Origin of the sequence: Brevundimonas sp. Leaf280, from assembly GCF_001422455.1 — a bacterium.
GTDB lineage: Bacteria > Pseudomonadota > Alphaproteobacteria > Caulobacterales > Caulobacteraceae > Brevundimonas.
This window is the reverse complement of the sequence record NZ_LMNC01000004.1, coordinates 169,051-224,486: the sequence shown is the minus strand read 5'-3', so window position 1 is coordinate 224,486 and position 55,436 is coordinate 169,051. Positions and strand designations below refer to the sequence as shown.

The 55,436-nt window shown below is 67.3% G+C and carries 59 protein-coding genes and 1 tRNA gene (2 of these 60 only partly in view); 32 read left to right on the top strand and 28 right to left on the bottom strand.

What is annotated here, in order from left to right; genetic code table 11:
• On the bottom strand, positions 1-261 hold the 5' end (the start) of the coding sequence (locus ASF31_RS09300) for a TonB-dependent receptor (protein ID WP_055754381.1). Its footprint begins 2,604 nt before the window's first position; the window shows 261 of its 2,865 coding nt (coding positions 1-261); the start codon lies at positions 259-261; its stop codon lies beyond the left edge, outside the window.
• A gap of 241 nt (positions 262-502) precedes the next feature.
• On the opposite strand from ASF31_RS09300, the gene ASF31_RS09295 reads away from it, so the two are divergent.
• The 3 genes from ASF31_RS09295 to ASF31_RS09285 all read left to right on the top strand — a co-directional run bounded on the left by ASF31_RS09295 (position 503) and on the right by ASF31_RS09285 (position 3,656).
• Entirely contained in the window at positions 503-1,603 is a 1,101-nt protein-coding gene (locus ASF31_RS09295) for a phytase (protein ID WP_055754380.1), read from the top strand.
• A gap of 208 nt (positions 1,604-1,811) precedes the next feature.
• A complete protein-coding gene (locus ASF31_RS09290; RefSeq protein ID WP_055754379.1) occupies positions 1,812-2,618 on the top strand; it encodes an AraC family transcriptional regulator in 807 nt (268 codons plus the stop codon).
• A gap of 105 nt (positions 2,619-2,723) precedes the next feature.
• Positions 2,724-3,656, top strand: a complete 933-nt coding sequence (locus tag ASF31_RS09285; RefSeq protein ID WP_055754378.1) for a CPBP family intramembrane glutamic endopeptidase — start codon at positions 2,724-2,726, stop codon at positions 3,654-3,656.
• 423 nt (positions 3,657-4,079) lie between these two features.
• On the opposite strand, the gene ASF31_RS09280 is transcribed toward ASF31_RS09285, so the two are convergent.
• The 5 genes from ASF31_RS09280 to ASF31_RS09260 all read right to left on the bottom strand — a co-directional run bounded on the left by ASF31_RS09280 (position 4,080) and on the right by ASF31_RS09260 (position 7,582).
• Positions 4,080-4,352: an HPr family phosphocarrier protein gene (locus tag ASF31_RS09280; RefSeq protein ID WP_017506134.1), complete on the bottom strand. Its 273-nt coding sequence runs from the start codon at positions 4,350-4,352 to the stop codon at positions 4,080-4,082.
• A complete protein-coding gene (locus tag ASF31_RS09275) occupies positions 4,349-4,753 on the bottom strand; it encodes a PTS sugar transporter subunit IIA (protein ID WP_017506133.1) in 405 nt (134 codons plus the stop codon). Before ASF31_RS09275 ends, ASF31_RS09280 begins: the two co-directional genes overlap by 4 nt.
• A 120-nt stretch (positions 4,754-4,873) precedes the next feature.
• Complete coding sequence (locus tag ASF31_RS09270; protein ID WP_055754377.1) at positions 4,874-5,302, bottom strand: HPr kinase/phosphorylase; 429 nt, start codon at positions 5,300-5,302, stop codon at positions 4,874-4,876.
• Positions 5,299-6,909, bottom strand: coding sequence for an ATP-binding protein (locus ASF31_RS09265; RefSeq protein WP_055754376.1), 1,611 nt, complete (start codon positions 6,907-6,909; stop codon positions 5,299-5,301). Before ASF31_RS09265 ends, ASF31_RS09270 begins: the two co-directional genes overlap by 4 nt.
• A complete protein-coding gene (locus ASF31_RS09260) occupies positions 6,878-7,582 on the bottom strand; it encodes a response regulator transcription factor (RefSeq protein ID WP_039243953.1) in 705 nt (234 codons plus the stop codon). Before ASF31_RS09260 ends, ASF31_RS09265 begins: the two co-directional genes overlap by 32 nt.
• A gap of 255 nt (positions 7,583-7,837) precedes the next feature.
• Here ASF31_RS09260 and ASF31_RS09255 point away from each other — a divergent pair, with 255 nt between their 5' ends.
• Positions 7,838-9,556 carry a hypothetical protein gene (locus ASF31_RS09255; RefSeq protein ID WP_055754475.1) on the top strand — a complete coding sequence of 573 codons (1,719 nt, stop codon included), beginning with the start codon at positions 7,838-7,840 and terminating at the stop codon, positions 9,554-9,556.
• A gap of 15 nt (positions 9,557-9,571) precedes the next feature.
• On the opposite strand, the gene ASF31_RS09250 is transcribed toward ASF31_RS09255, so the two are convergent.
• From ASF31_RS09250 to ahcY, 3 genes are all read right to left on the bottom strand, one after another.
• Positions 9,572-9,949, bottom strand: coding sequence for a zf-TFIIB domain-containing protein (locus ASF31_RS09250; protein ID WP_055754375.1), 378 nt, complete (start codon positions 9,947-9,949; stop codon positions 9,572-9,574).
• Positions 9,950-10,405: 456 nt separating this feature from the next.
• The gene (locus ASF31_RS09245; RefSeq protein WP_082465098.1) at positions 10,406-11,641 is read right to left on the bottom strand and encodes an NAD(P)/FAD-dependent oxidoreductase; all 1,236 of its coding nucleotides are present in this window, start codon (positions 11,639-11,641) and stop codon (positions 10,406-10,408) included.
• A 33-nt stretch (positions 11,642-11,674) separates the two neighbouring features.
• On the bottom strand, positions 11,675-13,066 hold the full coding sequence (gene ahcY / locus ASF31_RS09240; protein ID WP_017506126.1) for an adenosylhomocysteinase: 1,392 nt from the start codon (positions 13,064-13,066) through the stop codon (positions 11,675-11,677).
• A 135-nt stretch (positions 13,067-13,201) separates the two neighbouring features.
• Here ahcY and ASF31_RS09235 point away from each other — a divergent pair, with 135 nt between their 5' ends.
• A complete protein-coding gene (locus tag ASF31_RS09235) occupies positions 13,202-13,597 on the top strand; it encodes a hypothetical protein (RefSeq protein WP_055754374.1) in 396 nt (131 codons plus the stop codon).
• A 9-nt stretch (positions 13,598-13,606) separates the two neighbouring features.
• On the opposite strand, the gene ASF31_RS09230 is transcribed toward ASF31_RS09235, so the two are convergent.
• Positions 13,607-15,769: a primosomal protein N' gene (locus ASF31_RS09230; protein WP_055754473.1), complete on the bottom strand. Its 2,163-nt coding sequence runs from the start codon at positions 15,767-15,769 to the stop codon at positions 13,607-13,609.
• Between the two features lie 30 nt (positions 15,770-15,799).
• On the opposite strand from ASF31_RS09230, the gene fsa reads away from it, so the two are divergent.
• The 3 genes from fsa to ASF31_RS09215 are packed head-to-tail and all read left to right on the top strand — an operon-like array spanning position 15,800 to position 18,115.
• Positions 15,800-16,453 (top strand): fructose-6-phosphate aldolase, encoded by a 654-nt coding sequence (gene fsa / locus ASF31_RS09225; protein ID WP_055754472.1) that lies wholly within the window; start codon positions 15,800-15,802, stop codon positions 16,451-16,453.
• Positions 16,454-16,490: 37 nt separating this feature from the next.
• Complete coding sequence (locus ASF31_RS09220; protein WP_055754373.1) at positions 16,491-17,204, top strand: DUF484 family protein; 714 nt, start codon at positions 16,491-16,493, stop codon at positions 17,202-17,204.
• The gene (locus ASF31_RS09215; RefSeq protein WP_055754372.1) at positions 17,186-18,115 is read left to right on the top strand and encodes a tyrosine recombinase XerC; all 930 of its coding nucleotides are present in this window, start codon (positions 17,186-17,188) and stop codon (positions 18,113-18,115) included. Before ASF31_RS09220 ends, ASF31_RS09215 begins: the two co-directional genes overlap by 19 nt.
• Here ASF31_RS09215 and ASF31_RS09210 read toward each other — a convergent pair.
• Positions 18,112-18,465 carry a hypothetical protein gene (locus tag ASF31_RS09210; protein ID WP_055754371.1) on the bottom strand — a complete coding sequence of 118 codons (354 nt, stop codon included), beginning with the start codon at positions 18,463-18,465 and terminating at the stop codon, positions 18,112-18,114. The genes ASF31_RS09215 and ASF31_RS09210 overlap by 4 nt on opposite strands.
• A gap of 202 nt (positions 18,466-18,667) precedes the next feature.
• Between ASF31_RS09210 and ASF31_RS09205 the strand changes: the two genes are divergently transcribed.
• Positions 18,668-19,615: a retroviral-like aspartic protease family protein gene (locus tag ASF31_RS09205; protein ID WP_055754370.1), complete on the top strand. Its 948-nt coding sequence runs from the start codon at positions 18,668-18,670 to the stop codon at positions 19,613-19,615.
• On the opposite strand, the gene ASF31_RS09200 is transcribed toward ASF31_RS09205, so the two are convergent.
• Positions 19,616-20,407: an SDR family oxidoreductase gene (locus ASF31_RS09200; protein ID WP_055754369.1), complete on the bottom strand. Its 792-nt coding sequence runs from the start codon at positions 20,405-20,407 to the stop codon at positions 19,616-19,618.
• Positions 20,408-20,542: 135 nt separating this feature from the next.
• Between ASF31_RS09200 and ASF31_RS09195 the strand changes: the two genes are divergently transcribed.
• On the top strand, positions 20,543-20,920 hold the full coding sequence (locus ASF31_RS09195) for a hypothetical protein (RefSeq protein ID WP_055754368.1): 378 nt from the start codon (positions 20,543-20,545) through the stop codon (positions 20,918-20,920).
• Positions 20,921-20,973: 53 nt separating this feature from the next.
• Positions 20,974-21,528: a lipocalin family protein gene (locus tag ASF31_RS09190; protein WP_055754367.1), complete on the top strand. Its 555-nt coding sequence runs from the start codon at positions 20,974-20,976 to the stop codon at positions 21,526-21,528.
• 33 nt (positions 21,529-21,561) lie between these two features.
• Here ASF31_RS09190 and ASF31_RS09185 read toward each other — a convergent pair.
• Positions 21,562-21,637 (bottom strand) — tRNA-Ala (locus ASF31_RS09185).
• Positions 21,638-21,800: 163 nt separating this feature from the next.
• Between ASF31_RS09185 and ASF31_RS09180 the strand changes: the two genes are divergently transcribed.
• From ASF31_RS09180 to ASF31_RS09155, 6 genes are all read left to right on the top strand, one after another.
• Positions 21,801-22,106, top strand: a complete 306-nt coding sequence (locus ASF31_RS09180; protein WP_017504977.1) for a YggT family protein — start codon at positions 21,801-21,803, stop codon at positions 22,104-22,106.
• A 104-nt stretch (positions 22,107-22,210) separates the two neighbouring features.
• On the top strand, positions 22,211-23,092 hold the full coding sequence (locus ASF31_RS09175) for a 3-hydroxybutyryl-CoA dehydrogenase (RefSeq protein WP_055754366.1): 882 nt from the start codon (positions 22,211-22,213) through the stop codon (positions 23,090-23,092).
• The gene (locus ASF31_RS09170) at positions 23,089-23,646 is read left to right on the top strand and encodes a hypothetical protein (protein WP_055754365.1); all 558 of its coding nucleotides are present in this window, start codon (positions 23,089-23,091) and stop codon (positions 23,644-23,646) included. The genes ASF31_RS09175 and ASF31_RS09170 overlap by 4 nt, the downstream gene beginning before the upstream one ends.
• Before the next feature lie 45 nt (positions 23,647-23,691).
• Positions 23,692-24,936 carry a DUF418 domain-containing protein gene (locus ASF31_RS09165; RefSeq protein ID WP_055754364.1) on the top strand — a complete coding sequence of 415 codons (1,245 nt, stop codon included), beginning with the start codon at positions 23,692-23,694 and terminating at the stop codon, positions 24,934-24,936.
• Positions 24,937-24,977: 41 nt separating this feature from the next.
• Entirely contained in the window at positions 24,978-26,861 is a 1,884-nt protein-coding gene (cobT, locus tag ASF31_RS09160; RefSeq protein WP_055754363.1) for a cobaltochelatase subunit CobT, read from the top strand.
• Positions 26,858-27,832, top strand: a complete 975-nt coding sequence (locus tag ASF31_RS09155; protein WP_055754362.1) for an esterase-like activity of phytase family protein — start codon at positions 26,858-26,860, stop codon at positions 27,830-27,832. Before cobT ends, ASF31_RS09155 begins: the two co-directional genes overlap by 4 nt.
• Positions 27,833-27,835: 3 nt before the next feature.
• On the opposite strand, the gene ASF31_RS09150 is transcribed toward ASF31_RS09155, so the two are convergent.
• The 3 genes from ASF31_RS09150 to otsB are packed head-to-tail and all read right to left on the bottom strand — an operon-like array spanning position 27,836 to position 31,838.
• On the bottom strand, positions 27,836-29,248 hold the full coding sequence (locus ASF31_RS09150; RefSeq protein ID WP_055754361.1) for a trehalose-6-phosphate synthase: 1,413 nt from the start codon (positions 29,246-29,248) through the stop codon (positions 27,836-27,838).
• 42 nt (positions 29,249-29,290) lie between these two features.
• Positions 29,291-31,075 (bottom strand): glycoside hydrolase family 15 protein, encoded by a 1,785-nt coding sequence (locus ASF31_RS09145; protein ID WP_055754360.1) that lies wholly within the window; start codon positions 31,073-31,075, stop codon positions 29,291-29,293.
• A 4-nt stretch (positions 31,076-31,079) separates the two neighbouring features.
• A complete protein-coding gene (otsB, locus tag ASF31_RS09140) occupies positions 31,080-31,838 on the bottom strand; it encodes a trehalose-phosphatase (RefSeq protein ID WP_235551296.1) in 759 nt (252 codons plus the stop codon).
• Between the two features lie 168 nt (positions 31,839-32,006).
• Between otsB and ASF31_RS09135 the strand changes: the two genes are divergently transcribed.
• From ASF31_RS09135 to truA, 9 genes are all read left to right on the top strand, one after another.
• Entirely contained in the window at positions 32,007-32,999 is a 993-nt protein-coding gene (locus ASF31_RS09135; protein ID WP_055754358.1) for an SIS domain-containing protein, read from the top strand.
• A gap of 1 nt (position 33,000) precedes the next feature.
• Positions 33,001-34,284 carry a glycosyltransferase family 1 protein gene (locus ASF31_RS09130; RefSeq protein WP_055754357.1) on the top strand — a complete coding sequence of 428 codons (1,284 nt, stop codon included), beginning with the start codon at positions 33,001-33,003 and terminating at the stop codon, positions 34,282-34,284.
• Positions 34,285-34,314: 30 nt separating this feature from the next.
• On the top strand, positions 34,315-35,487 hold the full coding sequence (locus ASF31_RS09125) for a polysaccharide biosynthesis/export family protein (protein ID WP_055754356.1): 1,173 nt from the start codon (positions 34,315-34,317) through the stop codon (positions 35,485-35,487).
• Positions 35,488-35,491: 4 nt separating this feature from the next.
• Positions 35,492-36,070, top strand: a complete 579-nt coding sequence (locus ASF31_RS09120) for a hypothetical protein (RefSeq protein WP_055754355.1) — start codon at positions 35,492-35,494, stop codon at positions 36,068-36,070.
• 32 nt (positions 36,071-36,102) lie between these two features.
• Entirely contained in the window at positions 36,103-36,504 is a 402-nt protein-coding gene (locus ASF31_RS09115) for an acyl-CoA thioesterase (protein ID WP_055754354.1), read from the top strand.
• A gap of 57 nt (positions 36,505-36,561) precedes the next feature.
• Entirely contained in the window at positions 36,562-37,137 is a 576-nt protein-coding gene (def, locus tag ASF31_RS09110) for a peptide deformylase (protein ID WP_039243916.1), read from the top strand.
• Positions 37,137-37,415 (top strand): hypothetical protein, encoded by a 279-nt coding sequence (locus tag ASF31_RS09105; protein WP_017504962.1) that lies wholly within the window; start codon positions 37,137-37,139, stop codon positions 37,413-37,415. The genes def and ASF31_RS09105 overlap by 1 nt, the downstream gene beginning before the upstream one ends.
• A gap of 96 nt (positions 37,416-37,511) precedes the next feature.
• Positions 37,512-38,435, top strand: coding sequence for a methionyl-tRNA formyltransferase (gene fmt / locus ASF31_RS09100; RefSeq protein WP_055754353.1), 924 nt, complete (start codon positions 37,512-37,514; stop codon positions 38,433-38,435).
• On the top strand, positions 38,435-39,178 hold the full coding sequence (truA, locus tag ASF31_RS09095) for a tRNA pseudouridine(38-40) synthase TruA (protein WP_055754352.1): 744 nt from the start codon (positions 38,435-38,437) through the stop codon (positions 39,176-39,178). Before fmt ends, truA begins: the two co-directional genes overlap by 1 nt.
• Positions 39,179-39,196: 18 nt before the next feature.
• Here the strand turns inward: truA and ASF31_RS09090 are convergent, their stop codons facing one another.
• The 5 genes from ASF31_RS09090 to ASF31_RS09075 all read right to left on the bottom strand — a co-directional run bounded on the left by ASF31_RS09090 (position 39,197) and on the right by ASF31_RS09075 (position 43,035).
• The gene (locus tag ASF31_RS09090; RefSeq protein ID WP_055754471.1) at positions 39,197-40,240 is read right to left on the bottom strand and encodes an aspartate-semialdehyde dehydrogenase; all 1,044 of its coding nucleotides are present in this window, start codon (positions 40,238-40,240) and stop codon (positions 39,197-39,199) included.
• A gap of 86 nt (positions 40,241-40,326) precedes the next feature.
• Positions 40,327-40,518 (bottom strand): hypothetical protein, encoded by a 192-nt coding sequence (locus ASF31_RS14505; protein WP_153922830.1) that lies wholly within the window; start codon positions 40,516-40,518, stop codon positions 40,327-40,329.
• A gap of 57 nt (positions 40,519-40,575) precedes the next feature.
• Complete coding sequence (gene fabB, locus ASF31_RS09085) at positions 40,576-41,793, bottom strand: beta-ketoacyl-ACP synthase I (protein WP_017504958.1); 1,218 nt, start codon at positions 41,791-41,793, stop codon at positions 40,576-40,578.
• 66 nt (positions 41,794-41,859) lie between these two features.
• Positions 41,860-42,393, bottom strand: coding sequence for a 3-hydroxyacyl-[acyl-carrier-protein] dehydratase FabA (gene fabA / locus ASF31_RS09080; protein ID WP_055754351.1), 534 nt, complete (start codon positions 42,391-42,393; stop codon positions 41,860-41,862).
• A 69-nt stretch (positions 42,394-42,462) separates the two neighbouring features.
• Entirely contained in the window at positions 42,463-43,035 is a 573-nt protein-coding gene (locus ASF31_RS09075) for an SH3 domain-containing protein (protein WP_235551295.1), read from the bottom strand.
• 67 nt (positions 43,036-43,102) lie between these two features.
• Between ASF31_RS09075 and ASF31_RS09070 the strand changes: the two genes are divergently transcribed.
• The gene (locus ASF31_RS09070) at positions 43,103-44,089 is read left to right on the top strand and encodes a D-glycerate dehydrogenase (RefSeq protein ID WP_026108384.1); all 987 of its coding nucleotides are present in this window, start codon (positions 43,103-43,105) and stop codon (positions 44,087-44,089) included.
• Positions 44,090-44,100: 11 nt separating this feature from the next.
• On the opposite strand, the gene ASF31_RS09065 is transcribed toward ASF31_RS09070, so the two are convergent.
• Positions 44,101-45,309 carry a DUF6880 family protein gene (locus ASF31_RS09065; protein WP_055754350.1) on the bottom strand — a complete coding sequence of 403 codons (1,209 nt, stop codon included), beginning with the start codon at positions 45,307-45,309 and terminating at the stop codon, positions 44,101-44,103.
• A 119-nt stretch (positions 45,310-45,428) separates the two neighbouring features.
• Here ASF31_RS09065 and ASF31_RS09060 point away from each other — a divergent pair, with 119 nt between their 5' ends.
• Positions 45,429-45,680: a hypothetical protein gene (locus tag ASF31_RS09060; RefSeq protein ID WP_055754349.1), complete on the top strand. Its 252-nt coding sequence runs from the start codon at positions 45,429-45,431 to the stop codon at positions 45,678-45,680.
• Between the two features lie 3 nt (positions 45,681-45,683).
• Here ASF31_RS09060 and ASF31_RS09055 read toward each other — a convergent pair whose 3' ends face one another.
• Together ASF31_RS09055 and ASF31_RS09050 are read right to left on the bottom strand one after the other, a co-directional pair.
• A complete protein-coding gene (locus ASF31_RS09055; RefSeq protein WP_055754348.1) occupies positions 45,684-46,418 on the bottom strand; it encodes a molybdopterin-synthase adenylyltransferase MoeB in 735 nt (244 codons plus the stop codon).
• Between the two features lie 54 nt (positions 46,419-46,472).
• Positions 46,473-46,874, bottom strand: a complete 402-nt coding sequence (locus ASF31_RS09050) for a BLUF domain-containing protein (RefSeq protein WP_055754347.1) — start codon at positions 46,872-46,874, stop codon at positions 46,473-46,475.
• A 134-nt stretch (positions 46,875-47,008) separates the two neighbouring features.
• On the opposite strand from ASF31_RS09050, the gene hslV reads away from it, so the two are divergent.
• Complete coding sequence (gene hslV, locus ASF31_RS09045; protein WP_017504950.1) at positions 47,009-47,569, top strand: ATP-dependent protease subunit HslV; 561 nt, start codon at positions 47,009-47,011, stop codon at positions 47,567-47,569.
• Positions 47,570-47,582: 13 nt separating this feature from the next.
• Here hslV and ASF31_RS09040 read toward each other — a convergent pair whose 3' ends face one another.
• Together ASF31_RS09040 and ASF31_RS09035 are read right to left on the bottom strand one after the other, a co-directional pair.
• Positions 47,583-48,164, bottom strand: a complete 582-nt coding sequence (locus ASF31_RS09040) for a ClpP family protease (protein WP_055754346.1) — start codon at positions 48,162-48,164, stop codon at positions 47,583-47,585.
• Positions 48,164-48,370: a hypothetical protein gene (locus ASF31_RS09035; protein WP_055754345.1), complete on the bottom strand. Its 207-nt coding sequence runs from the start codon at positions 48,368-48,370 to the stop codon at positions 48,164-48,166. Before ASF31_RS09035 ends, ASF31_RS09040 begins: the two co-directional genes overlap by 1 nt.
• Before the next feature lie 153 nt (positions 48,371-48,523).
• Here ASF31_RS09035 and hisS point away from each other — a divergent pair, with 153 nt between their 5' ends.
• Positions 48,524-50,014 (top strand): histidine--tRNA ligase, encoded by a 1,491-nt coding sequence (hisS, locus tag ASF31_RS09030; protein WP_055754344.1) that lies wholly within the window; start codon positions 48,524-48,526, stop codon positions 50,012-50,014.
• A 364-nt stretch (positions 50,015-50,378) separates the two neighbouring features.
• On the opposite strand, the gene ASF31_RS09025 is transcribed toward hisS, so the two are convergent.
• Positions 50,379-52,502, bottom strand: a complete 2,124-nt coding sequence (locus ASF31_RS09025) for a M13 family metallopeptidase (protein WP_055754343.1) — start codon at positions 52,500-52,502, stop codon at positions 50,379-50,381.
• A gap of 156 nt (positions 52,503-52,658) precedes the next feature.
• Between ASF31_RS09025 and ASF31_RS09020 the strand changes: the two genes are divergently transcribed.
• Positions 52,659-54,494 (top strand): cation:proton antiporter, encoded by a 1,836-nt coding sequence (locus ASF31_RS09020; RefSeq protein ID WP_055754342.1) that lies wholly within the window; start codon positions 52,659-52,661, stop codon positions 54,492-54,494.
• A 191-nt stretch (positions 54,495-54,685) separates the two neighbouring features.
• A complete protein-coding gene (locus ASF31_RS09015) occupies positions 54,686-55,327 on the top strand; it encodes a TetR/AcrR family transcriptional regulator (RefSeq protein ID WP_039243898.1) in 642 nt (213 codons plus the stop codon).
• 66 nt (positions 55,328-55,393) lie between these two features.
• Here ASF31_RS09015 and ASF31_RS09010 read toward each other — a convergent pair whose 3' ends face one another.
• Positions 55,394-55,436, bottom strand: partial view of a Smr/MutS family protein gene (locus ASF31_RS09010; protein WP_055754341.1) — the final stretch only. 539 nt of this gene lie beyond the right edge of the window; only the last 43 of its 582 coding nucleotides appear in the window; its start codon lies off the right edge, out of view; it ends in the stop codon at positions 55,394-55,396.

The following is a 55,436-nucleotide window of genomic DNA, read 5'->3' as shown; positions in this document are numbered from 1 at the left end:
CAGCACCATGGAGCCGCTGGCGGTCGGCAGGGTGAACTCGCCCTGGGTGTTGGTCACGGCCCGCTGGCCGGTGCCGCGCACCAGAACCTCGGCGCCCGGCAGGGGCGCGCCGGCGGCGTTAGTCACCCGGCCGTAGATCACGTCGCCGGCGACCGCAGCTGATGCCGAGGCCACGGCGTCGACATCGGCGTGGGCGGGCATGGCCAGCGGCGCCAGGATCATCGGCGCGATCGCGGCGCCCATCAGCAGGTTCAGTTTCATGTCAAATCCCCTTCGGCGAGCGACGTTTCGCTTCAGCCGATGGAGGGGCCGCTTAACCCTTGGCGGCGACGCGAAAGCGACGATTCCACGACGCCCCGTTCGCGGTTTTCCGACGGAACGGCGACGCTTGATCCCTTGACGGAACATCAGTCATCGAACCGACGCCGAACCGTCACGCCCGCGCCGTTGACGCGCAGACGGCTTGGCCACAGGGACGCGTCCAGATCGCCCGGAGACCGACATGCGCCCTTCCCTCGCCCGCTCGCTGACCGCCTGCGCCGCCCTGGCCCTGCTCGCCGCCTGCGCCACGCACGAGGTCGATTATCAGGGCGAGGGCGCGGGCCTCGTCGGCCCCGGCGCCCCGGTTATGGCTGTGCTGGAAACCCCGTCGGTCGGCACGGCGGGTCAGGACGCGGCCGACGACCCCGCCGTATGGGCCAGCGCTTCGCCGGTCACGATCATGGGTCAATCCACGCCCGGCTTCGTCGCCGGCACGGACAAGAAATCCGGCCTCTACATCTACGGCTTCGACGGCAAGATCCTGCAGTTCCTGCCCGAGGGCCTGCTGAACAACGTCGATGTGGTCGAGGGCCTGTCGGTCGGCGGCCGTCCGCAGGTGGTGCTGGGCGCAAGCGACCGCACGCCGGGCAAGACCGGCATTTCCCTCTACACCTTCGACCTGGCTGGGACCGGTCAGAACGGCGTGCGCTATTGGGGCGCGGTCGCCACCGACGTGGTCGAACCCTACGGCTTCTGCTTTGCGCGGCGCGGCGCCGAGGTTCACGCCATCCTGGTCGGGCACGAGGGCGAGCTTCGCCAGTTCATCCTGGGCGTGGACGCCGCCGGCCAGCCCACGGCGCGCCTGGTCCGCACCGCCGAGATCGGAACCATCTCCGAAGGCTGCGCCGCCGACGAAGCCACCGACGCCCTCTATATCAACGAGGAAAACGTCGGCCTGTGGCGCTATAGCCTGAACCCGGCCTCGGGCGCGGCCCGCACCCTGATCCAGCCCATCGCCAAGGGCATCCTGGTCGCCGACGCGGAAGGCCTGACCACGATCACCGACCCCTCGGGCCGCTATCTGATCGCCTCCAGCCAAGGCGATTCCACCTTCCCCGTCTGGCGCATCGACGGCCCGGCGCCGGAATACAAGGGCCGGTTCAAGGTCGTGGACGGCGCGGTCGACGGCGTCACCGGCACCGACGGCCTGGCGGCCGCCAGCGGTCAGGTCGGCCCCTTCCCCGAAGGCCTCGTCGTCATCCAGGACGACGTCAACGACGTGGGCACGCAGAACTTCAAATACGTCGACTGGCGCGACGTGCGTCGGACGCTGGGGCTTTAGCGGCCGCTCGGCGCTTCTTCAGCAGCCACAGGCAAGGCTGACCCAGATCTGTCGCCCCAAGCGCAATATCCAAAAGTCGGCAATGGGTCAGTGTTGGCTTTCGACCCAATGCGGACTCTGATCAGCTTGGCCGCTGCGGGCCGTCCGTTTTGCCTTATGATCTTCGCCAACACCCATCGACTCACGTCGTCAGGAGGGTTGGAGCAGCATGTCGTTTGACGAACCTAGCTGGATCGTGCGGGCGCCGGGTGATTTCGAGCGGTTTGAAGCGTCCCTCAACGGGGCAGCCTACGGTCCACACCGGCACGACACATACGCCATCGCCATAACCGTCGCGGGGGTGCAGAGCTTCTCCTACCGCGGGTCGCGGCGCCATTCGCTGCCAGGTCAGATCGTCGTTCTCCATCCGGATGAGCTTCATGACGGTCACGCCGGGGACGGGCGACACTTCCGGTACCGGAGCGCCAGCGTCGCACCGTCCGCGCTTCAGGAGGCTCTCGGCGGACGCGCCCTTCCTTTCCTTGCCGGGGGCGTATCTGACGACGCGCGGCTGCACGCGGCCGCCACGGCCCTTATTGGTGATCTCAACCAAGCCCTAGGTGGCCTGGAGTATGATCAGGCCATGCTCGACCTCGCGGAGGCGCTGTCAGAGCTTGGGAGTGAACAGACGTATCACCGGCGCGTGGATCTCCAGGCGGTGGCGCTGGCGCGAGCGTTCATAGACGCCCACCCGGACAGCAATGTCCGACTTGATGATCTCGAACGCGTCAGCGGACAGGACCGTTGGCAACTCTCTCGCGGATTCCGTGCGCTGCTGGGCGTCAGTCCATATCGCTATCTGATCTTCCGCCGCCTCGACACAGCGCGAGCCATGATGAACGGCAGGACCCCGCTTGCAGAAATCGCCGCTGCCAGCGGATTCTCTGACCAGAGCCACCTGACGCGACACTTTCGAAGCGCCTACGGCCTGACGCCGGCGCAATGGCGACGACTCAATCGTCCTGGATCTGTATGAGGCGCGCCCAACAGCGGCGACCCCGAAACCGCCGCCCTGCGTCAGTGGGCGTGAACGCACACGATCGTTCTATAACTGGACCGCGACCCGCTTCAGTCTGCGGGTATGAACCTTAGAACCATCTACAGCACATCACCGGCGCGCGGCTGGCTTCCATGGGCGCTTCTCACTCCCGTCATCTGCATCGCCCTCGCGATCGCCACCGAGATTCCGTCCACTCTTTTTCTTGAGCGGTTCGGCTTTGTGGATGCACAAGGCGAATTCGTCGGCGCCCAGGGCCTCACGGCGATGCTGGTTGTATCCTTCATCACCTGGCTGCTCGCCGTTGCCGCATGGATAGCCGTCGTCGAGCGGCGGAATGCCGGCACAATCGGTCTTACGAGAGACGGTGCGGCGCAAGGATTCTATGGCGGCCTGGGTGTTGGCGTCGTCATGCCGTCGGCAATGATAGCCTGTATCTGGTTGGCTGGCGCCTACGAACCTGGCGCACTCTTTCCGGCCGCTCAGTCCTCTGGCGCAGTCATCGCAATGGCTGGCCTCTTCGTAGGCTTCCTCGTTCAAGCCAGCATCGAAGAAATCATTTTCCGTGGATGGCTCATCTCAGTCATCACGCGCCGCGCGAACCTCGTCATTGCCGTCCTGTTATCGTCGCTTACCTTTACGCTGCTCCATTTCTCCCGGGGTCAGCCCTGGCTCGTCACCGGCAACATCCTGCTTTTCGCTCTCTTCGCGAGCGCGTGGTCCATCTCATCCAACAACATCTGGGGCGTGATGGGGTGGCACGTGGGATGGAACTGGATAATCGCCACCGGCTTCGACGTACCGGTCACCGGCCTCGACGCGGGCGTGCCCGCGCTCATCGTCTCGCTGGCCCCAGCCGGAACGGACTTTCTCACCGGTGGCGCGGATGGCCCGGAGGGAAGCATCTTCTGCACGCTGTTCCTTGTCTGCGGCATCATCTTCTTTATGTGGCGCATCGCACGAAAAGGCAGAGACGTCGGACCGGATCACAACAAACCTGCGGGCGCGCAGATTTGACGATGCGGCCAAGCGCATCCCCGACACTCGCCCCCACCCCATGATCCTCGATTAGAATAGGCCTCGCCTTCAGGGGTTCGGCGCTCTCCAGCACCCTGACCTTGCCTGTGATGGTGCTGACAGCTCGCTATTCAGGCCAGCGAGGTTCAGGAAGCGATCAAACTGGGCGCGAAAGACGTATTGGCGAGGCCCTTAAAGACAATCAGCGGTTCATGAAGATAGAGCGGCTAGTTCGCTCGACAGCGCGACCAGCGGCCCAAATCGCCTTCATCTAGCGCCAGAGTTCCGTGCAAGCGCTGGGGGTCAACAACTCCAGCGTCGGCTTCCACCCAAAGGCGACCTACACACTGTCCGTTTTCGGCGATTATCGGGATGCGTTGAAGCCATGGCCCTAGGGTCAAACCCCGTAGCGCCGACCTCGGTCTACTGATCCTCGTCGAACTTGCGCGCGACCAAGTCCGTCAGGGCTTCCATGGCCTCTTCGGCGTCAGGCCCCTCGGCCGACACGTCGATGCTGCAGCCGATGCCGGCGCCCAGCATCAGCAGGCCCATGATCGAGCGGGCGTCCACCGTCACGCCGTCGCGGGTGACGTGGATCTCGCTTTCGAAGCTGGAGGCCAGTTTGACGAACTTGGCCGAGGCGCGGGCGTGCAGGCCGCGCGTGTTGCAGATGTTCAGGGTCGCGGTGACGGTCATTTTTCGCCTGCGAGCACCCAAGACGCGACGGAGATGTATTTGCGACCCGCGTCCTGCGCATGGGCCACGCAGGATTCCAGCGTCTCGCGCCCGCGCACGCTGGCCAGTTTGATCAGCATGGGCAGGTTCAGCCCGGCGATGACCTCGGCGCGCGTCTGTTCCATCACCGAGATGGCCAGGTTCGACGGCGTGCCGCCGAACATGTCGGTCAGCAGGATGACCCCTTCGCCATCGTCCACGGCCGCGGCCGCATCGACGATGTCGCGACGCCGACGCTCCATGTCGTCGTCAGGCCCGATGCAGATGGCCGCGACGCCGCGCTGCGGGCCGACCACATGCTCCATGGCGGAGAGAAATTCGGACGCCAGCCCGCCGTGGGTGACGATCACCAGACCGATCATGAGGACTTCACTCGCATCACGCCCTGAACCGTCCCAGGCATTCCCCCGCCCGGCAAGGGAGGTCGGACGCCGCCCTCTTTGGACCGCAAGGGGCGTGTCATAGACCCGTCTTTCGGGGTTTCAAAGCGTCTCCAGCGCGACTGCGACCACATCGACGGCCGAGGCGGGTCTGGGGTCCAGCGCCAAGAGGGGCAGGTCCACCCCCGCGAAAGCCCGTGTCTGCGGCTCCGGAAGCCGTTCGACGCCTTCCGCCACACAGGCGACGGCCAGCGCCACGCGACAAACCGGGCGTGTTCTGGCGGCCACGATTCCAAGGCCGCGCACCTCGATTCGACCCGCGATGGCGGCGGGCGCCGACGCATGGACGGCCCCATCGGAGGCCCAGACCTGGGTGTAGTCGTCGCTGACCAGCCGCCAGCCGCGCGCGATCAGCCTCAGCGCCAGATCGCTCTTGCCCACGCCCGACGGCCCCAGGATCATCACGCCCTGCCACGCGCCGCGCCGCCGCACGGCGACCGTCGTGGCGTGGACCGGCTGGCCCTCGCTCACAGACGGCGGCCGACCGGCGGGAAGACGATCTCGAACCGGGCGCCGCCCTCGGCCCTGTTCTCGGCATGGACCCGGCCGCCGTGCGCCTCGACGATCTGACGCACGATGGACAGGCCCAGGCCCGAGTTCGATCCGAACACCGCCCCCTTGGGCCGCGAGGTGTAGAAGCGCTCGAACACCGTCTCCAGGTTCTCGGCCGGGATGCCCGGCCCCTGGTCCTCGACCCGCACGCGGATCGGCAGGTCGTCGGTCGTTTCTTCCAGCGTCACATGCACCACGCCGCCGGTGGGGCTGAACGAGCGGGCGTTGTCGATCAGGTTGCGGAACACCTGCCCCAGCGGCCCGTCGCGCCCCATGACCCGCAGGGCCTGTTCGGGCGCCGTCAGCACGACCGGAATGTCGCCGGGCTTGGCCGTCGTTTCATAGACGCCGACGATATCGACCAGCAGCCGGTTCAGATCGACCGGCCGGGGCCGATCGCGCGACAGCTCCGCATCCAGCCGCGAGGCGTTGGAGATGTCGGTGATCAGCCGGTCCAGCCGACGCACGTCCTGCTGCAACAGCGCCGTCAGCTTCTCGCGGTGCGCATCGGTCTTGACCAGCGGCAGGGTTTCCAGCGCCGAACGGATCGAGGTCAGGGGGTTCTTGATCTCGTGCGACACATCGGCCGCGAACCGTTCGATGGCGTCCATCCGCGTCGACAGGGTGTCGGTCATGGATTCCAGAGACCGCGCCAGATCGCCGATCTCGTCCTTGCGATCCTCCAGATCCGGCAGGGAGATGGCCCGCGCGCGTTGCAGCTTCACCTGATCCGCCGCCGCCGACAGCCGCATGATCGGTCGCGCCACGAACAGATGCAGCAGCAGCGATCCCAAGAGATTGACCCCCAGCGCCACCAGGGCGAACGGGAACAGCGCCTGCCGCTGAGCGCCCAGGATTTCGTCCACGTCCCCGGACTCGACGGTCAGCACGCCCAGCACCTGGCGCACATGGCGCACCGGGATGGAGACGGAGACGACGCGGTCGCCGGATTCGTTGCGACGCAGGGTCGATTGAGGCGAGCCGTCCAGCGCCGCCGCCACCTCGGCTGCCAGTTCGCTGTCGGCGCGGGCGACCCGGCGCTCGGACAGCAGATTGGCCTTGGCGGCGTCCTCGGTCGCCGTCCCCGCCGGCTGCGCGTCGGGCAGGGGCCGCCCGCCGATGGCCTCGGTCACCTGATAGCTGTCGACCAGCAACAGGCCGTTCACATCATACAGCCTCACCCGCTGGCCCGCCGGGATGAACCGGTCGGTCAGCCAGATCGACGCGCGGATGGGGTCCAGTTCGGGCGTCGGCTCGCCCCGTGTTACGCCTTCTTCGCGCAACACATTAGCCAGCAGCTCGGCCTGGACCGTCAGCGATTCCTGACGCGCCTCGATCAGGCCGGGACGCCATTCGTTGATCGCCAGCGCCCCGCCGAACAGGATCAGCAGGCTGAGCAGATTGAGCACCAGGATGAAGCCGCCCAGCCGCGATCCGCCGAAGCGGAACAACGGCCGGCGCTGGGGCTCCTCGTCGGGCTCGCGCCCGCCCGGTTCAGCTCTCGCGGTAGCGGTAGCCGACGCCATACAGGGTCTCGATCGCGTCGAACTCATTGTCCACGGCGCGGAACTTCTTGCGCATCCGCTTCACGTGGCTGTCGATGGTGCGGTCGTCGACATAGACTTGGTCGTCGTAGGCGGCGTCCATCAGGTTGTCGCGGCTCTTCACGAAGCCGGGACGCTGGGCCAGGGCCTGCAGCAGCAGGAATTCGGTCACCGTCAACTTGACGGGCTTGCCATCCCAGGTCGACTCGTGGCGCGCCGGGTCCATCGACAACTTGCCGCGCTTGATCGCCCGGCCCGAGACTTCGGCGGCCGATTCCGGTTCGCCGCCGTCGGCGCCCGTGCGGCGCAGCAGCGCCTTGACCCGCTCGATCAGCAGACGCTGGCTGAAGGGTTTGTGGATATAGTCGTCGGCGCCCAGGTTGAAGCCCAGGATCTCGTCGATCTCCTCATCCTTGGACGTCAGCATGATCACCGGGATCTGCGAGGTCTGGCGCAGGCGACGCAGCACCTCCATCCCGTCCATGCGCGGCATCTTCACGTCCAGGATCGCCAGATCGGGCGGCGAGGATTCCAGCGCGGCCAGACCCGAGGCCCCGTCGTGATAGGCGGTGATCTTATGGCCATGGCTTTCCAGCGCCAGCGAAACGGACGCCACGATGTTCTCGTCGTCATCGACCAGAGTGATATTGGCCAAGGGTGTCTTCTCCTGAACTTTACGTTCCCGCGAGCAAGAACGCACAGCAAGCGTAACCGTTCGATCTCGGTCACATTAGGGCTAGAGCGTTTCGGGCCGAATGAAAATCGCCTGCAACCCGAAAGCGGTTTGGTGACAGACAGATGGTCACGGCGCCGCCTCGATTCAACGCGCTCGCACCGTCGCTCCGGCGTGCGCAGAAACATTCCGGCTTCGAAAACCTCGCCTTAAAGGCTTGGGATGCAGGATCGCCTCATGGCGGGTCCGATCCACTACGAAGTCTATGTCCGCAAGAGCGCCCCGTCGTCGTGGACGCTGCTGATCGCGACCGAAGACCGCAAACACGCCATCGAGACCGCCGAGGAGCAGCTTCGGGATCGTCTCGCCATCGCCTCGCGCGTGACCAAGGAGACGCTGGACCCCGAGACGATGGAGTTCAGCTCCCTGACCATCCTGACGCTGGGCGCGCCGGAGGAGCGGAAGAAGAAGGTCGCCGACAAGGCGGTCCCGCCGGCCTGCAACAGTCCGGCCGAACTCTATTCGCCCCATGCCCGCGCCCTGATCGGCCGGGTGCTGGAGGACTGGCTGAAACGCGAGGGCGTGACCGCCTTCGAACTGCTGCATCGTCCCGATGTCGCCGAACGGCTGGAGGCGGCCGGGGTCGAGCTCCAGCACGCCATCCAGAAGGTCGCGGTCCCCGAAAGTCAGGCCACGGGCCAGGAGGTGCACGGGGTCGTGCGCCACTATCAAAAACTGACCGAACAGGCGATGGCCCGGCTGCGCAAGGCCGGACGCGACGGCCTGTTCCCCGCGCTGGACGACCGTTCCATCGCCGATTTGGCGCATCGGCTGACCGGCGCGCCGGATCGGGCGCTGCGCATGGGCGGGGTGGTCGCCGGCGCGCTGAAGGATCGGCGCGGCGCCCGCGATCGCCTGACCGTGCTGATGGATTTGATGGACGCCGCGCCCGCCGACGGCCCGCCGCGCGCCCTGGTCGTGGTGGTGGTCGAGCAGATCGTCGCCGAAATGCTGGCGGTGCGGACCAACCTGACCGAGATTCTGGGTCCGTCGCTGGACCAGGGCGCCAACTTGGCGGCTATCGTGCGCATGGTCGCGCCTGACGAGATGGACGCCCTGTTGCGGATGGACCCGCGCCTCGCCCTGATGATGCCCCAGGTCGAGGGACCGGCCGCGCGCCTGGGCCTGCATCTGGCCTCGGGTGAGTTTCCGCTTCTGGCCGCGTCCTTGGCTCGCCTTGTCACCCGCGAACTGACCAGCCAGCGCCGCCTCCGCCCCCATGATCCGGTCGGAGAGATCGACATCCTGCGCCTGCTGGCCATGGCCCTGACGGCCTCGGCCGGGCGACTGCTGACGCTGGAAGAGGTTCAGACCGCCTTCGTCGAACGCTCCAAGAGCCTGGTCACGGCCGATTTCGTCGGCGCCTACGTCAACCCCTGCCCGACGGTCCTGGCCGAGGCCGAGCAGCTGACCCGCCTGTGCGAGAACGTGACCGGCGGGGCCAACAAACGCGCCGCCGCGCGGTGGCTCAGCGCCTGTATCGGCTCGCTGCGTTTCGAAACCGAGATCCGCCAGTCCGTCCCGGGCGGCCCCAGCGCCTCGCACAAACTCGCGACCCTGGCCCGGCTTCAACGCTCGGTTCAGGCCGCGCATCTGGCCGACCACGACCAGGCCCAGATCATGGACGCCATCGGCGCGGTCGGCGCCAATCTGGAGGCCGACGCCCATCTGGTCGCCCAGATCGTCCGCGCCCAGGCGGCTGCGCCTCAAAAGCTGACAGCCCTGCTGAAACTGGCCACCGGGGAAGCCGGCCCGCTCGGCCCCGTCGCCGACCGCGCCCGCGCCGAGGCCATAAAGCTGCTGCGCTCGCCCGACGTCCGCACCGCCCTGACCGCCGCGCCGCAAAACGTCGCGGCGTTGAGAGGCCTGATGCAGCAGGCGGGCCTGGCCGCCTAGGCCGCCTAGGCGGCCTCAGTCGAAGATGTCGAAGATGCTGTCGCGCTTCTTTTTCTTGTAGCGATAGTCGTCGTCGCGATGCCGGTCGTCGCGGTATTTGTCGCCCCGGTAGCCTCGATCGTCGCCGCGATACGGCTGTGACGCCCCGCCGCCCCACGGTTGGGCTGGGGGCTGGGCATAGGGCTGAGGCTGCGGCGGCGGCGCATAGGCCTGCGGCGCGGGCGCGACCGGGGCTGTGGCGCGGCCCTCCTCGACGGCGGCGGCCATCAGCTTTTCCAGCTCGCCGCGATCCAGCCAGACGCCCCGGCAGTCGGGGCACATGTCGAACTGGACGCCGTTGCGCTCCAGCGTTTGCATGGCGGCGTTGTCGTTGGGGCACATCAGAAGGGGCATGTCGGGCTCCGATCGAAAAAGAATGGGCGGTCGATGCGACAGGCCAGGAGGGGAAAGCTTCGCCGCATCGACACGCCCTTGCGGTCCGACATCGCGTCGCACGATCCGGCGCAAGGAAGGGGGACGCCAGACCGCGAGAACGCCAGAGGGGCCCGTTCCGCCTCTTCAAGCTAGGCGCCGTCGCCGCCCGCCGCCATGCGTCGCGGGGCCGCAGGGGGCGTCGGCCGTCCCTGCCATCCTATCAGCGACAACGATCGCGAGATTTTACCACGGCTTACGACCGACCAGCGACCCTTCGCCTGTCATGGCCCTGGACCGGGTTAAAATGGCGCCCCGATCTTTGACATCGTCGCGCGCCGCCAGAACGCGCGCCGAAATAGACAGATTAGACGAATTAGACGGTGTTTTTGTCAGCGGACCCGCCGGCTAAAGTGCACAGATTGCACCTCAAAAACTCTAGCAGACCTGCCCGGCGGCCCAGCCCGACGACCAGGCCCATTGGAAATTATAGCCGCCCAGCCAGCCGGTCACGTCCACCGCCTCGCCGATGAAATACAGACCCGGGATCGCCTTGGCCTGCATCGTTTGCTGGTCCAGCGCGGCCGTATCGACCCCGCCCAGCGTCACCTCGGCGGTCCTGTAACCTTCGGACCCCACCGGCTTGACCGCCCAGGCGTTGACCGCCTGATCCAGCCGCCGCAGCACCTTGTCCGACAGGTCCGCCAGATTGCCCGACGCTCCTTCGCGCTGGCACAGGCTCTCGGCCAGACGGCGCGGCACGATATGGCCCAGCGCGGTGTGCACCGCCTGTTTGCCGTTCGACGCCTTCGCCGCCTTCAGTTCTTCGAACACGTCGCGGCCGGGCGCCATCGAGGCCACCACCGCCTCGCCCTCGCGCCAGAAGGAGCTGATCTGAAGAATGGCCGGACCCGACAGGCCGCGGTGGGTGAACAGCATCGCCTCGCTGAAGCTGGCCTTGCGCGCCTTGGCCCCTTCCGGCGCCGAGGCGACCGAGGCGTCCACCGCCACGCCCGCCAGCGGCGTCAGCGTCTCCAGCAGCCCGGCCTCGAACGTCAGCGGCACCAGCGCCGGCCGCGTCTCGGTGACGCGAATGTCGAACTGGCGCGCGACCTCATAGGCCCAGCCGGTCGCCCCCATCTTGGGGATCGACTTGCCGCCGGTCGCGACGACCAGCGACGCCGCCGTGACCTGTGATCCGTCCGACAGGATCACCGTGAAGCCCTCGCCGGATCGTTCGATCCGCGTCACGCCGGTCTTCAGGCTCAGGACGACGCCCGCCGCCGCCATGTCGTCGGTCAGCATACGGACGATCTGCTTGGCGCTGTCGTCGCAGAACAGCTGGCCCAGAGAGCGCCCGTTTTGGGTCTTCTCGTGCCAGGCGATCCCGGCCCCATCGATGCGCTTGACGAAGTCGTGCTGGGTGTAGCGGCGCAGGGCCGAGGTCGCGAACCGGGGGTTCTCGCCCAGGAAGTTCGCCGGTCCGCAGCCCAGATTGGTGAAATTGCAGCGCCCGCCGCCCGAGATGCGGATCTTTTCGCCGGGCCGGTCGGCATGGTCCACAACCCTGACCCGCCGCCCGCGTCGCCCGGCCTCGATGGCGGCCATCATCCCGGCCGCGCCGGCCCCGACCACCAGGACGTCGACGAGGGCGTCCGAAGACGCCCTCGTCACTTGGAACCTCGCGGTTCCAGCCTCGGGGAGAGCTTAGTAACGGTAGTGATCCGCCTTGAACGGGCCTTCGACCGGCACGTTGATGTAATCGGCCTGGTCCTTGGTCAGGACGGTCAGCTTGGCGCCCAGCTTGGCCAGGTGCAGCATGGCGACCTTCTCGTCCAGGTGCTTGGGCAGGGTGTAGACCTTGTTCTCGTACTTGTCGGCGTTGGTCCACAGTTCGATCTGGGCCAGCGTCTGGTTGGTGAAGGACGCCGACATCACGAAGGACGGGTGGCCCGTGGCGTTGCCCAGGTTCACCAGGCGGCCTTCCGACAGCAGGATGATCTTCTTGCCGTCCGGGAACTCGACGTGGTGGACCTGCGGCTTGATCTCGTCCCACTTGAAGTTCTTCAGGCCGGCGACCTGAATCTCCGAGTCGAAGTGGCCGATGTTGCAGACGATGGCGTTGTTCTTCATCTGCCGCATGTGGTCGACGGTGATGACGTCCTTGTTGCCGGTCGTCGTCACATAGATGTCGGCGCGGCCGGCGGTGTCGTCCAGCGTCTGGACCTCATAGCCTTCCATCGCGGCCTGCAGGGCGCAGATCGGGTCGATCTCGGTCACGATCACGCGGGCGCCGCCCTGGCGCAGCGAGGCGGCCGAGCCCTTGCCCACGTCGCCGTAGCCGCAGACCACCGCGACCTTGCCCGACAGCATGACGTCGGTGCCGCGACGGATCGCGTCGACCAGCGATTCCCGGCAGCCGTACAGGTTGTCGAACTTGGACTTGGTGACGCTGTCGTTGACGTTGATGGCGGGGAAGGGCAGCTCGCCCTTTTCGGCCATCTGATACAGGCGGTGCACGCCCGTGGTGGTCTCTTCCGACACGCCGCCGATGGCGTCGCGGATGGCCGAATAGAAGCCGGGCTTCTCAGCCAGATAGCGCTTCATGACCTTGAAGAGGGCCTCTTCTTCTTCGTTCTGGGGATTGGCCAGGACCGAGATGTCCTTCTCGGCCTTCGGACCCAGCACGCACAGCAGGGTAGCGTCGCCGCCGTCGTCCAGGATCAGGTTCGGATAGCCGCCGTCGGCCCATTCGAAGATCTTGTGGGCGTAGTCCCAGTATTCTTCCAGCGTCTCGCCCTTGGTGGCGAAGACGGGCGTGCCGTTGGCGGCGATGGCGGCGGCGGCGTGGTCCTGGGTCGAGAAGATGTTGCAAGAGGCCCAGCGCACTTCGGCGCCCAGGGCTTCCAGCGTCTGGATCAGGACCGCCGTCTGGATGGTCATGTGCAGGCTGCCGGCGATGCGGGCGCCCTTCAGCGGCTGGCTGGCGCCGAACTCGTCACGCAGGGACATCAGGCCCGGCATTTCGGTTTCAGCGATCTCGATTTCCTTGTTGCCCCAATCGGCCAGGGTGATGTCGCGAACGATGTAGTCGGTCATGGCTTGGGCTCCTGGCCGCAATGAGTTTGGGCCCTCATAGCCCGGCGCGCGCCGAGTATCAACAAACACATAAAGACATCCTTATGCGATCCGCGCTCAGCAGTTTCTTAAATCCTGGCCGGTAGAGACCTCACCATGGAACGCCGCGCTCTTCTCGGTCTCGCCGTCGTCGCGACGGCCGCCTCAACCTCCGCCCGCGCTTCGAGCGGCGGCGCGGCGCCGTCGGCCGACACCTATATCCGGCTGCCAGTCATCACCGCCTCGATCCTTCAGGCGAACGGTCGTCGGGGCGTGCTGACCATCGAAACCGGCGTCGATGTGCCCGATGCGACCCTTCGCACCCGCGCCCAGCAGTCCGCGCCGCGCCTCCGCGCCGCCTACAACACCGCCGCCCAGCGCTTTGCCAACGGCCTGCGTCCCGGCGTCGTGCCCGACATCGACCAGCTGTCGGCCGCGCTTCAGGCGGCGACCAACGCCACCCTGGGCCGCCCCGGCGCCCGCCTGCTGCTCGGCACCGTTATGGCGGTCTGACTTCCGCCTCTAGAGGAACGAGTAGGGGTCCACGTCCACCGTCAGGCGGACGGAGCCCGGCACCTTCACCCGCTGAAGCCAGGCCCGCAGGAAGGCCTGGAGGTTCACGTCCCGGTCGGCCCGCACCAGCAGCCGTTTGCGCCGGCGTCCCCGTACCAGGGCGAGCGGCGCATCGGCGGGGCCATAGACCTCCAGCCGTTCGGCGTTGGGAATGGCCTGGGCCAGGTCGTTCGCCGTCTTCTCGACGGCGGCCGCATTCTCGCTGGACAGGATGATCGCCGCCAGCCGGCCATAGGGCGGCAGGGACGCCGCCTCGCGCTCGGCCATTTCCGCCTCGACGAAGGCGTCGCGATCGCCGGCCGCCAGCGCCATCAGCACCGGGTGCTCGGGCGTCCAGGTCTGAAGCAGCGCCCGCCCCGGCCGATCCGCCCGGCCCGCCCGGCCCGTCGCCTGGGCCAAAAGCTGATAGGTCCGCTCGGCCGCACGCAGGTCGCCGCCGCGTAGGCCCAGGTCCGCATCCACCACGCCCACCAGGGTCAGGCGCGGAAAGTTGTGGCCCTTGGCCGCGGCCTGCGTCGCCACCAGAATGTCGATCTCCCCGTCCGTCATTTTCTGGATCAGGGCGCGCGCCGACCGGGCGTCGGGCGCGGTGTCGGAACTGAACACCGCGGTGCGCGCCTCAGGAAACAGCTGGCGCACCTCTTCCTCGACCCGCTCGACCCCCGGCCCCACCGAGACCAGCGAATCCTCGGCCCCGCACGAGGGACACAGTTTGGGCCGCGCCATGGAGAAGCCGGTCAGGTGACAGACCAGCCGCCCGGTATAACGATGCTCGACCAGCCAGCTATCGGTGTCCGGAGCCGTCAGCCGATGGCCGCAGGCGCGGCACAGGACCACGGGCGCATAGCCGCGCCGGTTCAGGAACAGCAGGGTCTGCTCATCCCGCAGCAGGGTCTCGCCGATGGCCAGACGCAGGGGTTGCGACAGCCAGGTCTGCGGGTCAGGCGTGTTCTGCCGGAGGTCCAGCAGGGCGATGTCCGGCAGAACCGCCGTCCCGTGCCGTGCGCCCAGCTTCAGCCAGTCGTAGCGCCCGCTCTGCGCGTTCCACAGCGTCTCCAGCGACGGCGTCGCCGAGGCCAGGACGACGGCTGCCCCCTCGATCCGCGCCCGCGCCACCGCCAGGTCGCGCCCGTGATAGACCAGCCCCTCTTCTTGCTTGAACGAGCCGTCGTGCTCCTCGTCCACCACGATCAGGCGCAGGTTGACGAAGGGCAGGAACAGGGCCGAGCGCGCCCCGACCACGATGTTGCAGCGCCCGGCGACGACCGCCTCCCACACCTGGCGGCGGCGCGGCGGGGCGACGCCGGAATGCCATTCGCCCGGGGCGGCGCCGAAGCGCGCCGTGATCCGCTCGATCAGGGCCTGGGTCAGGGCGATCTCGGGCAACAGGATGAGGATCTGCGCAGCCGGATCAGCCCGCAGCACCCGCGCGATCGCCTCCAGATAGGCCTCGGTCTTGCCCGACCCCGTGACCCCGTCCAGCAGGAAGGGCCGGAAACCGCCGCCGGTCACACCCGCCGCCAGGGCTGTCGCCGCCGCCGCCTGATCGCCGTTCAGCGATGCGGGCGCGTGGTCGGGATCGGGTCGGTCGAACGCCGCCTCGGCCGCGATCTCGATGATCTCCAGCACGCCCTCATCGATCAGGCCCTTGACCACGCCCGATGACACGCCCGCCGCCCGCGCCAGGTCGGCCGGCGGCATGGCGCGATCGCCCAGGGTCTCCAGCACGCCCGTCCGGGCCGGGGTGGCGCGCGACGGTGACCGCTCGCCCACGCGTCGCACCCGGCGTTCCGGCCGGGGTCGAGGCGCGCGCAAGCCCTTCAACGCCGTCCCCGCCATCTCGCCGGGCGCCGACAGGGTCCAGCGTCCGGCCCATTCGACGAAATCCATGACGCCCGCCGGCAGGGGCGGATCATCCAGGCGGCTGTCGATCGCCTTTAGGCGCCGGTTCGACCCCGTCGTCTCGAACACCTCGGACACCACGCCCCGGATCAGGCGCGGCCCCAGCGGCACGGCGACCTGATCGCCCCGCGTCAGCGTCATGCCTTCGGGCGCCTCATAGTCGAAGGCCTCCGGCACCGGCAGGGGAATGAGGACCGAGGCGACTTTCACCAAACTGCGCCCTCGGCTATGAAGCCGCCCATGAAACTCTTTCTCGATACCGCCGACGTCGCCGTCATCAAGGACATGGTCCCCACCGGAATGGTGGATGGCGTCACCACCAATCCGTCGCTGATCGCCAAGTCGGGTCGGAACATCGCCGAGGTCATCGCCGAAATCTGCGCCCTGGTCGAGGGGCCGATTTCCGCCGAGGCCGTCTCGCTCGATTTCGAGACCATGGTCAAGGAGGGCGACAGGCTGGCCGCCATCGCCCCGAACGTGGTCGTGAAACTGCCCCTGACCTGGGATGGCCTGCGCGCGTGTCGCGTCTTCACCGACAAGGGGATCAAGACCAACGTCACCCTGTGCTTCTCGGCCGCCCAGGCCCTGCTGGCCGCCAAGGCGGGCGCCACCTTCGTCTCGCCCTTCGTCGGGCGTCTGGAAGACAACGGCGCCGACGGCATCGGCCTGCTGGAAGAAATCCGCGTCCTGTATGACGTGCACGGTTTCGAGACCCAGATCCTGGCCGCGTCCCTGCGCAATGTGGGCCATGTCGCCGCCGCCGCCGTCGCCGGATCGGACGCCGCCACCTTCGGCGCCGACACATTCAAGGCCTTGGTGAACCACCCGTTAACCGACAAGGGTCTTGATGCCTTCGTGGCGGACTGGGCCAAGACGGGTCAGTCTATTCTGTAGCATCGCGGTTCCCGGAGAGGTCTGTTTGAGCGGCTCATTGGACCTTTTCGAAACGTCGGAATCGGACGCAACGCCCCATATCGGCGACGGCTTGCATTGGCCCGACGTGCGCGGCTGGCTGCAGACCCATCCTCAGACCCTGCTGGACGACCGCTCCCTGCTGGAAGAGATCGGTCTGCGGCCGCACGGCCGCAATGTGGTCGAGTTCGGCGCCGCCGCCCTGACGCGGCTGGAGGCCGTGGTCGAGCGCGAGACCGGCGCCCGGCGTGAGATTGAACTGATCGCCCGCGCCAACTTCGCCGCCCAGACCCAGACGCACGTCGCGACCTTGGACCTGATGGAGGCCAAGAATCATTCCGACCTGGCCCGACGACTGGATGCGGCGGCGCAGGGGCGGTTTGGGTTGGCCGGCGCCGCCATTGCCTTGGAGAAGCCTGGTGGCGTGCCTTTCGGCTGGCGCGCCTTGGAAGAGGGCGATGTCGACAACCTTCTGGGCGAGCACGGCCTGACCTGGCTCGGCCCGATGATCTCGGGATTGAATTTCTTCGGCGCGGCCGAGGATCAGGTGAGGTCCATCGCCCTGGTCCGCATGGCCCCGCACCTGACGCCGGGTGGCCCGCCCCGCCACTGCATCTGCGCCTTCGGCTCGCCCGAGCCCGAAGGCTTCACCCCGAACATGGGCTGCGAACTGGCCGCCTTCCTGGCGCGGGTTGTGGAGCGGATGGCCGAGCGATGGCCGGTATTGAACTGACCGCCTCGGACGCCCTGCGCGCCTGGCTCGATCACTTGGCGCACGAACGTCGGCTGTCGCCGCGCACGCTGGAGGCCTATGGCCATATCGGCCAGCTCTATGTCGCCTTCCTCGAACACCATCGCGGCGAGACCTTGTCGCTAAAGGACATGGGGACGATCACCGCCGCCGAGGTCCGCGCCCACATGGCCGAGCGGCGCTCAGGCGATCACCCGCTGGCAACCCGGTCGCTGAGCCAGAGCCTGTCGGCCATTCGCGGTTTTCACGCTTTCCTCGACCGGCGGTTGGACACGCCCGCCCCGCAGCTGGCCCTGGTGCGCGGTCCCAAGGTCAAGCCGTCCCTGCCCCGGCCGGTGACCGAGGATCAGGCGCGCGGCCTGCTGGCCGAACCGGACGCCGATCCCGACGCCGAACCGTGGGAGGCCGCGCGTGACAGAGCTGTCCTGACCCTGCTCTACGGCTGCGGCCTGCGGATCTCCGAGGCCATGTCCCTGACCCGCGCCGATGCGCCGCTGGGCGAAACCCTGCGTATCGTCGGCAAGGGGGCAAAGACGCGGATCGCGCCAATTCTGCCCGCCGTGCGCACCGCAGTGGACGCCTATCTGGCTCTATTGCCCTTCCCGCTCCAGCCTGCCGACGCTCTGTTCCGCGCGCGCCGCGGCGGCCCCTTAAGCCCCCGTCACATTCAGGCCTCGGTGCAGAAGTTGCGCGGCCGGTTGGGCCTGCCCGAGCGCACCACGCCTCACGCCCTACGCCACAGTTTCGCGACCCACCTGCTGGGCGCCGGGGCCGACCTGCGGTCCATCCAGGAACTGCTGGGCCACGCCAGCCTGTCGACGACCCAGAAATACACCGGCGTCGATGCGGATCGTCTTTTGAACGCCTATGCGGCCGCCCATCCCCGCGCCTAGGGACGCGGCGCGGGCGGAGCCGGTGGCACGCCGACGTCGGGCTGGGCCGGCATCAGGTTTCGACCCAGCGCCCGTTGATCCGGCACGGCGTAGCTGATCGGCATGGGGCAGTTGTTCTGATCGCGCCGATCCAGCAGCAGATAGCGCCGGACCTGTCCGTCATCGAGCGATCGATCCAGCGACAGGCCTGGCTGCTGGCTTTTGCGCTCAGCCTGCAGCAGAGGGTCGGAGCAGCTCACCATCGCCTGGTCCGCAACGGGTGCGACACGCACCATGGCCTGATCGACCACCGGCGCCGGATGGACGATGGCCGAACTATTGGACAGGGCCAGCATAAGCAAGGTCAGCATCGCATCCTCCTGTGTCGGCTGGGACGATACGCCGACAACCCCGGATTGGCCAGACAGCGACGAACGTTTGGCGCGCAGGCGCAGCCTCGCTGAGACACGACGGACAAGAATATGTCTCAGGCTCTTCGCCAAAAGCGCGTAGCCTGCCCTGCCCTGGCGAAGGCCCGAGGAGGACAGGCGGGTGGGTGTCGAAGGATCGAGCGTGAAGACGTCGCGGCGCAAGACGCTGGGCCTGCTGGCGGCTGCGCCGTTCGTGTCCGCCCAGACTGACGTCCCGGCAGACCCGCCCGATCAGGTCCGGCTGGTGCAAAATCTGCTGACGCGAATGGGCGTCGGCGTGCGTCTGAACGGAAGCGTCCAGCAGGTCTTCGTCATTGACACCGGCGCCGAGCGCAGCGCGGTTTCGGCCGAGTTGGCCCAGGCCTTGGCCCTGCCGCCCGGCCGCCCGGTCGTGGTGCACGGGATCACGGCGGCCGAGGTCACGCCGACCGTCGAACTGGCGCAGATCGAGATCGGACGCCGACGCTTCACCGATCTGACCCTGCCGGTCTTTCCACGCGACGCCCTGGGCGCTGGCGGCCTGTTGGGGCTGGACCTGCTGTCGCGCTTTCGCCTGACGCTGGACGTCAACGCCCGCCAGGTCGCCCTGTCGCCATCGGGTACGACCGGCATCGCTTTGACGACCAGCGCTGACGCCACGCGGCTTCGTCAGCAGGACGTGCTGGTTGCCGGTCGTCGCGGCCGATTTGGTCAGTTACTCCTGACCCGGATCAATGTCGCCGGCGTGGAGGTCGCCGCCTTCATCGACAGCGGCGCGCAATATTCGATCGGCAATCTGGTCCTGATGCAGGCGGTCGAGATGGGCCAGGCCCCCGCCTCATCCGAGCCCGTGCGCATGATCGGCATCGTCGGCGGCGCGGTGACGGCCCGCACCGGCACGACGCCCGCCCTGCATATCGTGGGACGATCGCTGGGACCGACCCCGCTGCTGTTCGCCGACCTGCATGTGTTTCAGGTCATGGACCTGATCGACAAACCGACCCTGCTGCTGGGCGCCGATATCCTGAGCCGGTTCAGCCGCATCACTCTGGATTACGGGCGCAGCCGCGTGGCCTTCGGCGGCGTGCTGCGCCGTCGTGCGCCCGGCTGATCAGATCGCCTTGATCGCTCCGCCGTCCAGTCGGATCAGCGAGCCGGTGACATAGGCCGCCAGCGGACTGGCCAGGAAGGCGGCGGTGGCGCCGAACTCCTCGGTCGTGCCGATCCGGCCGACCGGGATCGATTTGACGGATTCAGCTCGCGCCTCTTGCGGCGTCGTGCCGGTGCGCTCAGCGGTCGCCTGGTCCAGCCTTTCGATCCGCGGCGTATCGATCCGCCCCGGCAGCAGGGTGTTGACCGTCACCCCGTCTGGTCCGACCTCATTGGCCAGGGTCTTGGCCCAGGCCGCGACCGAGGCCCGCAGGGTGTTGGACACGCCCAGCGCCGCCGACGGCTCGACCACCGTGATCGAGGCGACGTTCAGGATGCGCCCCCAGCCGGCCGCCCGCATGGCCGGCAGCACCCGGTCCGTCAGGCGGAAGATCGACAGCACCATCGACTCGAAATGATCGCGCCACACCGCCGGCTCAAGCCCCGACACGCCCGACGGCGGCGGCCCCCCGGTGTTGTTCAACAGGATTTCGATGTGCCCGCCCAGCAGATCCTCGGCCCGGTCCGTCGCCTTCAACAGCGCCTCATGGTCCGCCAGGTCCGCCGTCACTACGACCGCCTTGCCCGGCCCGGATGCGTTCAGTGTGTCCGCCACGGCCTGAAGCCTGCCTTCGTCGCGCGACAGCAGGGCGACGTGCGCGCCCTCCGCGACCAGGGCCGTCGCCACGGCGCGGCCAAGGCCGGATGAGCCGCCGCAGATCAGGGCGCGCTTGCCGTTCAGTTTCAGGTCCATGGTCTTCTCCGATCCTGTGTGGCCCCGATATCGGATGCGTGGGTCCCAAGCGCAACGCGGCGTTAACCGAGACGGCGCACCTTCTTTGTCGAGCGGCCGCCGAGACCGCCAGGACAGGCCGGGGAGGGCTCGCCCATGTCGACCAAGATGACGTCCAGCACCCGCCGCCACAGCGACCATTTCGAGCCGCAGGACACCGATCCGCACGAACAGCGCCGCCTGCGCGGGCAGTTGGAGCAGATCGACTACGCCGCCTATGTCGCCAACAAGGAGGTGATCGGGCACGCCCTGACCGGCGTGGACGCCGGCTCGCTGCAAAAGCTGGCGGTGATGACCGCCACGGCCCGCGCCAAATGGGTCGCGGAATCGCTGCGCCTGGCCCACTCCGGCTCGGCTGTCACGCCGGACCAAGTCGCCCGCCTGACCGCCGCCCGCACCGCCTACGACGAACTGGCCGAAGCCTACGAGGCTCTGCGTCGGGTCATCGAACGGGGCTACGTCGCGCTCCGGTGATCTGCCGAGACCGAGTGTCCGGAACCGGGCGCCCTCATCGTCGTTCTGCGGCCATGAAAATCGCTCGCACCGCTTCCATCGCCCTGATCGCCGGCGCCGCCCTGGCGCTGGGCGCCTGCGCCACCCTGCAACGCGGTCCCGTCGGCAACGCCGCCGTGCCTCAACCCACGAAGCCGGTCGACCTGAACCGCTACGCCGGCCTGTGGTATGAAATCGGGCGCTACGAGAACGGGTTCGAGCGCGGCTGCGAAGGCGTGACCGCCCAATATACGGTGCGCGACGACGGTCTGGTCGGGGTGCTGAACACCTGCCGACAGGATGCGGTCGACGGCCCGGAAAAAACCTCAGAGGGCAAGGCGAAGATCGTCGAGGGCAGCGACAACGCCAAGCTGAAGGTGTCCTTCTTCGGCCCCTTCTACGTCGGCGACTATTGGGTGCTGGACCACGCCGACGACTATTCCTGGTCCATCGTCGGCGAGCCGTCGGGTCGCTACCTTTGGCTGCTCAGCCGCACCGCGCAACCCGCGCCGTCCGTCCGCGACACGATCCTGACCCGCGCCCGCAGCCTGGGCTACGACCTGACGCTGGTGCGAACGACGCAGCACTGACGCTGACTTCCAGATAATTTTAGAGAAGAAGCCTGGTGGAGCCGAGGGGAGTCGAACCCCTGACCTCGTCATTGCGAACGACGCGCTCTACCAACTGAGCTACGGCCCCGTTTCCAGCGTGGGATCGGGTTTCACAGGCGTGGCGGACATAGAAGGCGGGCGGGCGTGGTGTCAACGGGCTTGTGCGCGCAAAGCGCGCAGGTCGGATACGGCCGTTGTCGGAGCCGGGGCGAACAGGCTAGAAGCGCCGATCCAAGCAGGAGTTACCGTTCATGGGCTATGCGCTCGTCTGGTTGATCAACACCATCATCAGTCTGATGATCTGGTTCATCATCGCCCAGGCCATTCTGAGCTGGTTGGTGGCGTTCGACGTCGTCAACTATCGCAACCGCTTCGTCTATTCGGTCGGGACCTTCCTGGACCGCGTCACCGCGCCTCTGCTGGAGCCGTTCCGCCGCATCATTCCGAACCTGGGCGGCATCGACATCTCGCCCATCGTGGTGATCCTGCTGCTGCAGTTCATCAGCGTGCTGTTCAACCGCACGGCGGCGCCGGCCTTGATCCAACTGCTCGGCTGAGGCGACACGGCGGGCGGAAATCTGATGCGAGAGGGTTGATCCGCTCTTGCGCCGCGCGCCTTCCTTTCTAAAGGTGCCCGCCCGACCACTTTCGACCACGGTTCATGACCTCGATCACCACAGTCGCCATTCTGGGCGCCGGACAGATGGGCGCAGGCATCGCGCAGGCGGTCGCGCTTGGGGGCTATTCGGTTCGCCTTTATGACGTCGTCGCCGACCGGCTGCCGCTGGCGCAGGGCGAGATCGCGGCCAGCCTGGCGCGTCACGTCGGCCGCGGACTGGTCGACCAGGCCGCGGCCGACGCAGCCCTGATCCGCATCACGACAAGCGACGTGATGGCCGAGGCCGTCGCCGGCGCCGATCTGGTCATCGAGGCTGCGCTGGAAGACGAGGCCGTCAAGAAGGCCATCTATGCGCAGGTGGTGCCGCACCTGGGGCCGCAAACCCTGTTGGCGTCCAATACCTCGTCGATCTCGATCACCCGCCTGGCGTCCTCGACGGACCGGCCGGACCGGTTCGTCGGCCTGCACTTCATGAAGCCGGCGCCGGTGATGAAGCTGGTGGAGATCATCCGCGGCATCGCCACCTCGGCCGAGACCCACTCCGCCGCCGTCGCCTTCGCCGAGAGCCTGGGCAAGACCACCACGGACGCCGAGGATTTTCCCGCCTTCATCGTCAACCGCATCCTGGTGCCGATGATGAACGAGGCCATCTTCGCCCTTTACGAAGGGGTCGGCAACGTCGCCTCGATCGACAAGGCGCTGCGTCTGGGCGCCAATCATCCGATGGGCCCGCTGGAATTGGCGGACTTCATGGGTCTGGACGTCGTCCTGGCGATCATGAACGTGCTGTATGACGGGCTGGCCGACAGCAAGTACCGCCCCTGTCCGCTGCTGGTGAAATATGTCGAGGCCGGCTGGCTGGGCAGGAAGAGCGGACGCGGCTTCTATGACTATTCCGGCGCTGCGCCGGCGCCGACGCGATGAGCCGGTTCGAGAGCTATTCCGACCTGCCCGGTCAGGCGACCATCGCCGCGCGGCCCGGGCGGACGCCCCGGATTCTGGCCTGTTTGGCCGGCGCGGCCTGGCCGCCTCTGTGGTTGACCCTGCCCTTCTGGCGGCCGCACGCCTATCTGCCGGGTCGCGACATGGACTGGCGGCTGGTGGTGATGCTGATCGGGCTGATCACCGTGCCGCTGGCGCTGTATCGCGTGCTGAACGAGCGCAAGCGCGACGGGCGGCCCGGCACGCGGCTGGGCGTGGTCTGGCGTTTCATGATGTACGGCGGCCTGGCGGCGGCCCTGGTTCAGATCGTCGTCGCCCTGGCCATGAGCGTGATGGGCTGGTTCGAGGCCGGCGATGTGATGCAGGCCCTGGGCGCGACCGAGACCACCCTGCTGATCTTCGGGGTCGGCGGCCTGCCCATCGCCATGATCGTGGGCGTCAGCTACGCCCTGTGGGCCGGGCTGTGCGCCGCCTTTATCGCCTTCGAGGCGCGGCCGGCGGTCAAGGACAGACTGGGCCTGATGCCCAAGGGCTAACAGGCGCACACGACGCCTGAGTTCGAGGATTGGGGGGATCCGAGAATGACCATGGACGACACGGACAAGGATGCGGCGGAGATCCTGTCGCCCGTCGCGGCGACCTCGCGCATCGCCAGCCTGGACGTCATGCGGGGGCTGGCGGTGCTGGGCATCCTGGCCGTCAATGTCGTCTCGTTCGGCCTGCCGGTCATGGTCTATCAGGACGCCAGCCTCAGCCCGTTTCCGGTCACCGGCGCCAACGCCGTGGCGCGCTGGACGATGGACGTCTTCTTCCATCAGAAGTTCATCACCCTGTTTTCGATGCTGTTCGGGGCCTCGATCTATCTGGTCGGGGGCGAGCGGGGCGATGCGGCGCGTGGCAAACTGCTGCGACGCCGCCTGTTCTGGCTGGCCGTCATAGCCCTGATCCACGGCCTGGCCTTCTGGTATGGCGACGTGCTGCTGCTCTACGCCTGGTCGGGCCTGTTCGTAATGCTGATGCGGTCGATGCGGGCCGGGACGTTGATCGGGATCGGCCTGGGCGTGACCCTGTTGCTGGGCGCGATGCAGGCGGGTGCGACCTGGCTGATGGTCGCCGGGCCGCCGGCGATCACCGAGGCGATGAACCAGGGCGGGCCGCATTACACCGCCGCCATGGTGACGGAGTCGATCGCCGCCTATCGCAGCGGCTGGGCCGGGGCGATGGGCCAGAACCTTCAGAACTGGCTGCTGCTGCAGGGCGCCAGCCTGACCATGTTCGTCTTCTCGACCGTGGCCCTGATGATGCTGGGTCTGGGCCTGTTCAAGGCCGGCGTATTCAGCGGCCGGGCGCCCAACGGGGTTTATGTCGCGTTGATCGCTGTCGGCGGCGCCGTGCTGGCCCTGCTGGGCGTGCTGGAATGGCGCGAGGCCATGGCCCCGGCCGGAGCCCACCCGACGCGCGGCCTGGCGGAGGTCGTCGCCTCCTTCCCTGTCTTCGTCACCCTGACCTACGTCAGCCTGATCGTGCTGGCGACGACGCGAGGGGCGGCCTGGATCACGGCGGCGCTGCGGCCGGTGGGACAGATGGCCTTCACCAACTATCTGACCCAGACCCTGATCATGACGTCGATCTTCTACATGCCGTGGGGGCCGCGCCTGTTCGGACGGGCCGACTATGTGCAGATGTGGGGCCTGGTCCTGGCGGTTTGGGCGCTTCAACTGATCTGGTCGCCGCTGTGGTTGTCGCGGTTCAGCATGGGGCCGCTGGAGTGGGTTTGGCGCTGTCTGACCTACGGCCGTCGCGTGCCGATTTCAAAAGGCGGCTGACGGCGCTTTTATCGCAGGCGCGAAGCGATTAACTGAGGGCCATGGCCGCCCCGGATACTCCCGCCGAAACCTTCAAGCGCGCGCTGGGTCATGCCGCGCGGGCGCTGGCCGAACAGCCCGAGCTGGAGGTGGTGTTCGGGTCCGACGGGCCCAAACTGTCGAACGGCGTCCTGACGCTGCCCCATCCGCCGCGCGACCCATCGGGGCCCGAGAGCGCGTCCTTGCGCGGCCAGGCCGACCGGCTGGCGCTGCGTTTGGCCAATCACGACGCGGCAGTGAACAGCCGGATGCGGCCGGCGGACGCCAAGGCGGCCGAGGTGTTCGACGCGGTCGAACAGGCGCGGGTCGAGGCCTTCGGTTCGGAACATCTGGCCGGGGTGCGCGACAATCTGGGCGCCGCCCTGATCACGCGACTGGAAAAGACCGGCGCCCTGCGGATCAGCGACGCCGACCGCGTGCCCGTGTCCGAGGCCGTGGCCCTGCTTGTCCGCGAGCGGCTGACCGGGCGCCCGGCCCCCGACGGCGCCCGGGCCATGCTGGATCTGGTGCGCGCCAACATCGAGGCCAAGGCCGGCGCCAAGCTGGACGCCCTGGCCGGCACGGCGGGCGATCAGGAAGGCTTTGCGCTGAAGATGCGCGAGGTGCTGCGCGCGCTGGACCTCGACCCCGGCGACGGGCGCGGCGAGGATACGTCCGAAGATCCCGGCGACGAGGAACCGGATCCTCAGGACCCTGCGGCCGACGACGATCAGGACGAGGAGGAAGAGCAGGACGGCGGCGAAGGCTCCCAGTCGATGGAGGGCGACGCCGATGATCAGTCTTCCGAGCAAGAGCGCGAAAGTCGCCCCGAAGGCGCGCCCGCCGATCCCGACGGCGAAGGCGCCGACGATGGCCCGGAACTTCAGGAAGGCCAGCAGCCGAACCGTCAGCAGACGGCCGACGACGGCCGCGCGGTCGATTTCTACCGCGTCTTCACCACAGCCTTCGACGAGGTGGTGGACGCCGCCGACCTCTGCGACCCGGTCGAGCTGGATCGGCTGCGCGCCCTGCTGGACGGCCAGCTGGCCATCCTGTCCAGCGTCGTGTCGCGCCTGGCCAACAAGCTGCAACGCCGCCTGCTGGCGCAGCAGAACCGCTCCTGGGTCTTCGATCTGGAAGAGGGGATGCTTGACACCGCGCGCCTTACCCGGATCGTCACCGACCCGACCGCGCCCCTGTCGTTCAAGGCCGAGAGCGAAAGCCCGTTCCGCGACACGGTCGTGACCCTGCTGCTGGACAACTCCGGCTCGATGCGCGGGCGGCCGATCATGGTGGCGGCGGTCTGCGCCGACATCCTGGCGCGGACGCTGGAACGCTGCGGCGTCAAGGTCGAGATCCTGGGCTTCACCACCCGCGCCTGGAAGGGTGGACAGAGCCGCGAGGCCTGGATCACCGCCGGCAAGCCCGCCAATCCGGGCCGCCTGAACGACCTGCGCCACATCATCTACAAGGCCGCCGACGCGCCCTGGCGCCGGGCCAAGAAGAACCTCGGCCTGATGATGCGCGAGGGCCTGCTCAAGGAGAACATCGACGGCGAGGCCCTGCAATGGGCGCACGGTCGTTTGCTGGCTCGCACCGAACAACGGCGCATCTTGATGGTCATTTCCGACGGCTCGCCGGTGGACGACTCGACCCAGTCGTCCAATGCGGCGCTCTATCTGGACAAGCACCTGCGCCAGGTGATCGCAGAAATCGAGGACCGCTCGCCGGTCGAGCTTTTGGCCATCGGCATCGGCCATGACGTGACCCGCTGGTATCGCAAGGCCCTGACTATCGTCGATGTCGAACAGCTGGCGGGGGCCATGACCGAGAAGCTGGCCGAACTGTTCGAGAACGAGGGGGCGGCGGGTCCCACCCGTCGCACCAAGCGAAAGCTGGCGGCATGAGCCGTTTCGGCCGGCTAGCCAGTGTCTGGGTCGCGCTGTCGCTGTCGGCCTGCGCCGCCTCGCTGGGCGCGCCGCGTCCCTATCCGCTGTCGTCGGACGGCTGGACGCCCCAAGTCGCAGAGCTGCGAAGCGTCAGCCTGGGCCTGCCCGGCGGCACGCAGTTGGCTGACGGCGTGACGTTCGCCGGCGGCCTGCAGATCAGCGCGGCTCCGACATCGCCGCTACACAGCCTTTCGGACCTGAAGCTGACCGGCGACGGCGGTTTCGTCACGGTGTCAGACGCCGGTGATCTGGTGCGCGGCGACATTCGGCTGGACGCCCGGGGGCGGCTGGCCGGCCTGGATCACTTCCGCTCGCGTCGGCTGACGCTTCAGGACGGCGCCGCGATTTCCGACAAGTCGGACGGCGACGCCGAGGGCTTGGCCATCACCCCCTCCGGCGATCTGCTGGTCAGTTTCGAGCGGCGTCATCGCATCTGGAACTACGGTCCCTTGTCGGCGCTGCGGACGCGGCCAACGCCAGTGCGGTCGCCCGACTTCGCCTTCACCGAGAACGACGGTATGGAGGGGTTGGCCATTGCGCCCGGCGGCTGGCGCGTCTCGGGCGAGGCCGGCGGCGTCTGGGATTGCTCAGCTGCGAGATGCAAGGGTGTGAGCACGCCTCCGCAGACGCCGATCCCCGACAGCGAATACCGCATCACCGGTTTGGATCGGGATCCGTCCGGCGCCGGATGGTTCGTGGCCCAGCGCCTGTACCGGGCGCCCGTCGACATGCGCGCGCGCGTGCGCCGCATGGCCCCCGACGGAACGCTGGGGCCGGTGTTGATCGAGCTGAAACTGCCCGGCACGACCGACAATTTTGAGGGTATCGCCGCAGAGATGCGAAACGGCGGGAACCGCCTCTACATCCTCTCCGACGACAACTTCAATCCGGCCCAGCGCACCCTGATGCTGGCCTTCGACCTGCGCTAGGCGTCAGGCCGCGCCGGCCCACTGCGTCGGTTGCGAGGTCGATTCATCGGCTTGCAGGGCGCGCACGAAATCATCGCGCCAGATGCCGACATCGGTGGCGCGAACCACATCCATCAGGGCTTCCCATTTCCGAATACGCTCGGCCAAGGGCATGGTCAGCGCCTTCTGTATGGCATCCGACAGCTCCTCGCGGCTGTAGGGATTGACCAGCAGGGCCTCGCCCATCTGCTCGGCCGCGCCGGCGAACCGCGACAGGATCAACACGCCCGGATCGTCGGGGTTCTGGGCGCAAACATATTCCTTGGCCACCAGGTTCATGCCGTCGCGCAGCGGCGTGACCAAGCCCACCCGCGCCGCGCGATAGATGCCGGCCAGCTGATCCCGGCGATAGGTGCGATTCAGATAACGGATCGGCTGCCAGTCCATGTCGGCGAAGGCGCCGTTGATCCGTCCCGCCAGGGCGTCCAGCCGCGAACGAATGTCCTGATAGCTGTCCACGTCGTCGCGCGAGATGGGCGTGACCTGCAACAGGAAGACCTCGCCCCGCATCGAGGCGTTGTCGTGCAGAAACTGTTCGTAACCCAGCAGCCGCTCTTCCAGCCCCTTGGAATAGTCCAGCCGGTCCACCCCCACGATCATCGAGCGGAAGGCTGACGACGCCGCCATTCGATCATAGGTTCGCGCCCCAAGCGCCGAATTTCGCGCCGCCAGGAACCCGTCGACATCGATGCCGATGGGGAAGACGCCGGTCTGGACCTTGCGACCGAAACACTCCAGCCCGCCAGTCCCGTCCAACTCGCCCTGGGCCTCGGACACCACATAGTCGGTGAACAGATCGCTCCATTCCTGGGTGTGGAAACCGATCAGGTCGAAATCGAACATCGATTCCACCAGGCGTCGGTGATGCGGCAGGGTCACCAGCAACTGTCGCGCCGGCCAGGGCGTGTGCAGGAAGAAGCCGATCCGGTTGCGCACGCCCAAGCGGCGGAGATCCCGCGCCATCGGGATCATGTGATAGTCGTGGATCCAGATCATGTCCTCGGGCTGGATCAACGGCGCCAGCGCCTCGGCGAAGCGGCGGTTCACCCGCTCGTAGCCCTCGCCATAGGACCGCTCATACTGGGCCAGGTCGATGCGGTGGTGGAACAGCGGCCACAGCGTCTTGTTGGCGTAGCCGTTGTAGTATTCATCGACGTCCTGCCCCTCCAGATCGACGAGCCCCACAGTGACGCCGGCCCGGTCTTCGATCTTCACCTCGCCGGTGTAGTGATCGATCCGTTCGCCAGACCAACCGAACCACAGGCCGTCGTATTTTCGCAGAGCGGCGGACAGGGCCATCGCGAGGCCCCCGGCGGACCCGGCGGCGGGGTCGGTCGGGGCCGAAACCCGGTTCGAAACGACGATCAGGCGGCTCATGACTTCACTTCACTCGGCGACCCCAGCCCCGGGGTCCAGACATTAACGCACATCGGTCCAGGAACGGCTCAACAGCACGGCGCAATTGATGATGCCGACCAGGGAATAGGTCTGCGGATAGTTGCCCCACAGCTCGCCATCGTCGATCGAGATGTCCTCGCTCAACAGCCCGGCGGCCGTTCGCCGGCTCAGCATCTCCTGGAAGATGGTGCGCGCTTCCTCGATGCGGCCGTTCTGGTGCAGGGCCTCGATGAACCAGAAGGTGCAGAAGTTGAAGGCCGTTTCCGGCTCGCCGAAGTCGTCCGGTTCGACATAGCGGAACAGATGGCTGCCCTTTTTCAGGTCGCGCTCGATGGCGTCGAAGGTGGCGACCTGACGCGGATCGTGGGCGTCGAGGAAGCCCAGATCGGTCATCTGCAGCAGGGAGGCATCCAACTCGCGGCCGCCGAAGCTGGCGGCGAACCGGCCCTCGTCGGGCAGATAGGCCTCCGCCTCGATCCGCTGACGGATGATTTGCGCCCGCTCACGCCAGAAGACGGCCCGATCCGGCAGATTCAGATGGTCCGCCGCCTTGGCCAGACGATCGCAGGCGGCCCAGCACATTACGGACGAATAGGTGTGGACCCGCGCAATGGTGCGGAACTCCCACAGGCCCGCGTCGGTCTGATCGTGCATGGCGAAGGCGCGCTCACCGATCGCCTCCAGCGCGTGGAAATCCTCCAGCGTACCCGGACGCAGGAGCCGTGCGTCATAGAAGGCCTGAACCAGAGGCAGCACGATCTGTCCGTAGACGTCGTGTTGCAGATGTTCGTGCGCCTGATTGCCGATCCGCACCGGCTTCATGCCGCGGTAGCCCTCGACGCTGTCGATGATGCTCTCGCCGATTCCAGGCTCTAGGCCCACGCCATAGACCGGCTGGACATGACCGCCGGCGGAATCGTCGACCAGATTCCTCAGATAGACGAGGTAGTTCTCGAGGATGTCGACCGCACCCAACCGGTTCAGCGCCCGCACCGTGTAATAGGCGTCGCGGATCCAGCAGTAGCGATAGTCCCAGTTGCGCCCGCTTTCCTTGAACTCGGGCACCGACGTCGTCATGGCGGCGACGATGGCGCCGGTCTCTTCATAGGCGCACAGCTTCAGCGTGATCGCCGCGCGGATCACAGCTTCCTGATAGTCGAGCGGCAGATAGAGTTTGCGCACCCAGTCCTGCCAATAAGCGACCGTGCGATCGAGCGCGCCCTGCACGCCGTGGCCGACATCCTGGTCGTAGCCCTCGTCCGGGCCCAGGAAGAAGGCGTGCGACCGCTCCAGCCGGAACACGCGCTCCTCCAGCACATGCGACACGGGACAATCGGTCGTCAGGCGGAAGGTGACGTCGGCGCACATATAGCGGATGTGATTAGATCCGGAGGTGTGCGGCGCCGGGCGCGCGCCCCAGTCTGTCGAGGGCCGCAACCGCACACGGATGCGCGGCGTCCCCGACAGCGGCCGCACGATGCGCGCAAAGGCCAGCGGCCGATAGGTGCGCGAATGTTTCGGATGACGCGGGGCGAAGTCGATGATCTCGGCTGACGATCCGTCCTCGGCCGTCATGACCGTGCGCAAAACCGGCGTGTTGCGGACATAGGCCTGATCGATCGACTTCACGTCCTCCATCTCGATGGCCCAGAAGCCATGCTCGGGCTCCATGCCATCCATCAGGGCGGAAAAGACCGGGTCGCCGTCCACGCGCGGCGCGCAGGCCCAGACGAAACGCCCCTGGCGGTCGATCAGGGCGCTGACGCCGCAGTTGCCGATGGGAAACAGATCCAGATTGGGCTTCATCGGTTCAGGCCTTCGCTACGGCTTCCAGCCAGGTGAGCACAGCATCCACATCGTCCAGTCGGTAACGGGCCGCCGTCTCGCGCTCGGGGCCGACCAACACGCCGTATCCGCCCAGCGCCGCCGCAGCCTCGAACCCGTATTCGTCGGTCAAGTCGTCGCCCAGCATGACCGGGACAGCACCCTTGAACGGCGCCTCTTGCATAAAGGCCGTGACGGCCGTGCCCTTGTCGGCGCCAGGCGTCTTCAGCTCCAGCACCATATGACCGGGTTGGAGCGTCAATCCCGTTTCGGCCTGCAGCTCGGCGGCCAAGCCCTTGGCGGCGCCGGCTTCATCCGGCGCCTGACGATAGTGCAAACCGACGGAGACGCCCTTGTCCTCGACGATCACGCCGGGGCGATCGGCGGCGAATTCCTCGAACGCATCCAGCGCTTGGGCGACGCCGGCGTCGGGCGTCTTGCGTTCAATGGAGCCGTCCTTCAGCCGCCGCTCCAGCCCATGCACGCCCGAGCCCGAGACAAGGGCATGATCGGAAATGCGGTCGATCTCGGCGAGGGTGCGGCCGCTGACGATGGCGACGCGACCCGCAAGCCGCGCCTCGACCGCCTTCAGCGCCGCCGTACGACGCGCGGTCGGCACGACGGCGTCGGGCGTCGGGGCCATCGGCGCCAGCACGCCGTCCATGTCCAGGAACAGAGCAATCCCGTCGGCGACGACGGGCGGTGTCGGGAGCAATAGCGAGGCGGCTCCGGCATGAGACGGCATTGACGATCAAACTCTTTGTTTTAGTTCCCCGGTCGGCGTAACGCGCCAGAGCGGCAAAGGTTGACCAGAAACCGACAAAGTCGTCTGAAAGGGAGGCGGCGCGCGAAACGCAATCACGGCGGATCGCGCTCGTCAAAGAAGGAGAGCCCGGCTGCGGGCCAGAACACTATGACCGAGATCGCTCACTCGACCCCCGACGACATCGCCGTGATGACCGACCGCGCCCGTGAGGTCATGCGTCTGAACATCGAAGCGCTGGAGGCGCTGGAACGCTCGATCGACGTGTCGATGGCGCGCGCGGTCGATGTCATCATGAGCCGGCCGGGCTATGTCGTCGTCACCGGCATGGGCAAGTCGGGCCATATCGGCGGCAAGATCGCCGCCACACTGGCCTCGACCGGCACCAACGCCTTCTTCGTTCACCCCGCCGAGATGAGCCACGGCGACCTGGGGATGCTGCGTCCCGACGTGACGGTGCTCGCCATCTCCAACTCGGGCGAGAGCCGCGAGCTGCGCGATCCGCTGATCTATTGCCAACGCAACGGCATTCCCGTCATCGCCATCACGCAGCGGCCCGGCAGCTTCCTGGGACGCAACGCAGCGGTCTGCCTGACCATGCCCAAGGTCGCCGAGGCCTGCCCCAATGGCTTGGCGCCCACCACCTCTACCCTGATGACCCTGGCCCTGGGCGACGCCTTGGCCATGGTGCTGATGGATCGCCGCAAGTTCACGGCCATGGACTTCGGCCTGCACCACCCCGGTGGCGCCCTGGGCATGAGCTTGCAAAGCGTGCGCGAATGGATGGGTGACAATGCCGCCGTCCCGGCCAGCGTCCCGTTGAACGCCAGCTTCGGCGATGTGGTCTCCGCGATCACCGAAGGCCGAAAGGGCGCGGTGGCCGTCCTGGACGCCGATGGCGCGCTGGCAGGCATCGTCACCGACGGCGACCTGCGCCGTGCGTTCCAGCGCGACACCACCCATCTTACGGCGGCCGATATCATGGGCGCCAATCCCATCACCGTGGACCCGGATGCGCGCATGAGCGACGTCGTCGATCTGTTGACCGCCAACAAGATCGCCAATCTGTTCGTCGTCGAGGACGGCAAACCCACGGCCATCGTCCATATCGCCGAACTGATGCAGGCCGGCTACGTCGCCTAGTATGCGCATTCTCTACGACGCCAGCCGGCTGATGAGCCGGGCCGAACGGTCGGCGCCGACGGGCGTGGACCGGGTGTGTCTGGCCTATGCCGAATGGCTGCTGGCCTCGCCCGATATCACGACCATCCCGGTGCGTGGCCGCAAGAACCGGCTGGTCGCCGTCGAGATCGGCTGGTTCCGGCGGTTCGTGGCCGACCTGCGCGCCAAATGGAACGGCGCCGCCAGCACAGCCGCAGATCTGGCGCACGAACAGCGGCTGCTCGCCGCCCTGACGGCGGAACGACGGCCGGCCGCCTCGGTGCTTTGCCCGGCGCCCGCTCCCGAGAAGGAGAAGCCCGCCGACAAGACGCGGGTGTTCAAACAGTTCTTCCGTTCGCGCCACGTCGCCCCGCTGCCGCAGGCCGACCTGTATCTGACCGTCGGCCACACCACCCTGCATGAGCCGACGGCGCTGGAAGAATTGAAGGCCGCTGGGATCGAGCGCGTCGTCCTGCTGCATGATCTGATCCCCGTCACCCATCCTGAGTTCTGCCGACCCGGCGACGGCGACAAACACCATGCGCGGGTCTCAAACACCCTGCGCCTGGCCAGCCGGATCATCGTCAACTCCGCCTATACGGGCGACGAACTCCGCGCCTTCGCCGAGCGCGAGGGCCTGCCTCTGCCGCCGGTCCACGTCGCCCACCTCGGGCTCGAGCCGGCCTTCGTCGCCGGCGACGCGATTGAGGCGCCGCGTCCCTATTTCGTCCACGTCGGCACGATCGAGGCGCGCAAGAATCTGGCTCTGCTGCTGACCCTATGGCGGCGACTGGAAGAACGGATGGGCGATCAGACGCCGTCCCTGGTGCTGGTCGGTCGCTATGGCTGGGAGAATGAGGCGGTGCTGGATCATCTGCAGCGCTCGCCCAATCTGCAAGGGGTCGTCCACCAGGCCTCCAACCTGTCCGACGCCATGTTGGCGCGGCTGATGCGCGGGGCCCGCGCCATACTCGCCCCCTCGTCCGTCGAAGGCTTCGACCTGCCCGCCGTAGAGGCGTGCGCCATGGGCCTGTCGCTGATCGCCTCCGACATCCCGCCGCACCGCGAATTGACGCCGAACGCCGAACTGATCGATCCGCTCGATGGCCTGGGTTGGCTGGCCGCCATCGAGCGGGCGACGCTTGTGCCTCCGCCGACGCCGCCTTCCTACCAAGCGCCGTGTTGGTCGGAGCATTTCCGCATCGTCGCCGACGTCATCGGCCTTCCGCCCGTTTCGTCACTGGCGAGCGCGCCCAAAGGCTTGTAATCAATCCGCGAACGAGGGCTATCCAGCTTCATGACGCGCACCATCCTGCCGCTTGCCATTGTCGCCATTCTCGGCGGCTGCTCCACACTGCCTCGCGACGGGCCCTCGGGCGCCTCGGTCAACGCCGGGGCTACGACCGCCTCGGCTCTGGGCAGCTATGCGCTGGTGCCGTTGACGTTCGAAGCGACCGAACGGATGAAGCAGGTTCCGCCGCAGTTCTTCGGCAGCCTCGCCGCAGGATCGAGCGATCAGCCCGCAGACGTGATTGGTGAGGGCGACACCCTGGCGATCTCGATCTTCGACCCGTCGGGCGCGCTGTTCGGAGGAACGCTGGGCTCCGGATCCTCGTCCAGCCGCACGAACACAACGTTGTCGGGCGGCAACCAGGCCCTTCCCGGCGCGACTGTCGATCGCAGCGGCTCAGTGACCATTCCGTTCGGCGGGCAAGTACGTGTTCAGGGCCTGACCTCGACCCAAGCGGCGGCGGCGATCCGGCGCGCCCTGGTTGGCAAGGTCGCCAATCCGCAGGTGCTGGTGTCCATCGCCGGCAATGCCTCCAACACGGTCAACGTGCTGGGCGACGTGCGCCAGCCCGGTCGTGCGCCGCTCGGCGTCAACAGCGACCGCATCCTGGACGTGATCGCCGCGGCCGGCGGCTCGGCCCGCACCACCGACGACCTGACCATCTCGATCCAACGCGAGGGCCGCACCTACACCGCGCCCCTGTCGGCCGTGACGACCGAGTTCGGCGAGAACGTGCGTCTGCAGCGTGGCGACGTGGTCAATGTTCAGTACAAGCCCCGTCGCTTCTCGACCTTCGGCGGCCTGAACGCCGTGGCCCAGGTCGATATGCCCGCCGGTCCCGTGACCCTGACCGGCGCCCTGTCCAAGGTCGGCGGCCTGAACACCAATACGGCCAATGCGCGTCGCGTTCTGATCTTCCGCTTCGAACGTCCCGAAGTCGCGCAGGCGCTGGGCATCAATCAGCCCGCCACGCCGCGCGGCGTGCCGGTCGTCTATGAACTGGACTTCAGCGACGCCGCCAATGTGTTCGCCGCCACCAATATGGAGGTCATGCCCGAGGACGTGATCTATGTGCCCTTGGCCGGCGCCGCGGAGATGCGCAAGTTCTTCGAGGTCGTTCAGAGCCTGACCCGCGTCGTCTATGATGTGTCGGTGACCAGCACGCTCAACAACAACTGACGTCATGGCCAGACGGCGGGCGCTGCTTTCGGGACTGTTTTCACGCAAGTCACCGGCTGCGCCCGTCGACGACACGATCGACGCGTTCGAGCGGCCGACCGAGCTTGAGCCGGAACAACCCGACGCCTTGAGCCTGGCCTTGGCTGAAATCGAGGCCGGGGCGCTGGAGATCTATGCGCAGGCCGGCCTTCCCACCCAGCCGGGCCATTATCGCCGCGATCCCGACACGGCGGGCTGGATCTTTATCGCCCGCCAGATCGAGCCGTCCGAACGCTTCGCCCTGGCCCTGCGCTATCCGCCCGAACAGGGATGGCGCTTCGCCCGGCTGGAGGATTTGGGCGCGCGGTCGGACCGCGACGATGTTCAAGCCGCTGCGCGTCTCATGGCCGATGTCGCGACCTTGCGGGCGTCTCGGCGCGGCGTGTTGACCCACGATCATCTCTTGACCGCCATGGAACTGGGCGCCGCCTGGCGCGCCCTGCGCGATGCACAGGCTTTTCGCACATCCCGTCTGACCCTGTCCGTGCCAGAGCCCGCACGTCCCAGGGCGCTCAAGGGCGACAAGCCGCCAAGGCCGCGCTAGAGAGCCCGCCTCCCCGAACTGCAGGCCCCTCCATGTCCAACGCCCCCGAACAGCCTCCCGAATTCCAGCCCGTCGGTCGCATCATCGCCATGCCCGCCGACACCAACCCCGAGGGCGACATCTTCGGCGGCTGGCTGCTGGCGCAGATGGACCTTGCGGGCGCGACCCCGGCGTTCGAACTGGCCTGCGGGCGCTGCGCCACCGTGGCGCTGGACGGCATGGTCTTTCACCAGCCCGTCTCGGTCGGCGACGAGGTCAGCATCTACGCCCACGTCATCGGCTCGGGCCGCACCTCCATCCGCGTCCAGGTCGAAGCGTGGAAACGGGCGCGGGGCCAGCCCCAGGCCGCGTCGGTGCGCGTGACCCAGGGCGTCTTCACCTATGTGGCCATCGACGAGCACCGCAAACCCCGCGCTCTGCCCGGCAAGGCGTAAAGCTAGGCAAGGGGCGCAAATCTTGACCTAGCGCCGGGGCGGGCCTACGTCCCGGCCATGGCCATTCGACGCATCCTCACCATCGACAACGCCGCCGACCTGGCGATCCTGAAGCAGGTGTCCAAGCCCGTCGCGGCCGTGGACGACGCCGTCCGCGCCCTGATGGACGACATGCTGGAGACCATGTACGACGCGCCAGGCATCGGTCTGGCCGCAGTTCAGATCGGCGCCCTGGACCGGGTCATCGTCATGGACCTCGGCGACAAGGACGGCGTGGTCTGTGAGACCGAGGAAGAGGCGGCCGAGAACGCCGAGGCGCGCAAGAACCCGCGTTTCTTCGCCAACCCGGAAATCCTGTGGACCTCGGACGAGCTCTACACCTACGAGGAAGGCTGCCTGTCGATCCCCGAGTATTTCGACAAGGTGGAACGCCCGGCCCGCGTCCGCATTCGCTATCTGAACCGTGACGGTCAGTCGGTGGAGGAAGAGGCCGAGGGTCTCTACGCCGTCTGCATCCAGCACGAGATGGACCACCTTAACGGCGTGCTCTTCATCGACCATCTGTCGCGGCTCAAGCGGGATCGCGCCGTGACCAAGGTCAAGAAGGCCGCCCGCGACAGGATCGCCGCCTGATGACCAAGATCGTCCGCCCCGAACGTATCGAACGCGCCGCGCGCCGCATCGCGCCGTCCATCCCGCGCGGCCGCTCGCTGATCATCGACGCCTCGGGCCGTCGTCGCCTGACCCGCAGCCAGAAGGTCGGCGTCGCCGGCGTCGCCACCCTGGCCGGCGTGGCCCTGCTGGGTGTTGTCGCCGGCCTTCTGCTGGACCGTCTGCTCGATTTCGACGACGCCTTGGATGCGGGCGGCGAATGGGACGAGGGCGGCGGCGTCTTCACCCGCTGGCAGTAAGCCGCCTAAACCACTTTCCTGGAGAGCATGATTCACGCTCCGGCCTGAACCGCATTGCGGTTCCGTCCGAAACGATCATGCTCTAAAGGCGTGCCCATGCGCCTTGCCTTCATGGGAACTCCCGACTTCGCCGTGCCGTCCCTGGCCGAGCTGATCGCCTCGGGCCACGAGATCGTCGCCGTCTATTCGCAGCCGCCGCGCCCCAAGGGTCGGGGTCAGAAGCTGACGCCGTCGCCGGTCCACGCCTTGGCCGAGACCATGGGCCTGCCCGTTTTCACGCCCGAGAGCATGAAGGCCCAGGACTCCATCGCCGCATTCCAGAGCCTGGACCTCGACGCCGCCTGCGTCGTCGCCTACGGCCAGATTCTCAAGGCCGAGGTGCTGGATGCGCCTCGCCTGGGCTGTTTCAATCTTCATGGCTCGCTGCTGCCGCGCTGGCGCGGCGCGGCGCCGATCCAGCGCGCCATCATGGCCGGCGACGCCCAGACCGGCGTCCAGATCATGCAGATGGGCGTCGGCTTGGACGAAGGCCCCATCCTGCTGACCGAACGGATGGACATCCGCGCCGAAGACACGGCCGCCACCCTGTCCGAGCGCATGTCCCATGTCGGCGCCGGCCTCTGGCCCCGGGCGCTCGCCGCCATCGAGCGCGGCAGCGTCACCCCCTCGGACCAGGTCGGCGAACCGACCTATGCGAAGAAGATCACCCCGGCCGAGGCGCGCATCGACTGGACCCGCCCGGCCGCCGAGGTGGACGCCCACATCCGCGGCCTGTCGCCCTTCCCCGGCGCCTGGTTCGAGGCGCCGTCCGACACCGGGCCGGTGCGCGTGAAGGCCCTGCTGTCGGCCCTGGCGGACGGTTCGGGGGCGCCGGGCGAGACTCTGGACGACGCCCTGACCGTGGCGTGCGGGACCGGCGCTGTGCGTCTGATCCGAGTCCAGCGCGAAGGCAAGGCGGCGCAGTCGGCCGACGAGATGCTGCGCGGTTTTGCGTTGCCGACCGGGACCGTGCTCGGCTGATGCCGCGCTACAAGCTGACGATCGAATACGACGGCACGGCCTATAACGGCTTCCAGGCCCAGGCGGACCAGCCGACGGTCCAGGGCGCGGTCGAGGCCGCGATCTTTGCCTTCTCCGGCGAGCGGATCCGGATCGCTGCGGCGGGCCGCACCGACACCGGCGTCCACGCCACGGCCCAGGTCATCCATGCCGATCTGGAGCGCGACTGGCCGGTGGACACCGTCCTGAACGCCATCAACGCCCATCTGATCAAGCAGGACGTCTGCGTCCTGGCGGCCGAATATGCGCCCGATCCCGACTGGCACGCCCGGTTCTCGGCCACCGGCCGGGGCTATCTGTACCGGATCCTGAACCGCCGCCCCCAGCCGGTGCTGGAGCGCGACCGGGTCTGGCACGTCAAGAAGACCCTTGACGCCGAGGCCATGCACCAGGCGGCCCAGGTCCTGGTCGGTCATCACGACTTCACCACCTTCCGCGATATGGCCTGCCAGTCCAGGTCGCCGGTCAAGACCCTGGACGTGGCCCGCGTGTCCCGTTTCGGCGAAGAGGTGCATCTGATCTTCCAGGCCCGCAGCTTCCTGCACCGCCAGGTCCGCTCCATGGCCGGAACCCTGGTCGAGGTGGGCCTGGGCCGCTGGACCGCCCACGACGTCAAGGCGGCGCTGGAGGCGAGGGACCGCGCCCGGTGCGGCCCCGTCGCCCCCTCGGCGGGGCTCTATCTCAGCGGCGTGCGCTACGACTGAACCCCGCCTGCCGGCCGGTCAGCCGCGCTTCTGAACCAGAACCTCGGCGATCTGCACCGCATTCAGGGCCGCGCCCTTCCTCAGATTGTCGTTCGAGACGAACAGGGCCAGGCCGTGCTCGACCGTCGGATCGGGACGCACCCGGCCGACGAAGACCGGATCCTGGCCTGCGGCCTCCAGCGGATTCGGCACGGCGGTGACGATCACGCCCGGCGCCCGGCCCAGCAGGTCCAGCGCCTGGGCTGCGGACAGCGGTCGTTCGAACTCGACATTGATCGACAGGGAGTGGCCGGTGAAAACCGGCACCCGCACGCAGGTGCCCGACACCGGCAGGCCGGGGATATCCAGGATCTTGCGGCTCTCGTCGCGCAGCTTCAGTTCCTCGTCGGTATAGCCGTCCTCGCCCAGCGTGTAGTTCAGGGCCACGACGTTCGCGGCGATCGGCACCACCCACTTTTCGGGCGCGCCGAAGTCCACGGACCCGCCGTCGCGGGCCAGGGCCGCGCCCTGCCCCACGGCCGCACGCGACTGATCCTCCAGCACACGGATCCCCTCGACCCCGCCGCCCGACACCGCCTGATAGGTCGAGACCGTCAGCCGCTTCAGGCCCGCCGCGTCATGCAGGGGCTTCAGCACCGGCATGGCGGCCATGGTGGTGCAGTTGGGGTTGGCGATGATCCCCTTGGGCAGGTGGGCCAGGGCGTGGGGGTTCACCTCGGCGACCACCAGCGGCACATCGGGGTCGCTGCGCCAGGCCGAGGAGTTGTCGATCACCACCGCCCCGGCCGCCGCCACCTTGGGCGCCAGGGCCTTGGACGTATCCCCGCCGGCCGAGAAAAAGACGATGTCCAGACCGGCGTAGTCGGCGCTCGCCGCATCCTCGACCACGATCTCGGTCTCGCCGAAGCGGACCGTCTTGCCCGCCGACCGGGCCGAGGCGAACAGTCGCAGCGAGGCCAGCGGGAAGTTCCGCTCGGCCAGCAGGCCGCGCATCATCTCGCCGACGAGGCCGGTGGCGCCGACAATGCCGACATGAGGCGGATTGGACGGGGAAAAGGACATGTAGGCGTCTCCAGGAAAGATGGAGGCGCGGGGTTCAGCCGGTTCGACCGCCCCGCGCATCGGCGGGGCTTGGGATCGGGTTGTCGCTAGACCGCGCGCGCACCCGAAACCGCCCCGCCGAAGCCGGTGGTTTTCAGGGTCATCGCTTTGGTCAGGCGCTGCGTCACGGCGACGCTCTCTAAGGGTGAGAACCGGTCGTGTAAACGGCCGATCTCGAAAAAATCGACGGCGCAAGCCTGATAGCTGACTTGCACGCGCAATAAAGCCGTCGATTTCACTTCCGTCCCGTCATCCTCAGGCTTGACCCTCGGATGACGGAGCCGAACGGTCTCGTATTAGACCTTCGACAGGATCAGCGTGCCATTGGTGCCGCCGAAGCCGAAGCTGTTGGACATGACGTGGGTCAGTTCGCCGTCGTGGCGCTGGCGCAGGATCGGCATACCTTCGAACGCCGGATCGAGATTTTCGATATGAGCGCTTTCGGCGGCGAAGCCGTTCTGCATCATCAGCAGGCAGTAGATGGCTTCCTGGGCGCCGGCCGCGCCGAGCGAGTGGCCGGTCAGCGACTTGGTCGAGGAGATCATCGGCATCTGGTCGCCGAAGACGGCGCGCACGGCCTCCATCTCCTTCGCGTCGCCCACGGGCGTCGAGGTCCCGTGCGGGTTTAGATAGTCGATCTTCGGATTGCCGGCCTGTTCCAGCGCGATCTTCATGCAGCGCTGGGCGCCCTCGCCCGAGGGGGCGACCATGTCATAGCCGTCGGCGTTGGCTCCATAGCCGGTGACTTCGGCGTAGATGGTCGCGCCGCGCGCCTTGGCCCGCTCGTACTCTTCCAGCACCACGATGCCGGCGCCGCCGGCGATGACGAAACCGTCGCGGTTGGCGTCATAGGCTCTGGAGGCGACCGACGGATTGTCGTTGAAGTCCGACGACATGGCGCCCATGGCGTCGAACATGTTGGACATGGACCAGTCGATGTCCTCGCAGCCGCCGGCGAAGACCACGTCCTGCTTGCCCCACTGGATCTGTTCGACCCCGGCGCCGATGCAATGGGCCGACGTCGCGCAGGCCGAGCTGATCGAATAGTTGATGCCGCGCATCTGGAACCAGGTCGACAGCACCGCCGACGGGCCCGACGCCATCGCCTTGGGCACCGCGAACGGGCCGATGCGCTTGGGCGCGCCCTTTTCGACCGTGGTCGCGGCCGCCTGCAGGATCACCTGGGTCGAGGGACCGCCCTCGCCGACGATCAGGCCGATCCGGTCGTCCTTGATCTCGTCCGCCGTCATGCCCGACGACTTCAGCGCCTCTTCGAAGGCGATGTGGCCCCAAGCAGTGCCGTTGGCCAGGAAGCGCGCGGCGCGACGGTCGACCAGCTCTTCCCACGGACCGATCTTGGGCGGCGCCCAGACCTGGCTGCGGAAGCCGTATTTGGCGTGGTCGGGAGCATGAACGACGCCCGAACGGGCTTCGCGCAGGGACTGGGTGACCTCCTCGGCGCCGTGGCCGATGGAAGAGACGATGCCCAGGCCGGTGACGACGACACGACGCATGGTGTTTCCTTCTTGATGCTTCCTGGTCCGAGGACCGTCCGCCTTGTTCGCGGTTATATAGGGGCGTTAACCGCCCGCCGCCTCATCCTTGGCGCCGAACAGGCCGACCCGCATGTCGTTGCAGGTGTAGATGACCTGGCCGTCGGCCTCCAGCACGCCGTCGGCGATGCCCATGACCAGCTTGCGGTTGATGACGCGCTTCAGGTTGATCTTATAGACCACCTTCTTGATGTCCGGGGTGACCTGGCCGGTGAACTTGACCTCGCCGACGCCCAGGGCGCGGCCGCGGCCGGGACCGCCGATCCAGCCCAGATAGAAGCCGACCAGCTGCCACATGGCGTCAAGGCCCAGGCAGCCCGGCATGACGGGGTCGCCGATGAAGTGGCACTGGAAGAACCAGAGGTCGGGATGGATGTCGAGTTCGGCCTCGACATAGCCCTTGCCGTGCTCTCCGCCGTCCGCATTGATCGTGGTGATGCGGTCGAACATCAGCATCGGCGGGGCGGGCAGCTGAGCGTTGCCGGGACCGAACAGCTCGCCGCGGCCCGAGGCCAGCAGGGCCTCATGATCGAAGGACGAAGGATATTGGGACTGGGTCAAGGCGCTTCCGTTTCTTGATACGTTGCGCGCGGGTTACACGACCGCGCCGCTTCGCTCAACAGCGTGCGGTCAGTTGCGACCCGTGCCCGCAGGGCGATTGGCGTTGCACAGTGCGCGTTCCTGGGTGCCGAACACGGCCCGCTGGGCCACAAAACCCTCCAGTCGTCGCGCCCGGACCTTGCACCAGCCCTCCTCACATTCGTCCAGCATCACCAGGGCGCGTGGCGACAGGCGCGCGCGCACCGACGCCGTCTCGGATCGGCCCGAGCGGATCGGCACTTCCTCGGCGGTCGTATTGAAGACGTAACGCCGGCCCGACGACACCGTACGGTGGATCCAGGCCACGGCCCCGTCGGGATCGCAGATCTTGCGCCATTCCGTCGTCTCGGCGATCACCTGAACCGGCAGGCCGGCGGCCCGATATTCCCACAGGATCGGATAATCCAGGCCCGGCCCCTGGCGCGCGCGGACGTGCGAGGACTTCAGCGAAATCCAGCGCGGCACCTCAAGCCCGGTGGGCGTCGGGCGGCCGTCGGGCATGGTCGCGCCGGCGCTGGCCATCACGCCAAGGCCGAGAATGGCTCCAACGATGGCGATGCGTCGTCGCAGGCTTTGGAAGATGGCGGCGGCTTTGCTAGACACTGATTGGAACGACCCGTCGCGCGGGCTTTGATCCGTCTGAATCGCCGCCCGCTAACCAAGGCCGAGAATGTCCCCCCGCAAGCTTAAGGTCGTATTAACCAGACGCCTGCCCGACGCGGTCGAGACGCGGATGCGCGAGCTGTTCGACGCCGAGCTGAACCTGAAGGATCAGCCGATGGACCGCGCCGCGTTGCAGGCCGCCGTCCAGCGGGCCGAGGTTCTGGTGCCCACGATCACCGACGTCATCGACGCCGACCTGATCAATGGCGCAGGCGAGCAGTTGAAGATGATCGCCAACTTCGGCGCCGGGGTCGACCATATCGACGTCGACGCGGCCGTGGCGCGCGGCATCATCGTCACCAACACGCCCGGCGTCCTGACCGAAGACACCGCCGACCTGGCCATGAGCCTGATCCTGGCCGTCAGCCGCCGCATCGTCGAGGGCGCACAGGTCGTGGCCGAAGGCCGGTTCGAGGGTTGGACCCCGACCTGGATGTGCGGACGCAAGCTGTGGGGCAAGCGGCTGGGCATCGTCGGCATGGGCCGGATCGGCCAGGCCCTGGCCCGGCGCGCCAAGGCCTTCGGGCTTCAGGTCCACTATCATAATCGCAAGCCCGTCCCGGCTCTGATCGAAGAAGAACTGGGCGCGACCTACTGGGACGACCTGGACCAGATGCTGGCGCGGATGGACATCGTCTCGCTGAACTGCCCGGCGACGAAGGACACCCATCATCTGCTGTCGGCCGAACGCCTGGCCCGGCTTCAGCCCCACGCCATCCTGATCAACACCGCGCGCGGCGAGCTGATCGACGAGGCGGCCCTGGCCCAGGCGGTGGCCATGCGCGCCCTTTCCGGCGTCGGCCTGGACGTTTTCGAGAACGAGCCCGCGATCCATCATGGCCTGTTAGGCCAGTCCAATGTCGTGCTGCTGCCCCACCTGGGGTCCGCCACCCTGGAAGCGCGCCAGGACATGGGCGACCGCGTCATCGCCAACGTCATGACCTATCAGAACGGCCACCGCCCTCCCGATCGCGTCATCCCGGCAATGCTCTAGCCGGCGATGCTTTAGGGCGCAGCCAGCAACCGCTCGGCCGCATCGGGATATTTCTGCGCCAGCCGCGCCGCCCAGTCGGCCTTGAGCGGCAGCGGCGCGCGCACCTCGCGGATGCGGCGTTCGACCAGGGCGGCGGCCTCGCGGTGTGCGGGGCAGTCCATCAGAAACTCCAGCGCCGTCTCAAAATCGGCATAGGTCGCGGCATGGGCCAGGGCGCGGTCCAGCGCCTCCACATCGTCGAAGTCCGGCAGGCGCGCCAGATAGGCCCGCAGCACCGGCGCGGACAGGTCGCGTTGGAACATCGCCCAACGCAGGTCCTGCGCCTCGTCCTTGCGGCCCTCGGCTTCCAAGAGGTCGATCGAGGTCGCCTCCCATGCCGGCGTCAGGACCGGCGGTCCGGCCTGCGGCGACCGGCCGAAGGTCCATCTCCGATTGCCCGCCGACGGTTTCAGCGCCGCCTCCAGCGCCTGACGCGCTTCTGGAATGCGATCAGCGACCAGCAGCCGCTTGGCCATCACCGCCGCAAAATCCGGCGAGCCCCGTTCCTCCGGCGTCGTCATCGACAGCCACAGGTCCAGATCGCCCGCCCGGTCGGCCAGCCGTCGCACGACCGTCCGCATACCGCGCGCGGTGGATGCAGTATCGAGACGACCCAGCAGCCTCTTGGCCATGTCCGCCGTCAGATCGTCGCCGCCGGCCCCAATCCACCGGGCGTATTCGAGCGGTTGCCGCGCCACCGCATCCGCCAGCAGACCCACTGTGCTGTCGTCCGTCCGCACCGCAGCCTCGGCGATCCGCCACAGGTCCGAGGCCGCCGTTTCGAACGCGTCGGCCAGTTCGCCCTTCTGATCCTTGACCCGAGACGACAGGCCGCGAAACAGATCGAACCAGCCGATCAATCGCTCCAATCCCATCGCCGGGGCGGCCTCGGCCAAATCCTCGACGATTGCAGCCCGCAGAATTTCCAGATCGCGCAGCAGGTCCGGCCGCTTTCGCCACGACACGCGCGCGCGGCTGGCCGCGATGGTCGTCAAGCGCTTGTCGATTTCCAGGGCCAGCAAGTCCGGCCCCGTCTCGGCCGCCATCACCAGCCTGAGCCGCCGCTTAAGGATCGCATCCGCATCCGCCGCCTGCATCAGCAGTTCGCCCAGACGCTCAGCGCCTAAGCCGCTGAGATTTGCGGCGTTCAGGCGTTTGGGCGAGGCGGGACGTCGGGCCATCAGGCCTCCTTTTCACAAGTCTGTCGGACCGAACTCACACGGCTGTCGAAAACCGCTGGCAGGGGAGGAACCGTCGTAAACGCGCTTCGTTTCCGGCGTCCTGATCGAGGAAGTGTGCGTTGGACTCCTACTACTGCATCGTCAACCTGCCCGGCGTTCCGGTGCGGGACATCTGCGTCCTCGACGCGATTAACGACACGGCGGCCAATCAGGCGCTGGAGGCGATCGCCCGCAACTGGGTCGGGTTCGAGACCCTGTATCTTTATTGCGGCGAACGTCTGGTGACGGTGCTCAGCAACCCGGCGCTGGGCTTCGCTCCGCCGCTGCCTGACTTGGATCTGGCCGACATCCGTTTCGCGACGGCCGCCTGAGCGTCAGCCGCAGACCGGGCATTCCGGATCAGCGGCGACCCGCACGGTCCGCGCCGAGCCCGCCAGACCGTCATACAGCATCAGCCGTCCCGTCAGGGCCTCGCCCGCGCCGGTGATCAGCTTGACGACCTCAAGCGCCGCCATCGACCCGATCACGCCGGTCAGAGCGCCCACGACGCCGACGCGCGCACAGGTCTCCGCATCCGGCGGGATCTCGGGCACCAGGCATTGATAGCAGGGCTGGCCCGAAAACACCCCGACCTGCCCGTTCCAGCGGCCAAGCGCGCCCGACACCAGCGGCTTGCCCGCCGCAACGCAGGCCGCATTGACCCACAGCCGGGTCTGAAAATCGTCGGTCCCGTCCAACACGATGTCGAAGGCTTCGATCCGCGCCGCCGCATTCTCGGCGGTGATCCGCTCGGCGAAGGTTTCGATCGCGACATGCGGATTGAGGCCGACCAGCCGTTCCGCCGCCGCCTCGACCTTTGACCGGCCGACCTGCGCCGTCGAAAAGGCGATCTGCCGCTGAAGGTTAGACAGGCCCACCACGTCGTCGTCAATCAGGCCCAGCGCCCCGACACCCGCCGCCGCCAGATAGAGCGCCGCCGGCGATCCCACGCCGCCCGCCCCGACGATCAGCACCCGCGCGCGCTTCAGCGCCTGCTGCCCCGGTCCGCCGACTTCGGACAGGACCAGATGGCGCGCATAGCGTTCGACTTCGTCTTCGGGAAAGATCACCGCCCTATCTAGCGCCACAGAGGTTCCGGCGCGAGGGGCCTGTCGCCTGTCGCCTTAAGCGGCCATCCGGACGTGTTCGCACGACAGCAGCTTTTCCAGACCCGCGCTGGACAGATCGCTCAGGCGCCGTCCGCGCAGAATGTCGGCGGCTTGCTGGGTGCTGAGGGCGCACAGCCGCGCGGGTTCGCGCATCCGCCGCTGCATGACGGGTCGATCATCCAGGACGCGAATGTTGTGATGACGCGGATCTTTCCAGAGGCGAGACATCAAGCGATCCAAGTCCGCACGGGCGCCCTCGATGACCTGGGCCGCCTCGCCCTCGTGGAACAGCATGGCGCTGCCGATCTCGTCGCGGCGGTTGTTTCGCTCCGACGCGCCGAGGATTTCGGCAAGCGATTGGGTCGTGTGGTTCGCGCCACCGATCATTTCACTCACGAAAACGACGCGATAAAGCAAAACCTGTCCCTCGATTTGAAAGAACCGCGAAAGCGGATTGCGCCTTCTAGCCAATATTGGGGTCAAAATAAGACAGCGTTATACCGAGGCGCGACAGACTTGATGCCGACGCCCGGCCGCGCCATCTGATCGTCATGACCCAGACCGCATCCAACTTCCCCGACTGGCACGGCACCACCATTCTGGCGGTGCGCAAGAACGGACGCACCGTGATCGCCGGCGACGGCCAGGTTTCGATGGGCCCGACCATCGTCAAGGGCGCCGCCCGCAAGGTGCGCACCTTGGCCGGCGGCAAGGTGTTGGCCGGCTTTGCCGGCGCTACGGCCGACGCCTTCACCCTGATCGAGCGGCTTGAGGCCAAGCTGGAACAGTATCCTGATCAGCTGGCGCGCGCCTGCGTCGACCTCGCCAAGGATTGGCGCACCGACCGCTATCTGCGCCGGCTCGAAGCGATGCTGCTGGTGGCGGACAAGTCGTCCATCTTCACCGTAACGGGCGTCGGCGATGTGCTGGAGCCGGAGTATGGCGTCGCCGCCGTGGGTTCGGGCGGCAACTACGCTCTGTCGGCCGCCCGCGCCCTGATCGAGGAAACCGATCTCGACGCCGAACAGGTCGCCCGCAAGGCCATGAAGATCGCCGCCGAAATTTGCGTCTACACCAACGGCAATCTGACTGTGGAAACGCTCCAGGCCTGATCCGGCGAGCGGGTCAGATCACTTCGGCGATCAGCCCCAGCGCCTTGGCCTCCTGGGCCTCGATGTACCAGTTGGCAGGGGCGCGTTTCAGCACCTCCTCCATCGTCACCGACGATCCGCGCACCAGGTTCTCGAAACCCTCGTTCTGGATGGCGATGGAGTGTTCTAGCTCGTTCAGCATGGCGCGAACCGAGGCGATGCAGGTCGTTAGCGGTCCCGTGACATGCAGTTGCGTGTCCATCTTGCGCTCGTGGATCATCACCCGGGCGCCGCGCGTCAGATAGCGGTTTTCTACGGCAAAGAAGCTCATGAAAGTGGCGCCGGCGGAATAGATCGCCGCCTTGCCCAGAAAGACCAACCGGCGGGAAGGATTGATGTCGCTTTGAAAGCGCACGTCCTCGCCCATCATGCGCGCCACCTCCGGATCACCGCCCAGGGTCGACAGTTCGATGACGGTCAGCCCGGTGTCTGGCGCTTCCGCCATTTGCTGGCGGAAGCGGTCGTACATGGCGTAATCGACCGCGCCGGCGAGCAGGATACGGGGCGTATCGAAAGCTTCGGCGGTCAGAATGCCGCTCGGCGCCGCCTCGGACATCAAAGCTCGGCCGCAGCGGCGGCGTCGTCGCTGACGGGATAGCCCTGCGCCGACGCCCAGGACCGGGCTTCACGGATCGAGAAGAAGGCCTGGTTCTGCAAGCGACGCGATCCGGCGTCATCGATCAGTTCGCACTCCCACCACCGGATCGTGCGGCGATCGGAGGTGTTGCATGTGCGCGGAACGAGAAGGGCGTGGGGCGTCATGCGCCATCAACGAAACATTGCCCCTTTCGGTTCCTTCGAACTCGACATTTTGCCTTTAGGAACAAAACATTGTGCGACGCAGGAGGCCACGACGCCTGCACCGCCTTGATGGGAGAATTTGCGATCGATCCCCCCTTGGCTTAAGCGCGCGCCATGACCGACGCCGCGCCTCCCCGCCCCCTCGCCCGCAACCCGCGCGGCTTCGCCGACAAGCGCGGCCGCGACCTGACCGCCGAGCGGCGCATCGTCGCGCGCGTGTCCGAGGTTTACGAGCGCTGGGGCTTCGAGCCGCTGGAGACGCCAGCCTTCGAATATGCCGATGCGCTGGGCAAGTTCCTGCCCGACGCCGATCGGCCGAACGAGGGCGTCTTCGCACTACAGGACGACGCCGGATCAGACGAGCCGGGCGAATGGATGGCCCTGCGCTACGATCATACCGCGCCCCTGGCCCGATTCGCGGCCCAGACTTGGGAGACCCTGCCCAAGCCGTTCCGCCGCTATGCCTACGGTCCCGTCTGGCGCAATGAAAAGCCCGGCCCCGGCCGCTTCCGCGAGTTCTGGCAATGCGACGCCGACACCGTCGGCTCGGACCGGCCCGAGGCCGACGCCGAAATCATCGCCATGGGCTGCGAAGGCCTGCGCGCCGCCGGGCTGGACGCCGGCCAGGCCCAGATCCGCGTTTCGAACCGCAAGCTGTTCGACGGGCTGTTCGACGCCGGCGGCGTGACCGAGGCCGGTCAGCGACTGACGGCGCTTCGCGCCATCGACAAGTTCGACCGCCTGGGCTGGGAGGGCGTGGTCCAGCTGCTGGGTGAAGGGCGTCTGGACGACTCGGGCGACTACACCAAGGGCGCCCAGCTGCCCGCCAAGGTCACGGCCGCCATTGAGGCGTTTCTGGCCTCGGCCAATACCCCTGGCCTGTCGCGGGCCGAGACGCTGGACGCCGTCGCGCGCTCCGGCGACCTCGGCGCGGCGGGCGAGGCGGCGCTGAACGAACTGGCCGCCATAGACCGGGCGCTGGCGGCCATGTCGGTCGGTCAGGACGCCGTGAAGTTCGATCCGACCATCGTGCGCGGCCTGGAATATTACACCGGCGCCGTGTTCGAGGCCGAGCTGCTGCTCGACACGGTTGACGACAAGGGTCGTCCCGTCCGCTTCGGCTCGATCGGCGGCGGCGGCCGCTATGACGATCTGGTCGCCCGCTTCACCGGTCAGAGCACGCCGGCGACCGGCTTCTCTTTCGGCGTCTCGCGTCTGGCCTCGGCCCTGCGCGCGGCGGGACGTGGCGCCGAGGACGCCGTGCGCGGCCCCGTGGTCGTCATCGTCTTCTCCGAGGACGACATGGCTCGTTATCTGACCGCCGTCGCCGAACTGCGCGCCGCCGGGATCGCCGCCGAGCTCTATCTGGGTCGCGCCGGCATGAAGGCGCAGATGAAATACGCCGACCGGCGCGGCGCCCCGGCTGTCGTCATCCTGGGCGGAGACGAGATCGCCGCCGGCGAGGTCACGATCAAGGATCTGGACGCCGGCCGCGCCGCCGCCGCCGCCATCACGGACAACGACGCCTGGAAGGCCGAACGCCCCGGCCAGATGAAGATCGCCCGCGACGGCCTGGTCGCCGCCATAAAGTCCATTATCGAATAAGCTTCGATAATGACCCGTCCCTGAAATGGGTTATCAGTGATAAGTCGAAGAAAGTTCGACTCTTGTGAAACCGGTCGTTGACGACCGACCGGCCCTTGCGTCAAATGACCTCACTCGAGGGCAAGCGTTGCTCAAGCGCGCAGCACTCGAAGGCGTTTCGGGGAGGAAACGTCCGCTCTTCAAAGAGCGCGAAAGCCCGCTGCGATGTATCCCCCGCAGCGGGCTTTTTCGCGTCTGGAGCCCAGACAAATCATGATAAAATCTCGACAAATTCTCTATGCGACGTCGAGATCGAGCATCTGGTTCTCGATATGAAAAAGGCCGGGGCGAGCCCCGGCCTTTCCATTATCGAACAAGCGTCGCCTTACCAGAGGCGGACGCGTTCCTCGGGCGTGAGATAGTATTTCGTGCCCGGCTGAACGTCGAAGGCGTCGTACCAGGCGTCGACGTTGCGCAGCGGGCCGATGACGCGGAACTGGGCGGCCGAGTGCGGGTCGGTGGCGACCTGCTGCTTCAGCGCCTCGTCGCGGTACTTCGACTGCCAGACCTGAGCCCAGCCATAGAAGAAGCGCTGGTCGCCGGTCGTTCCGTCGATCACGGGCGCCGGCTGGCCGTTCAGCGACAGGTGATAGGCCTCAAGACCGACGGCCACGCCAGACGCGTCACCGATGTTCTCGCCCATCGTCAGGCCAGGGTTGATGTGATAGCCGGCGATCGGCTCGTAGGTCGCATATTGCGCGCCCAGACGCGCCGTCAGGGCCTCGAAGTTGGCCTTGTCTTCCGGCGTCCACCAGTTGCGCAGCACGCCGTCGCCATCGGACTTGGAGCCCTGGTCGTCGAAGCCGTGGCCGATCTCGTGACCGATCACGCCGCCGATGCCGCCATAGTTGACCGCCGCATCGCCATTCGGATCGAAGAAGGGCGGCTGCAGGATCGCCGCCGGGAAGACGATCTCGTTGTTGGCCGAGTTGTAGTAGGCGTTGACCGTCTGCGGGGTCATGCCCCACTCCGACTTGTCGACCGGCTCGTTCAGACGGGCCAGATCATAGTTCCACTCGAACAGGCCGCGGCGCTCGGCGTTGCCGACCAGGTCGTTTGCACGGATGTCCAGGCCGGAGTAGTCGCGCCACTTGTCGGGATAGCCGATCTTGACGGTGAATTTGCGCAGCTTCTCCTGCGCCGCCGCCTTGGTCTCGGTCCCCATCCAGGTCAGGTTGTCGATCCGGTGCGACAGGGCGGTGCGCAGATTGGCGACTAGCTCTTCCATCTTGGCCTTGGATTCGGCCGGGAAATACTGGGCGACGTAGAGCCGGCCAGTGGCCTCGCCCAGCGATCCTTCGGCGAAGGAGATCGCGCGCTTTTCGCGGGTGCGCTGCTCAGGCTGACCCGACAGATCGCGCGAACGGAACTCCCACTGAGCGTCGGCGAAGCGCTTGGACATCAGCGGCGCCATGTCGTCAGCGGTGTGGAAGGCCTGCCAAGCCTGCAGCAGTTCGACCGGCGTCTCAGCGTAGATGGCCGCGATCTTGGGCATGGCCGTATCCTGACGCACGATCAGGCGCGGCACGCCACCCAGCTTGGCCGCATCGTAGTAGGCCTGCCAGGCGAAGCCCGGCGCGTCCTCGGCCAGTTTGGCGATGGTGAACTCGTTGTAGGTCCGGTCGCGGTTGCGGTTCTCCACCGGGGTCCAGTGGGCCTCGGCGATCTTGGTTTCCAGCGCGACGATCTGAGCGGCGGTCTCGGTCGGGTTGGTCCAGCCGATCATCTCCAGCATCCGGCCGACATAGGCCTGATACTTCTCTTTCTTGTCGGCGAAACGGGCGTCCAGATAATAGTCGCGGTTCGGCAGGCCGATGCCCGACTGGCCCGTCGAGACGACGTAGCGGGTCGGTTGCTTGGAATCGATCGTGATGCCGGTGCCGAAGAAGGACGAGCCGAAGCGGCCGGCCGTCTGGCCCATATAGACGGCCATCTTGTCGTGGCTGTCGGCGGCGCGGATCGCGGCCAGATAGGGCTGCAGCGGCTGGGCGTCCAACTGCTCGATGCGCGCCTCGTCGATGTAGGAGCGATAGGCGTCGGCGACCTTGGCCTCATCCGATCCGGGCGCCAGATCGGTGCGGTTGGCCAGGCCCAGCACCAGTTCCTTCATGCGGTTGTCCGACAGTTCGCGCAGCAAGGCGAACGAGCCATAGCTGGTGCGGTCCGACGGAATGACCAGCTTTTCCAGCGCCTTGCCGTTGGCGTACTGGAAGAAGTCATCGCCCGGCTTCACCGAGGTGTCGCGGCCGGCCATGTCGAAGCCCCAGGTTCCGTAGCGGGGCGCGTCGACGCCCTGCCAACCGGCTGCCGTCTCTTCGCCCGAGAACAGCGAAACGAGGGTGCAGGCGTCGTCGATGCAGGCGTGGTCGTGACCGATATCCTGAGCCAGAACCGAGCTGGCGGGCAGAAGAAGGGCGCCGACGGCGGCCCCGATAAGCAGACGTTTCATCACTATGTCCCTGTTCCCACCCGGCATTTGGATGGTTCGGCGCAGACCCTAGTCCGGCGAGGGGGGGTGTCGCCTTAAAAAAAGTTCATGATTCCGATGCGGCCTCTCGCCACAGCGCCGGGATCAGGGTCAGATACGCCGACGCGAGGAGGGCGGATGCACGGTCAGGGCGGTGACTATAAGGATCTGGTGGTCTTTCTGGCGGCCGCCGGCGTCATCGTGCCCCTGGTCAATCGGCTGAAGGTCAGCCCCGTCCTGGGCTTCCTCGCTGCGGGCGTTTTGCTGGGACCGGACGGCCTGGGCCGGTTCGCGCAAAGCCTGCCCTGGCTGTCGTGGCTGACCATCGGCGATCCGGGCCAACTGGCGCAGCTGTCGGAACTGGGCGTCGCCTTCCTGTTGTTCATGATCGGTCTGGAGCTGTCGTGGGAGCGGCTTCGCGCCATGCGTCGGCTCGTGTTCGGCCTGGGGCTGATGCAGGTCGTCGTCTGCACCGCCGTGCTGGCGGGCGGCTTCATGCTGATGGGACAGACCTTGGCCAGCGCCGTGGTGCTGGGCATGGGTCTCGCCCTGTCCTCGACGGCCGTGGTCATGCCCGTACTGGCCGAGCGGGGGCGGCTGAAAGGGACGGTCGGCCGGTCCACCTTCGCCATTCTGCTGGCACAGGATCTGTCGGTCGCCCCGATCCTGATCACCGTCACCGTCCTGGCGGCGCTAGCCCAGCAGGGCGGCGCGCTGGATCCGGCCATTCTGGGGCGCGCCCTGTTCACCCTGGTTCCGGCCGCCATCGGCCTGGGTCTGATGGTGCTGCTGGGACGCGTGGTGCTGCGGCCGATGTTCCGATCGGTGGCCAAGGCGCGCAAGGCCGACCAAGGCGGCGAACTGTTCGTCGCCGCCTCCCTGCTGGTGGTGGTCGGGGCCGGTCTCGCCGCCCAGGCCAGCGGCCTGTCGATGAGCATCGGCGCGCTACTGGCCGGCGTGCTGCTGGCCGAGACAGAGTTCCGGCGCGAAGTCGAGGTTTCCATCGAACCGTTCAAGGGGCTTCTGCTGGGCGTCTTCTTCGTCGGCGTTGGCCTGGGTCTGGACCTGGACGCCATCGCCGCCGATCCGGTCGGCGTCTTCGGCCTGGCCCTGGCCCTCACGGTCCTGAAGACCGGCGTCATTTTCAGCCTGGCGCGTTTCTGGGGCCTGGGCGCCCGCCCGGCGCTGGAGACGGCGCTCGTTCTGGCGCCGGCGGGCGAGTTCGCCTTCGTGGTCTTCGCCACCGGCCTGGTCGAAGGCCTCGCGCCGCCGCAGCTGACCAACACCGTGGCCCTGTCGGCGACCGTCAGCATCTTCTCGATCCCCCTGCTCGCCCTGCTGGGTCAGAAGTTGGCGCGCAAGTCGGCAGCCGCAGGCCAGCCTGTCGAGCTTCCAAAGCTGGAGACGGCCGACGGCGCGGTCATCATCGTCGGCTTCGGGCGCGTCGGCCGGTTGATCGGGGAAATGCTGAAGGCGCACGATCAGCCCTTCATCGCCCTGGACACCGATGCGGGCGCCGTCGCTGCGGGCCGACGTGACGGATTCGATGTCTTCTATGGCGATGCGGGGCGGCGCGAAATGCTCCAGCACTGCGGCGTCCAGTCCACCCGCGCCCTGATCGTCACCATGGACGCGCCGACGAAAGTGGACGAGGTGGTCACCACGGCGCGGTCGATGCGCGACGACCTGATCCTGATCGCCCGCGCTCGCGACGATCAGCACGCCATTCGGCTGTATGGACTGGGCGTCACCGACGCCGTGCCGGAGACGACCGAGGCCAGTCTGCAGCTCGCCGAAAACACCCTGGTCGACTTGGGCGTGCCCATGGGGCTGGTGCTCGCCTCGGTCCACGAACGTCGCGATCAGTTTCGCAAGGCCTTCCAGTCGGCCATCCCGATCGAGCGTCGCAATCGCCCCAGCCGCGCGCTGCGCCGCACGCTACGCCCGGCGCGCGTCGACCCCGCGCCGGAGTAAGGGAAGCCCCTTACAGACCGTCGCCGGACCCATTTTCGTCATGGTTCCATGATGCAAGCGCGCCTCTCCATGACTGCATCTGCGGAGCAGAAGCGCCCTTTCGGTTCGATCCAGGGGCTCAGATATTCATTCGAGGTCGCTGCCGGGTCTGCCCCGACCAGAGGCCGAAAGTAGAGTAAAAGCCTGATTATATGACAGATACCGTCGCCTCCCTCGCTGTCGAGCCCCGCTTGAACCGCCGCCAGGCCGCCAAGATCCGCACGCGACAAAAGGTTCTGGACGCCGCCCGCTCGCTCTTCGCCGAGCGCGGGTATGAGCCCGCCACGATCCGCGACATCGCCAAGGGCGCGGGCATGTCCACCGGCGCCGTCTTCGCCAACTTCCAGGACAAGGCCGAGCTGTTCGAAGCCGTCCTGACCGAGGACATGACGCGTCTGGCCGAGGTGGTCGAGGCCGCGGCGCCTGAAGGCGAGCCCGTCCGCCAGCGCCTCGTCAGCGCCCTGAGCGCCGGCTATCACTCGTCGCTGGACCAACTGCCGCTGTTCCAAGCCATCGTGGCCCGCTCGTGGTTCCAGCCCCTGGCCGCCGAAATGCGCGCCCGGGCCGCGACCAAGAACCTGCTGCTCGCCATCAGCAACATCCTTCAGGATGCGGTGGCCAAGGGCGAGCTGTCCAAGGACGCCGACAGCCGTCTGCTGGTCGAGCTGATCTGGGACGCCTATCTGTCGAACTATCGCCGCGCCGCCTATGACGAATGGGACGCGCAGGCACTGTCGGATCATATGGGCAAGCAGATCGACGTGATCCTGGCCGGCGCCATCGCCGCCAAATAGGCCAGAGCAAAGCCGCTTTTCGGAAGGCCGGGTCTGCCAACGCGGGTCCGGCCTGTTTCGTGAGCGTCAGGCCCGGCGTTTCAGGGTGACGTAGAAGGCGCCGTTTCCG

Coding starts and splice junctions, on each gene's coding strand:
- ASF31_RS09295 (WP_055754380.1), top strand. CDS start 503: ATGCGCCCTTCCCTCGCCCGCTCGCTGACCGCCTGCGCCGCCCTGGCC.
- ASF31_RS09290 (WP_055754379.1), top strand. CDS start 1,812: ATGTCGTTTGACGAACCTAGCTGGATCGTGCGGGCGCCGGGTGATTTC.
- ASF31_RS09285 (WP_055754378.1), top strand. CDS start 2,724: ATGAACCTTAGAACCATCTACAGCACATCACCGGCGCGCGGCTGGCTT.
- ASF31_RS09280 (WP_017506134.1), bottom strand. CDS start 4,352: ATGACCGTCACCGCGACCCTGAACATCTGCAACACGCGCGGCCTGCAC.
- ASF31_RS09275 (WP_017506133.1), bottom strand. CDS start 4,753: ATGATCGGTCTGGTGATCGTCACCCACGGCGGGCTGGCGTCCGAATTT.
- ASF31_RS09265 (WP_055754376.1), bottom strand. CDS start 6,909: ATGGCGTCGGCTACCGCTACCGCGAGAGCTGAACCGGGCGGGCGCGAG.
- ASF31_RS09255 (WP_055754475.1), top strand. CDS start 7,838: ATGGCGGGTCCGATCCACTACGAAGTCTATGTCCGCAAGAGCGCCCCG.
- ASF31_RS09250 (WP_055754375.1), bottom strand. CDS start 9,949: ATGCCCCTTCTGATGTGCCCCAACGACAACGCCGCCATGCAAACGCTG.
- ahcY (WP_017506126.1), bottom strand. CDS start 13,066: ATGACCGACTACATCGTTCGCGACATCACCCTGGCCGATTGGGGCAAC.
- ASF31_RS09235 (WP_055754374.1), top strand. CDS start 13,202: ATGGAACGCCGCGCTCTTCTCGGTCTCGCCGTCGTCGCGACGGCCGCC.
- fsa (WP_055754472.1), top strand. CDS start 15,800: ATGAAACTCTTTCTCGATACCGCCGACGTCGCCGTCATCAAGGACATG.
- ASF31_RS09215 (WP_055754372.1), top strand. CDS start 17,186: ATGGCCGGTATTGAACTGACCGCCTCGGACGCCCTGCGCGCCTGGCTC.
- ASF31_RS09210 (WP_055754371.1), bottom strand. CDS start 18,465: ATGCTGACCTTGCTTATGCTGGCCCTGTCCAATAGTTCGGCCATCGTC.
- ASF31_RS09200 (WP_055754369.1), bottom strand. CDS start 20,407: ATGGACCTGAAACTGAACGGCAAGCGCGCCCTGATCTGCGGCGGCTCA.
- ASF31_RS09195 (WP_055754368.1), top strand. CDS start 20,543: ATGTCGACCAAGATGACGTCCAGCACCCGCCGCCACAGCGACCATTTC.
- ASF31_RS09190 (WP_055754367.1), top strand. CDS start 20,974: ATGAAAATCGCTCGCACCGCTTCCATCGCCCTGATCGCCGGCGCCGCC.
- ASF31_RS09180 (WP_017504977.1), top strand. CDS start 21,801: ATGGGCTATGCGCTCGTCTGGTTGATCAACACCATCATCAGTCTGATG.
- ASF31_RS09175 (WP_055754366.1), top strand. CDS start 22,211: ATGACCTCGATCACCACAGTCGCCATTCTGGGCGCCGGACAGATGGGC.
- ASF31_RS09170 (WP_055754365.1), top strand. CDS start 23,089: ATGAGCCGGTTCGAGAGCTATTCCGACCTGCCCGGTCAGGCGACCATC.
- ASF31_RS09165 (WP_055754364.1), top strand. CDS start 23,692: ATGACCATGGACGACACGGACAAGGATGCGGCGGAGATCCTGTCGCCC.
- cobT (WP_055754363.1), top strand. CDS start 24,978: ATGGCCGCCCCGGATACTCCCGCCGAAACCTTCAAGCGCGCGCTGGGT.
- ASF31_RS09155 (WP_055754362.1), top strand. CDS start 26,858: ATGAGCCGTTTCGGCCGGCTAGCCAGTGTCTGGGTCGCGCTGTCGCTG.
- ASF31_RS09150 (WP_055754361.1), bottom strand. CDS start 29,248: ATGAGCCGCCTGATCGTCGTTTCGAACCGGGTTTCGGCCCCGACCGAC.
- ASF31_RS09145 (WP_055754360.1), bottom strand. CDS start 31,075: ATGAAGCCCAATCTGGATCTGTTTCCCATCGGCAACTGCGGCGTCAGC.
- otsB (WP_235551296.1), bottom strand. CDS start 31,838: ATGCCGTCTCATGCCGGAGCCGCCTCGCTATTGCTCCCGACACCGCCC.
- ASF31_RS09135 (WP_055754358.1), top strand. CDS start 32,007: ATGACCGAGATCGCTCACTCGACCCCCGACGACATCGCCGTGATGACC.
- ASF31_RS09130 (WP_055754357.1), top strand. CDS start 33,001: ATGCGCATTCTCTACGACGCCAGCCGGCTGATGAGCCGGGCCGAACGG.
- ASF31_RS09125 (WP_055754356.1), top strand. CDS start 34,315: ATGACGCGCACCATCCTGCCGCTTGCCATTGTCGCCATTCTCGGCGGC.
- ASF31_RS09120 (WP_055754355.1), top strand. CDS start 35,492: ATGGCCAGACGGCGGGCGCTGCTTTCGGGACTGTTTTCACGCAAGTCA.
- ASF31_RS09115 (WP_055754354.1), top strand. CDS start 36,103: ATGTCCAACGCCCCCGAACAGCCTCCCGAATTCCAGCCCGTCGGTCGC.
- def (WP_039243916.1), top strand. CDS start 36,562: ATGGCCATTCGACGCATCCTCACCATCGACAACGCCGCCGACCTGGCG.
- ASF31_RS09105 (WP_017504962.1), top strand. CDS start 37,137: ATGACCAAGATCGTCCGCCCCGAACGTATCGAACGCGCCGCGCGCCGC.
- fmt (WP_055754353.1), top strand. CDS start 37,512: ATGCGCCTTGCCTTCATGGGAACTCCCGACTTCGCCGTGCCGTCCCTG.
- truA (WP_055754352.1), top strand. CDS start 38,435: ATGCCGCGCTACAAGCTGACGATCGAATACGACGGCACGGCCTATAAC.
- ASF31_RS09090 (WP_055754471.1), bottom strand. CDS start 40,240: ATGTCCTTTTCCCCGTCCAATCCGCCTCATGTCGGCATTGTCGGCGCC.
- fabB (WP_017504958.1), bottom strand. CDS start 41,793: ATGCGTCGTGTCGTCGTCACCGGCCTGGGCATCGTCTCTTCCATCGGC.
- ASF31_RS09070 (WP_026108384.1), top strand. CDS start 43,103: ATGTCCCCCCGCAAGCTTAAGGTCGTATTAACCAGACGCCTGCCCGAC.
- ASF31_RS09065 (WP_055754350.1), bottom strand. CDS start 45,309: ATGGCCCGACGTCCCGCCTCGCCCAAACGCCTGAACGCCGCAAATCTC.
- hslV (WP_017504950.1), top strand. CDS start 47,009: ATGACCCAGACCGCATCCAACTTCCCCGACTGGCACGGCACCACCATT.
- ASF31_RS09040 (WP_055754346.1), bottom strand. CDS start 48,164: ATGTCCGAGGCGGCGCCGAGCGGCATTCTGACCGCCGAAGCTTTCGAT.
- ASF31_RS09035 (WP_055754345.1), bottom strand. CDS start 48,370: ATGACGCCCCACGCCCTTCTCGTTCCGCGCACATGCAACACCTCCGAT.
- hisS (WP_055754344.1), top strand. CDS start 48,524: ATGACCGACGCCGCGCCTCCCCGCCCCCTCGCCCGCAACCCGCGCGGC.
- ASF31_RS09025 (WP_055754343.1), bottom strand. CDS start 52,502: ATGAAACGTCTGCTTATCGGGGCCGCCGTCGGCGCCCTTCTTCTGCCC.
- ASF31_RS09020 (WP_055754342.1), top strand. CDS start 52,659: ATGCACGGTCAGGGCGGTGACTATAAGGATCTGGTGGTCTTTCTGGCG.
- ASF31_RS09015 (WP_039243898.1), top strand. CDS start 54,686: ATGACAGATACCGTCGCCTCCCTCGCTGTCGAGCCCCGCTTGAACCGC.